56 protein-coding genes (2 of these 56 only partly in view) are annotated in these 54709 nt (G+C 72.3%); 32 read left to right on the forward strand and 24 right to left on the reverse strand.

Going from position 1 to position 54709, the window contains the following annotated elements:
• The 4 genes from AB0M80_RS26205 to AB0M80_RS26220 all read left to right on the forward strand — a co-directional run.
• Nucleotides 1-318, forward strand: partial view of an acyl-CoA desaturase gene (locus AB0M80_RS26205; RefSeq protein ID WP_364569974.1) — the end only. It extends 792 nt beyond the left edge of the window; the window shows 318 of its 1110 coding nt (coding positions 793-1110); its start codon lies beyond the left edge, outside the window; it ends in the stop codon at nt 316-318.
• A 7-nt stretch (nt 319-325) separates the two neighbouring features.
• On the forward strand, nt 326-526 hold the full coding sequence (locus tag AB0M80_RS26210) for a hypothetical protein (RefSeq protein ID WP_364569977.1): 201 nt from the start codon (nt 326-328) through the stop codon (nt 524-526).
• 132 nt (nt 527-658) lie between these two features.
• Nucleotides 659-1927, forward strand: coding sequence for a sensor domain-containing protein (locus tag AB0M80_RS26215; protein WP_364569980.1), 1269 nt, complete (start codon nt 659-661; stop codon nt 1925-1927).
• Between the two features lie 9 nt (nt 1928-1936).
• Nucleotides 1937-2581: a response regulator transcription factor gene (locus tag AB0M80_RS26220; protein ID WP_364569983.1), complete on the forward strand. Its 645-nt coding sequence runs from the start codon at nt 1937-1939 to the stop codon at nt 2579-2581.
• On the opposite strand, the gene AB0M80_RS26225 is transcribed toward AB0M80_RS26220, so the two are convergent.
• The gene (locus tag AB0M80_RS26225) at nt 2566-3225 is read right to left on the reverse strand and encodes a TetR/AcrR family transcriptional regulator (RefSeq protein WP_364569985.1); all 660 of its coding nucleotides are present in this window, start codon (nt 3223-3225) and stop codon (nt 2566-2568) included. The two genes, AB0M80_RS26220 and AB0M80_RS26225, sit on opposite strands and share 16 nt — an antisense overlap.
• Nucleotides 3226-3285: 60 nt before the next feature.
• Between AB0M80_RS26225 and AB0M80_RS26230 the strand changes: the two genes are divergently transcribed.
• Genes AB0M80_RS26230 through AB0M80_RS26240 form a run of 3 tightly spaced genes read left to right on the forward strand, consistent with a single transcriptional unit; the run spans nt 3286 to nt 5088 of the window.
• On the forward strand, nt 3286-3471 hold the full coding sequence (locus tag AB0M80_RS26230) for a hypothetical protein (RefSeq protein ID WP_364569988.1): 186 nt from the start codon (nt 3286-3288) through the stop codon (nt 3469-3471).
• On the forward strand, nt 3468-4667 hold the full coding sequence (locus AB0M80_RS26235; protein ID WP_364569989.1) for an MFS transporter: 1200 nt from the start codon (nt 3468-3470) through the stop codon (nt 4665-4667). Before AB0M80_RS26230 ends, AB0M80_RS26235 begins: the two co-directional genes overlap by 4 nt.
• 10 nt (nt 4668-4677) lie before the next feature.
• Complete coding sequence (locus tag AB0M80_RS26240) at nt 4678-5088, forward strand: secondary thiamine-phosphate synthase enzyme YjbQ (protein ID WP_364569992.1); 411 nt, start codon at nt 4678-4680, stop codon at nt 5086-5088.
• Here the strand turns inward: AB0M80_RS26240 and AB0M80_RS26245 are convergent.
• The gene (locus AB0M80_RS26245) at nt 5026-6018 is read right to left on the reverse strand and encodes an ABC transporter permease (RefSeq protein WP_364569995.1); all 993 of its coding nucleotides are present in this window, start codon (nt 6016-6018) and stop codon (nt 5026-5028) included. The genes AB0M80_RS26240 and AB0M80_RS26245 overlap by 63 nt on opposite strands.
• A gap of 104 nt (nt 6019-6122) precedes the next feature.
• On the opposite strand from AB0M80_RS26245, the gene AB0M80_RS26250 reads away from it, so the two are divergent.
• The gene (locus tag AB0M80_RS26250; RefSeq protein WP_364569998.1) at nt 6123-6818 is read left to right on the forward strand and encodes a haloacid dehalogenase-like hydrolase; all 696 of its coding nucleotides are present in this window, start codon (nt 6123-6125) and stop codon (nt 6816-6818) included.
• 112 nt (nt 6819-6930) lie between these two features.
• The gene (locus tag AB0M80_RS26255; protein WP_364570001.1) at nt 6931-9054 is read left to right on the forward strand and encodes a DUF2156 domain-containing protein; all 2124 of its coding nucleotides are present in this window, start codon (nt 6931-6933) and stop codon (nt 9052-9054) included.
• On the opposite strand, the gene AB0M80_RS26260 is transcribed toward AB0M80_RS26255, so the two are convergent.
• From AB0M80_RS26260 to AB0M80_RS26270, 3 genes are all read right to left on the reverse strand, one after another.
• Nucleotides 9032-9718 carry a hypothetical protein gene (locus tag AB0M80_RS26260; protein WP_364570003.1) on the reverse strand — a complete coding sequence of 229 codons (687 nt, stop codon included), beginning with the start codon at nt 9716-9718 and terminating at the stop codon, nt 9032-9034. The genes AB0M80_RS26255 and AB0M80_RS26260 overlap by 23 nt on opposite strands.
• Before the next feature lie 204 nt (nt 9719-9922).
• Nucleotides 9923-10783 carry a hypothetical protein gene (locus tag AB0M80_RS26265; RefSeq protein ID WP_364570005.1) on the reverse strand — a complete coding sequence of 287 codons (861 nt, stop codon included), beginning with the start codon at nt 10781-10783 and terminating at the stop codon, nt 9923-9925.
• A 2-nt stretch (nt 10784-10785) separates the two neighbouring features.
• Nucleotides 10786-12534 carry a proline--tRNA ligase gene (locus tag AB0M80_RS26270; protein ID WP_364570009.1) on the reverse strand — a complete coding sequence of 583 codons (1749 nt, stop codon included), beginning with the start codon at nt 12532-12534 and terminating at the stop codon, nt 10786-10788.
• A 122-nt stretch (nt 12535-12656) separates the two neighbouring features.
• Here AB0M80_RS26270 and AB0M80_RS26275 point away from each other — a divergent pair, with 122 nt between their 5' ends.
• Nucleotides 12657-13010 carry a VOC family protein gene (locus AB0M80_RS26275; RefSeq protein WP_364570012.1) on the forward strand — a complete coding sequence of 118 codons (354 nt, stop codon included), beginning with the start codon at nt 12657-12659 and terminating at the stop codon, nt 13008-13010.
• Nucleotides 13011-13333: 323 nt separating this feature from the next.
• Nucleotides 13334-14236 carry a 2-hydroxyacid dehydrogenase gene (locus tag AB0M80_RS26280; protein ID WP_364570015.1) on the forward strand — a complete coding sequence of 301 codons (903 nt, stop codon included), beginning with the start codon at nt 13334-13336 and terminating at the stop codon, nt 14234-14236.
• A gap of 66 nt (nt 14237-14302) precedes the next feature.
• Here the strand turns inward: AB0M80_RS26280 and AB0M80_RS26285 are convergent, their stop codons facing one another.
• Nucleotides 14303-15256: a GNAT family N-acetyltransferase gene (locus AB0M80_RS26285; RefSeq protein WP_364570018.1), complete on the reverse strand. Its 954-nt coding sequence runs from the start codon at nt 15254-15256 to the stop codon at nt 14303-14305.
• Between the two features lie 122 nt (nt 15257-15378).
• Between AB0M80_RS26285 and yaaA the strand changes: the two genes are divergently transcribed.
• Nucleotides 15379-16125: a peroxide stress protein YaaA gene (yaaA, locus tag AB0M80_RS26290; protein WP_364570021.1), complete on the forward strand. Its 747-nt coding sequence runs from the start codon at nt 15379-15381 to the stop codon at nt 16123-16125.
• Here the strand turns inward: yaaA and AB0M80_RS26295 are convergent.
• Nucleotides 16112-17200, reverse strand: coding sequence for an FAD-dependent oxidoreductase (locus tag AB0M80_RS26295; protein WP_364570023.1), 1089 nt, complete (start codon nt 17198-17200; stop codon nt 16112-16114). The genes yaaA and AB0M80_RS26295 overlap by 14 nt on opposite strands.
• A gap of 83 nt (nt 17201-17283) precedes the next feature.
• On the opposite strand from AB0M80_RS26295, the gene AB0M80_RS26300 reads away from it, so the two are divergent.
• Nucleotides 17284-17838, forward strand: coding sequence for a suppressor of fused domain protein (locus AB0M80_RS26300; RefSeq protein WP_364570026.1), 555 nt, complete (start codon nt 17284-17286; stop codon nt 17836-17838).
• 15 nt (nt 17839-17853) lie between these two features.
• Here AB0M80_RS26300 and AB0M80_RS26305 read toward each other — a convergent pair whose 3' ends face one another.
• Nucleotides 17854-18282: an organic hydroperoxide resistance protein gene (locus AB0M80_RS26305; RefSeq protein WP_364570029.1), complete on the reverse strand. Its 429-nt coding sequence runs from the start codon at nt 18280-18282 to the stop codon at nt 17854-17856.
• A gap of 106 nt (nt 18283-18388) precedes the next feature.
• On the opposite strand from AB0M80_RS26305, the gene AB0M80_RS26310 reads away from it, so the two are divergent.
• The gene (locus AB0M80_RS26310) at nt 18389-19072 is read left to right on the forward strand and encodes an alpha/beta fold hydrolase (RefSeq protein ID WP_364570032.1); all 684 of its coding nucleotides are present in this window, start codon (nt 18389-18391) and stop codon (nt 19070-19072) included.
• A 4-nt stretch (nt 19073-19076) separates the two neighbouring features.
• A complete protein-coding gene (locus AB0M80_RS26315; RefSeq protein ID WP_364570035.1) occupies nt 19077-19757 on the forward strand; it encodes a winged helix-turn-helix transcriptional regulator in 681 nt (226 codons plus the stop codon).
• Here AB0M80_RS26315 and AB0M80_RS26320 read toward each other — a convergent pair.
• On the reverse strand, nt 19745-20596 hold the full coding sequence (locus tag AB0M80_RS26320) for a LysR substrate-binding domain-containing protein (protein WP_364570037.1): 852 nt from the start codon (nt 20594-20596) through the stop codon (nt 19745-19747). The two genes, AB0M80_RS26315 and AB0M80_RS26320, sit on opposite strands and share 13 nt — an antisense overlap.
• Before the next feature lie 82 nt (nt 20597-20678).
• Between AB0M80_RS26320 and AB0M80_RS26325 the strand changes: the two genes are divergently transcribed.
• The gene (locus AB0M80_RS26325; RefSeq protein ID WP_364570039.1) at nt 20679-21563 is read left to right on the forward strand and encodes an MBL fold metallo-hydrolase; all 885 of its coding nucleotides are present in this window, start codon (nt 20679-20681) and stop codon (nt 21561-21563) included.
• A 9-nt stretch (nt 21564-21572) separates the two neighbouring features.
• On the opposite strand, the gene AB0M80_RS26330 is transcribed toward AB0M80_RS26325, so the two are convergent.
• Entirely contained in the window at nt 21573-23102 is a 1530-nt protein-coding gene (locus AB0M80_RS26330; protein ID WP_364570042.1) for an NAD(P)/FAD-dependent oxidoreductase, read from the reverse strand.
• Between the two features lie 272 nt (nt 23103-23374).
• Here AB0M80_RS26330 and AB0M80_RS26335 point away from each other — a divergent pair, with 272 nt between their 5' ends.
• The 3 genes from AB0M80_RS26335 to AB0M80_RS26345 all read left to right on the forward strand — a co-directional run bounded on the left by AB0M80_RS26335 (nt 23375) and on the right by AB0M80_RS26345 (nt 27497).
• On the forward strand, nt 23375-24337 hold the full coding sequence (locus tag AB0M80_RS26335) for an RIO1 family regulatory kinase/ATPase (protein ID WP_364570045.1): 963 nt from the start codon (nt 23375-23377) through the stop codon (nt 24335-24337).
• Between the two features lie 324 nt (nt 24338-24661).
• Complete coding sequence (locus AB0M80_RS26340; protein WP_364570048.1) at nt 24662-26221, forward strand: DEAD/DEAH box helicase; 1560 nt, start codon at nt 24662-24664, stop codon at nt 26219-26221.
• Nucleotides 26222-26321: 100 nt separating this feature from the next.
• The gene (locus AB0M80_RS26345; protein WP_364570051.1) at nt 26322-27497 is read left to right on the forward strand and encodes an 8-amino-7-oxononanoate synthase; all 1176 of its coding nucleotides are present in this window, start codon (nt 26322-26324) and stop codon (nt 27495-27497) included.
• A 69-nt stretch (nt 27498-27566) separates the two neighbouring features.
• Here the strand turns inward: AB0M80_RS26345 and AB0M80_RS26350 are convergent, their stop codons facing one another.
• Together AB0M80_RS26350 and AB0M80_RS26355 are read right to left on the reverse strand one after the other, a co-directional pair.
• Nucleotides 27567-27998: a GNAT family N-acetyltransferase gene (locus tag AB0M80_RS26350; protein WP_364570053.1), complete on the reverse strand. Its 432-nt coding sequence runs from the start codon at nt 27996-27998 to the stop codon at nt 27567-27569.
• 17 nt (nt 27999-28015) lie between these two features.
• Nucleotides 28016-28840, reverse strand: a complete 825-nt coding sequence (locus AB0M80_RS26355; protein WP_364570056.1) for a serine protease — start codon at nt 28838-28840, stop codon at nt 28016-28018.
• 165 nt (nt 28841-29005) lie between these two features.
• On the opposite strand from AB0M80_RS26355, the gene AB0M80_RS26360 reads away from it, so the two are divergent.
• Nucleotides 29006-29869, forward strand: a complete 864-nt coding sequence (locus tag AB0M80_RS26360; protein ID WP_364570059.1) for a M15 family metallopeptidase — start codon at nt 29006-29008, stop codon at nt 29867-29869.
• A gap of 95 nt (nt 29870-29964) precedes the next feature.
• On the forward strand, nt 29965-31359 hold the full coding sequence (locus tag AB0M80_RS26365) for a mycothione reductase (RefSeq protein WP_364570062.1): 1395 nt from the start codon (nt 29965-29967) through the stop codon (nt 31357-31359).
• A gap of 4 nt (nt 31360-31363) precedes the next feature.
• Here AB0M80_RS26365 and AB0M80_RS26370 read toward each other — a convergent pair whose 3' ends face one another.
• Entirely contained in the window at nt 31364-32581 is a 1218-nt protein-coding gene (locus AB0M80_RS26370) for an MFS transporter (RefSeq protein WP_364570065.1), read from the reverse strand.
• A 48-nt stretch (nt 32582-32629) separates the two neighbouring features.
• Here AB0M80_RS26370 and AB0M80_RS26375 point away from each other — a divergent pair, with 48 nt between their 5' ends.
• The 5 genes from AB0M80_RS26375 (at nt 32630) to AB0M80_RS26395 (ending at nt 36626) form a co-directional block, all read left to right on the forward strand.
• Nucleotides 32630-33313 carry a FadR/GntR family transcriptional regulator gene (locus AB0M80_RS26375; RefSeq protein WP_364570068.1) on the forward strand — a complete coding sequence of 228 codons (684 nt, stop codon included), beginning with the start codon at nt 32630-32632 and terminating at the stop codon, nt 33311-33313.
• A 115-nt stretch (nt 33314-33428) separates the two neighbouring features.
• Nucleotides 33429-33917 carry a hypothetical protein gene (locus AB0M80_RS26380; protein WP_364570070.1) on the forward strand — a complete coding sequence of 163 codons (489 nt, stop codon included), beginning with the start codon at nt 33429-33431 and terminating at the stop codon, nt 33915-33917.
• Nucleotides 33918-33989: 72 nt separating this feature from the next.
• Nucleotides 33990-34832, forward strand: a complete 843-nt coding sequence (locus AB0M80_RS26385; protein ID WP_364570073.1) for a DUF4097 family beta strand repeat-containing protein — start codon at nt 33990-33992, stop codon at nt 34830-34832.
• Between the two features lie 25 nt (nt 34833-34857).
• Nucleotides 34858-35823, forward strand: coding sequence for an ATP-binding cassette domain-containing protein (locus AB0M80_RS26390; protein ID WP_364570075.1), 966 nt, complete (start codon nt 34858-34860; stop codon nt 35821-35823).
• Nucleotides 35823-36626: an ABC transporter permease gene (locus AB0M80_RS26395; protein ID WP_364570078.1), complete on the forward strand. Its 804-nt coding sequence runs from the start codon at nt 35823-35825 to the stop codon at nt 36624-36626. The genes AB0M80_RS26390 and AB0M80_RS26395 overlap by 1 nt, the downstream gene beginning before the upstream one ends.
• Before the next feature lie 4 nt (nt 36627-36630).
• Here the strand turns inward: AB0M80_RS26395 and map are convergent, their stop codons facing one another.
• The 3 genes from map to AB0M80_RS26410 form a co-directional block, all read right to left on the reverse strand.
• The gene (gene map, locus AB0M80_RS26400; protein WP_364570081.1) at nt 36631-37488 is read right to left on the reverse strand and encodes a type I methionyl aminopeptidase; all 858 of its coding nucleotides are present in this window, start codon (nt 37486-37488) and stop codon (nt 36631-36633) included.
• 23 nt (nt 37489-37511) lie between these two features.
• Nucleotides 37512-39305, reverse strand: a complete 1794-nt coding sequence (locus tag AB0M80_RS26405; RefSeq protein ID WP_364570084.1) for a penicillin-binding transpeptidase domain-containing protein — start codon at nt 39303-39305, stop codon at nt 37512-37514.
• A 62-nt stretch (nt 39306-39367) separates the two neighbouring features.
• Nucleotides 39368-40222, reverse strand: a complete 855-nt coding sequence (locus AB0M80_RS26410) for a GNAT family N-acetyltransferase (protein ID WP_364570087.1) — start codon at nt 40220-40222, stop codon at nt 39368-39370.
• A 100-nt stretch (nt 40223-40322) separates the two neighbouring features.
• Here AB0M80_RS26410 and AB0M80_RS26415 point away from each other — a divergent pair, with 100 nt between their 5' ends.
• On the forward strand, nt 40323-40529 hold the full coding sequence (locus AB0M80_RS26415) for a DUF4177 domain-containing protein (RefSeq protein WP_364570090.1): 207 nt from the start codon (nt 40323-40325) through the stop codon (nt 40527-40529).
• Nucleotides 40530-40686: 157 nt separating this feature from the next.
• On the opposite strand, the gene AB0M80_RS26420 is transcribed toward AB0M80_RS26415, so the two are convergent.
• Entirely contained in the window at nt 40687-41079 is a 393-nt protein-coding gene (locus AB0M80_RS26420; protein ID WP_364570093.1) for a VOC family protein, read from the reverse strand.
• Nucleotides 41076-41882: a helix-turn-helix transcriptional regulator gene (locus tag AB0M80_RS26425; protein ID WP_364570096.1), complete on the reverse strand. Its 807-nt coding sequence runs from the start codon at nt 41880-41882 to the stop codon at nt 41076-41078. The genes AB0M80_RS26420 and AB0M80_RS26425 overlap by 4 nt, the downstream gene beginning before the upstream one ends.
• An 84-nt stretch (nt 41883-41966) precedes the next feature.
• Between AB0M80_RS26425 and AB0M80_RS26430 the strand changes: the two genes are divergently transcribed.
• The gene (locus AB0M80_RS26430) at nt 41967-42221 is read left to right on the forward strand and encodes a hypothetical protein (protein ID WP_003057586.1); all 255 of its coding nucleotides are present in this window, start codon (nt 41967-41969) and stop codon (nt 42219-42221) included.
• Nucleotides 42222-42270: 49 nt separating this feature from the next.
• On the opposite strand, the gene ispG is transcribed toward AB0M80_RS26430, so the two are convergent.
• The 3 genes from ispG to dxr all read right to left on the reverse strand — a co-directional run bounded on the left by ispG (nt 42271) and on the right by dxr (nt 45974).
• On the reverse strand, nt 42271-43422 hold the full coding sequence (ispG, locus tag AB0M80_RS26435; protein ID WP_285989319.1) for a flavodoxin-dependent (E)-4-hydroxy-3-methylbut-2-enyl-diphosphate synthase: 1152 nt from the start codon (nt 43420-43422) through the stop codon (nt 42271-42273).
• Nucleotides 43423-43535: 113 nt separating this feature from the next.
• Nucleotides 43536-44768: a site-2 protease family protein gene (locus tag AB0M80_RS26440; protein WP_364570100.1), complete on the reverse strand. Its 1233-nt coding sequence runs from the start codon at nt 44766-44768 to the stop codon at nt 43536-43538.
• A 3-nt stretch (nt 44769-44771) separates the two neighbouring features.
• On the reverse strand, nt 44772-45974 hold the full coding sequence (gene dxr / locus AB0M80_RS26445; RefSeq protein ID WP_364570103.1) for a 1-deoxy-D-xylulose-5-phosphate reductoisomerase: 1203 nt from the start codon (nt 45972-45974) through the stop codon (nt 44772-44774).
• Between the two features lie 94 nt (nt 45975-46068).
• On the opposite strand from dxr, the gene AB0M80_RS26450 reads away from it, so the two are divergent.
• From AB0M80_RS26450 to AB0M80_RS26460, 3 genes are all read left to right on the forward strand, one after another.
• A complete protein-coding gene (locus AB0M80_RS26450) occupies nt 46069-46326 on the forward strand; it encodes a DUF2631 domain-containing protein (RefSeq protein ID WP_176172087.1) in 258 nt (85 codons plus the stop codon).
• 25 nt (nt 46327-46351) lie between these two features.
• A complete protein-coding gene (locus AB0M80_RS26455; protein ID WP_364570106.1) occupies nt 46352-47011 on the forward strand; it encodes a peptidylprolyl isomerase in 660 nt (219 codons plus the stop codon).
• A gap of 123 nt (nt 47012-47134) precedes the next feature.
• Nucleotides 47135-48232 carry an acyltransferase gene (locus tag AB0M80_RS26460; protein ID WP_364570109.1) on the forward strand — a complete coding sequence of 366 codons (1098 nt, stop codon included), beginning with the start codon at nt 47135-47137 and terminating at the stop codon, nt 48230-48232.
• Nucleotides 48233-48286: 54 nt separating this feature from the next.
• Here AB0M80_RS26460 and AB0M80_RS26465 read toward each other — a convergent pair whose 3' ends face one another.
• Nucleotides 48287-50056, reverse strand: a complete 1770-nt coding sequence (locus tag AB0M80_RS26465) for an MFS transporter (RefSeq protein ID WP_364570111.1) — start codon at nt 50054-50056, stop codon at nt 48287-48289.
• Nucleotides 50057-50182: 126 nt separating this feature from the next.
• Nucleotides 50183-51646 carry a PLP-dependent aminotransferase family protein gene (locus AB0M80_RS26470; protein WP_364570113.1) on the reverse strand — a complete coding sequence of 488 codons (1464 nt, stop codon included), beginning with the start codon at nt 51644-51646 and terminating at the stop codon, nt 50183-50185.
• Nucleotides 51647-51674: 28 nt separating this feature from the next.
• On the opposite strand from AB0M80_RS26470, the gene AB0M80_RS26475 reads away from it, so the two are divergent.
• Nucleotides 51675-52460, forward strand: coding sequence for an L-histidine N(alpha)-methyltransferase (locus AB0M80_RS26475; protein WP_364570116.1), 786 nt, complete (start codon nt 51675-51677; stop codon nt 52458-52460).
• A 100-nt stretch (nt 52461-52560) separates the two neighbouring features.
• Here AB0M80_RS26475 and AB0M80_RS26480 read toward each other — a convergent pair whose 3' ends face one another.
• Nucleotides 52561-54709: the 3' portion of a tetratricopeptide repeat protein gene (locus tag AB0M80_RS26480; RefSeq protein ID WP_364570119.1), read on the reverse strand. Its footprint extends 1103 nt past the window's final position; only the last 2149 of its 3252 coding nucleotides appear in the window; the start codon falls outside the window, past its right edge; it ends in the stop codon at nt 52561-52563.

Raw genomic sequence — 54709 nt, forward strand, 5'->3', positions numbered from 1 at the left:
GAGTCGCGCGGCCAGTGGTACCTGCGCCAGATCCTCGGCTCGGCGAACATCAGCGGTAGCCCGCTGTTCCACATCCTGAGCGGCAACCTGTCGCACCAGATCGAGCACCACCTGTTCCCGGACATCCCGGCGCGCCGCTACCCGCAGATCGCCGGCGAAGTGCGGGCGATCTGCGAGAAGTACGGGCTGCCGTACCACACCGGGCCGCTGCGCAAGCAGCTCTGGTCGGTGGCGAAGAAGATCGTGAAGCTGGCTCTCCCGCAGAGTTCGCCGTCGCCGGTTACCGTGGAACCCGACCGGCAGCTCCGAGCAGCGTGAGGGTGACATGGTGGGTCAGTTCGAACGAGACAAGGACACCCTGCAGGTGATCACCGAATCGGCCGCGACGCACGTCGGCAACATCGCTTCGATCATCACGGGCGCGATCCGCGACATCGCCCGGGAGACGGGTGACTGGCTCACCGACGTCATCGAGATGCGCGAAGCCGCGCAACGCGCCCGGGAGGACGACCCGGACGTCCCCTGACCCCCAGTCCAAAGCCGTGAATGCCACATCGGGGGACCGAGCGTCCGTCAAGGTGGCATTCACGGCTTTCGGGGGCCGCGGTAGGGGGAAAACCGGATGGGCAGCGGCCCCCGCCCCGGCGAGACTGAGCACGTGACCAGCCTCGACCTGCCCCGTCCCCCCCTGCTGCGCCGCGTGTTCGGCCCCCTCGCCGCGCGGGACTTCCGGGCCGAGTACCTCTGGCTGTGGCTCGCCGCCCCGCTGACGCTCTTCTCGCTGCTCAGCTTCCTCGTCGTCCTCGCGCTCGGCCTCTGGCTGACCCCCGTCCTGCTCGGGTTCCTGGTGCTCGCCGGGGCCGTCTTCTACGCCCGTGGCCTCGGCGCCGCCCACCGCGGGCTGGCCAAAGGCCTGCTCGGCGTCAGCGTGCCCACCCCGCGCCGTCCCGAGCTCAAGCCCGGGTTGTGGAGCTGGGTGAAGGCGCGCGTCGGCGATCCGGCGGGCTGGCGCGCCGCCGGCTACCTGCTCCTCCGCCTGCCGCTGACCCTTGCCGGGCTCTTCACGGTGTTCGTCGCGACGCTCTACAGCCTCGCCGCGACGCCGTACTCGTTTCTGTGGTTCCCGCTGGGCGAACGGCGGCTGCCCGTCTTCGCCATCGACGCCGACAGCTGGGCGGGCGCGCTGGCCTGGTCGGCGTCCGGGTTGCTGGTGCTGGTGGCGCTGCCGCGGGTGACGCACGCCTTCGTCGCGCTCGACCGGCTGCTGATCGTCGGGCTGCTCGGCGAGCGCGAGCTGACCGAACGGGTCCGGGACCTGGAGGCGAGCCGCGCGACGGCGGTCGAAGACGCCGCCCTGCGGCTGCGGCGCATCGAGCGTGACCTCCACGACGGCGCGCAGGCCCAGCTCGTCGCGCTGGCGATGAAGCTCGGCTTGGCCAAGGACGAGCTGGCGGACGCGGACCTGCCGCAGGTCAAAGACCTCGTCACCGCGGCGCACACGAACGCGAAGCAGGCGTTGACCGAGCTGCGGGACCTCGCCCGCGGCATCCACCCGGCCGCACTGGACGCGGGCCTCGACGTCGCACTCGCCACCCTGGTCGCGACGTCCGGGATCGACGCGCGGGTGGCGGTGGACCTGCCGCGCCGCCCGCCGCCGTCGCTGGAGACGATCGTCTACTTCAGCGCCGCCGAGCTGCTCACGAACGCCGCGAAGCACGGCGGGACGACCCTGGTCGTGGTCACCGAAGAGCGGGACGTCCTGTGGCTGCGAGTGCGCGACAGCGGCCGCGGCGGCGCCCGGATCGTGCCGGGCGGCGGGCTGGCCGGCGTCGCCGAACGGCTGCGGACGGTCGACGGCGAGCTGACCGTCACGAGCCCGCCGGGTGGTCCGACCGAAGTGACCGCGCGGGTGCCGCTGCCCCGCTAGGGTCACGGCATGCGGATCGTCATCGCGGAGGACTCGACCATCCTGCGCCAGGGTCTCGTCGAGCTGCTGACCTTCCGGGGTCACGAGGTCCTGGCCGCGGTGAAGGACGCCGACGCGCTGCGGGATGCGATCACCGCCCACACCCCCGACGTGTCCATAGTGGACATCCGCATGCCGCCGACGCACACCGACGAAGGCCTGCGGGCGGCGATCGCGCTGCGCCGCGAGCTCCCGGGGTGCGCGATCCTGCTGTTCTCCCAGTACGTCGAGACGAAGTACGCGGCCCAGCTGCTGGCCGACCGCGCGGGCGGCGTCGGCTACCTGCTGAAGGACCGCGTCGCCGAGGTGTCGGACTTCCTCGACGCGCTGCGCCGGGTCTCGGAGGGCGAAACGGTCCTCGACCCCGAAGTCGTCAGCCAGCTGTTCTCGGCGACGCGCCAGACCGACGCGCTCGGCGCGCTCACCCCGCGGGAGCGCGAAGTGCTGGGCCTGATGGCGGAAGGCCGGTCGAACTCCGCGATCGCGGCGGAGCTGTTCCTCTCGGCCGGATCCGTGGAGAAGTACGTGACGTCGATCTTCGGCAAACTCGGCCTGCCACCGTCCGAAGGGGACAACCGCCGGGTGCTCGCGGTGTTGCGCTACCTGGACTCCTGAGCGAGCAGCCCGTCGACGAAGGCGCGTAGCCCCGCCCGGTAGGTGTCGCGCGCGCTCAGCTCCGGCCACCGGTCGCCGACGGCGGCGAGGTTCGGGAAGCGGGCACCGTCGAGCTCGGCGAACACCTGGTCGCGGTAGCGGGGGCGGTCCTGGGCCGCCCGCCGCCCGGCGTGAGCGCGGACCAGGATTTCGCCGAGCGTGTAGTACCAGAGGTTCCGGTACAGCTCGACGGCCCGCTCGGGGGTGCACCCGCAGCCCAGCGCGCCGCCGACGATGGCGTCGACCATCCACAGCGCCGACTCGCCGAGGAAGTCGTCGGCCGTGAGCACCTCCGCGATCTCGGGCCGGGCGGCCAGCGAGTCGTGCATCAGGGTCGCGGCGGCGACGATGCGCTCCCGCGGTTCGTCCGGCAGCTCGGGCCGCGGCAGCTGCGCCGCGTAGTGCTCGAGCAGCTGGATCAGCAGGTCGTCCTTGTCGCGGACGTGGTGGTACAGCGTCGTCGCGCCGACGCCGAGCTCCGCGGCGAGCCGGCGGATCGTCAGTTTCTCCCGGCCGTCCCGGTCGAGGATCTCCCGCGCGGCTTCGAGGATCTGCTCGCGGGACGTCGAGGGCGGCCGTCCGATGCGGCCGGAAGGGCGGGGCACTCCCCCATCATGCCCGCAAGCCGTTCGACAGCCCGGGCCGGCCGGTGCTACTTTCGGAACATGTTCGAAAACTACGCCCTGTTCAGCACCTTCCTCCACCTGCGTCCAGGGGGCTTGGCCGAGCCCGCGGGGCGGTCGTGCCTCGTCCCGCCGGGCCGCCGGCACCGGCTGACCGTCGACGAGCCCGGCGACCTGCTGTCGATCACGTCCCGGACCGGCACCGAGCACGAACGGGCCGTGGCATGAGCCGGCCGGTCCTCGTCGTCTGCCTGGCCGTGTTCGGCCTGATGGCGGGCCAGCAGCTGCTCAACCCGATCCTGCCGCCGCTGGCCCGCGAGTTCGGGTTCAGCGAGTTCGCGCTGGGCGCCGTGTGGGCGGTCGGCGGTGCGGGTGTCGTGCTGGTCAGCCCGTTCTGGGGCCGCCGGACCGCGCGCTGGGGACACCGGCCCGTCCTGCTGATTTCGCTCCTCGGTGCCATGGCCGGCTTGTTCGGGTTCGCCTTCGTGGCCCAGCTCGGCCTGGCGAAGGCCCTCGCCACGCCGGTGCTGTTCACGGCCGTCCTGCTCACCCGCGGCCTCCTGTTCGGCCTCGCCTGGGCCGCGACGCCGGTGACCGCGCAGTCCTACATCGCCGACGTGACCGACGGCCCCGCCGAGCGGGTGCGGGGCATGTCGGTGTTCGGCGCGGCCCAGGGCCTCGCGCTCGCCGTCGGCCCCGCGCTGGGCGGAGTGCTGAGCCTCACCGGAAACCTGCTCGTCCCGATCTACGCCGCGCCGGTCGTCCTGGCCGGGATCGCCGTCGTGATCGCCTTCGCGCTGCCGAAACCGGCGAAGCGGGAAGTCTTGGTCACGGCGAAGGTCAGCCCGTTCGACAAGCGCCTGTGGCCGTTCCTGACCATCGGCTTCGGCCTGTACCTCGCGCTCGCGATCGTCCTGATGACCATCGGGTTCCTGGTGCAGGACCGGCTGGACCTCGCGACGCAGGAGACCGGGCGCGTCACCGGCCTGGTCATGCTGGCCGGCGCGGGGATGATCATCCTCGCCCAGGTGGTGGCCGTCCCGCGGCTGAACTGGACGCCGCTGCGGCTGATCCGGGTCGGCGCGGTCGTGATGACCGGCGGGATGCTCGTCGTGGCCGTCGCCCCGACCGGGCTCCTGCTCGGCGCCGGGGTCGCCGTGCTCGGCGCCGGGATGGGGTTCGCGACACCGGGGTTCATGTCGGCGCCGACCTTGCTGGCCAAGCGGGAGGAACAGAGCGCGGTCGCCGGGCTCATGGGCTCGAGCAGCGCGCTGGCGTTCATGGGCGGGCCGTTGCTGGGGACCGGCCTGTACGAGCTCGCTCCCGTCGTCCCGTACCTCGCCGGCGCGGTGCTCCTCACCGGGCTGACGGCGTTCGCGTTCACCATGACCGGCGAACCCGCGAAGGAGCCCGTGGCTCCTTAGGCTGGGCCGCATGTACTCCACCGAGATCGAGGTCCGCACCGGCTCCGAAGCCGTCGTCCACGACCTCACCCACGAAGCCGAGTCCTTCCTCCGCGACGCCGACGCGGCCGACGGGCTGCTGCACGTCTGGGTCCCGCACGCCACCGCCGGGCTGGCCATCCTGGAAACCGGCGCCGGCAGCGACGAGGACCTGCTGACCGCGCTCGACGAACTGCTGCCCCGCGACGGCCGCTGGCGGCACCGGCACGGGAGCCCGGGTCACGGCCGTGACCACGTGCTCCCGGCGCTGGTGCCGCCCTACGCGACGATCCCGGTGCTCGGCGGGGTGCTGGCCCTGGGCACCTGGCAGTCGATCTGCCTAGTGGACACCAACCTCGACAACCCCGTCCGCAAGGTGCGGTTCAGCCTCCTGGCGGGCTGACCGGCCCGGCCACAGCGTCACCAGCAGCCCCACGGCCAGCAGCGCGCCCAGCACCCACAGCGCGGTCGTCACGTCGGGCGCGCCCGGCACGCCCTGCAGCAGGCTGCGCAGGCCTTCCGTGGAGAACCGGAACGGCGTCCACGACCACAGCAGCGCGCGGTAGGCCGGGTTCAGCAGCTCCGGCACCTGCCCGGCCACCGCGGGCGCGACCAGGTACAGCGGCGCGAGGACGGCCATCGCGCGCAGACCCAGCAGGCGTAGCAGCCCGGCCTGCAGCGCCGCGAACGCCGTCGCGGCGAGGAAGACGAAGCCGAGGACGTCCGCGGTCAGCGGCAGCGCCGCATCCCACAGCGCGAAGAACCCGGCCACCACCGCCGTGATCAGCACCCCGGCGCCGGTGATCTGCACGAACCGCGCGCCGGCCCCGATCGGGCGGCCGGCCCGCTTCGCGAGCCGGGTCAGCGCGAGCCCCGCGACGAGCGCGCCGATCCACGCCAGCGCGCTCGCGGCCAGCGGTGCGATCCGGCCCGCCAGCCCGACCGGGTGCAGGACCTCCTGCTTCGGCGCGCCCGCCAGTGCGGTGGCGGCGCCGGTCAGCGCCTGCTGCGCGACCTGCGTGCCGGCTGGGTTGACCGCCCCCGAGGTCACCACCGTCGCGACCGGTCCCGGGCCGAGTTCGAGCACGCCGTAGACCTTCTTGTCTTCCAGGAGCTTCCGCGCCTCGGCCGGCGTCGCGACGGTCCAGGCGAGCTGGCCGCCGCCGTGGGCGGCGAGGCGCTGCGCGATCTCCGGCGGTGCGGCGACGGCGACCGGAACGCCGTCCGGCGCGACGGTGGCCTGGGCGCCGAAGGTGAGGAATCCGAGCACCACCGCCACCAGCGCGCCGGCCACGGCGGCGACCAGGGCGAGCACCCCTGCGGGACGGGTCATCACTGCCTCCAGTTATTCGTCACTTGTTGAATTAAAGCCAAGGTACGACGCGGCCACCAGGAAGTCAACGCGTGTTGAATAAAGTCACCGGTAGCCTCGGACTCGTGACGAAGAAGCGGCTGGTGCTCTGGGACATCGACCACACCCTCGTGGACTTCACCGAACTGGGCGCGGCCTGGTACGCGACCGCGTTCGCCGCCGCGACCGGGGCGACCCTGCGCGTCCACCCGGTGTTCGGGGGCCGCACGGAACTCGCGACGACGACCGACCTGCTCACCGCGAACGGCATCGAAGCCGCGGAAGAGACGATCCACGCGCTGTTCAAGGCCCTGGTGGCGGAGTCCGAACGCGCGATGCCCACCTTCGCGGACACCGCCCGCGCGCTGCCGGGCGCGGCCGAGGTGCTGACCGCGTTCGCCGCCCGCGGCGACGTCGTCCAGACGCTCGTCACCGGCAACCTGCCGGAGATCTCGCGGCACAAGCTCGCCGCGTTCGGCCTGCACGAGCACCTCGACCTGGAGATCGGCGGCTACGGCACGCTGTCGGTGCACCGCCCGGACCTGGTCCCGCACGCGGTGGCGCTGGCGGCGGCCAAGCACGGGACCGAATTCGGCGCCGGGAACGTGGTCGTCATCGGCGACACCCCGAACGACGTCAGGGCCGCGGTGGACAACGGCGCGATCTCCGTCGCCGTGGCCACCGGGCACTACTCCGCCGAGGAACTGCGGGCCGAGGGCGCGCACACCGTGCTGCCGGATCTGACCGACACCGACGCGGTCAGCCAGGCCGTCCTCGGCTGAACATCCTCCTCGGGAGGGGGATGTCCCTCAGCCGAAGGGACGACACCCCTAGGGGGAATCTCGTCCTGATGCCCGATGTCCGCGGAGGCGGGAACTCGACAGACTCATCCCCATGACAGAAGCAGGGGCGGCGAGCACGCTCGCCGGAGGGGGACGCATCCGCGGCACGGTCGCGGTGCTCAGACAGCGACTGCCGTTCACCAGCGGCGTCACGCTCGCCATGCTGGTGCTGGCCGTCGCGACCGGGGCGCTCTGGAACGCCGCCGAAGACCGCGCGAGCTTCCCGTTCGTCGCCTACGGGCTGCCGTCGCTGGAAGAGGGCCGGTGGTGGACCATGCTCACCGGGCCGTTCTTCGCCGTCATCCCTTGGTACTACCTCCCGATGATCGGCAGCTTCGCGCTCTTCGCCGGTTTCGCCGAGTGGAAGCTGGGGACGCGGCGTGCGATGGCCGTGACCATCGGCGGCCAGTTCGTCTCGGTGCTCGTCGCGACGCAGTTCCTCGCGCTGTGCCGCAACTCCGGCTGGCTGTGGGCCGAGCGGGTCGCGGGCAGTCTCGACGTCGGGTTCTCCGGCGGCGCGCTCGCCGCGGTGGCGGTCGCCAGCGCGGCGCTGCGGCCGCCGTGGGCGCTGCGGCTGCGGGCCGGGCTCTGCGTGTACGCCGGGGTCGCGATCATCTACGTCGGCACGCTGGCCGACCTCGTGCACTTCTTCGCGCTGCTGCTGGCGCTCCCGCTCGGCAAGCGCCTGGTGGGCACGCGGCGGGCGGGCGAACCGGTGGCCCCGAACCTGCGGGAGTGGCGGATGCTGGCCGTGGCCGGCCTGCTGCTGCTCACCATCGCCGAGATCGTGATGTTCCTGGTGCCCGGCGACGGCCCGTTCGGCTCCGACGAAGGCGTTTCGCTGTCGGCGCCGGAGCTCGGTGCCCTGGTCCTGCTGGTGGTGCCGATGCTCAACGGGCTGCGCAAGGGCAGCCGGGTCGCGTGGCGCTGGGCCGTCGCGCTGTCGGCTTTCGTGACGCTGCAAGGCCTCGCCGTCGCGACGCTCGTCGGGGTGGCCGACATCTTCGGCGGGGACTACGACACCGCCGGCCTGCCGCTGTTCTTCGTCGACAATCTCCTGTGGACGGTCGAGCTGGCCGTCCTGATCGCCGCGCGGCACGCCTTCCGGGTGCCTTCGCGACGCCGGCTGCGGCGCCACGCGCAGGGCCCGGGGCCGGCGCTGGCCCGCACGCTCCTGGGGCGGCACGGCGGCAGCACGCTGTCCTGGATGACGACCTGGCCGCGCAACACCTACTTCGTCCGCGACGACGGCCGGTCGTACCTCGCCTACCGCCGGCACGCGGGAGTCGCGGTCGCGCTCGGCGACCCGATCGCCCCGGACGGCACCGCGGCGGCCACGGTCACCGAGTTCACCGTGATGTGCGAGAACTCCGGCCTGGTGCCGTGCGTGTTCTCGGCGACGGAAGCCACCGTCGAGGCGACGCGCGAGCTGGGCTGGCAGCACGTCCAGGTCGCCGAGGACAACGTGCTCGACCTCGACGGCCTCGAGTTCCGCGGCAAGGCGTGGCAGGACGTCCGGTCGGCGCTGAACAAGGCCGCCAAGCAGGACATCGAGTTCCGGCTGGTCCGCCTGGCCGATCAGCCGGAACCCATCCTGGCGCAGGTCCGGGCGCTGTCGGAGGAGTGGATGTCCGGCAAGGCCATGCCGGAGATGGGCTTCACCCTCGGCGGCCTCGACGAGGCGATGGACCCGGCCACCCGGGTCGGCCTGGCGGTCGACGCGGAAGGCACGGTTCACGGCGTGACGTCGTGGCTGCCGGTCCACACGGGCGCCGGCAAGATCGGCGGCTGGACGCTGGACGTCATGCGCCGCAGCCCCCACGGCTTCCGCCCGGTGATGGAGTTCCTCATCGCGTCGGCCTGCCTGGCGTTCCGCGACGAAGGGGCGCGGTTCGTCTCGCTGTCGGGTGCGCCCCTGGCCCGCAGCAGCTCCGGCCCGGCGCGTCCGGTGGACCGGGCGCTGGAGTCGCTGGGCCGCGTGATGGAGCCGTACTACGGTTTCCGTTCCCTGCACGCGTTCAAGGCGAAGTTCCAGCCGCGGCACGTCCCGCTGTACCTGGCTTTCCGCGACGAAGCCGATCTGCCGCGCATCGGGCTGGCGCTGAGCCGGGCCTACCTGCCGGACGTCCGGCTGCGGCAGCTGGCGAAGCTGGTCAGTAGCTCTCGGGCACGCTGATCCGCTGCGGGAAGCGGATCTTCCGCCTGCTGACGACGTTCTGGTCCTTCGGGCCCAGCCGGCCGTCGGTCAGGCGGAGCCAGTGGCCGTTCCGCGAGTCGGTGAAGGCGAGCATCACCCCCGGGCTCATGTCCGGGCGCTGCCACTCCTCGCGGATCGGCATCCGCCACTTCCCGGGCGGCAGGATGGCGTAGAGGTATTCATCGTCCTCGATGTCCGGCCCGCGGTGCAGGGTGGACCCGGTCATCGGCAGGTTCCGCACGAGGTCGAACGAAACGACGACGTGGTTGATCGCTTCGGCGTTCGCATTGGACACGACCATGTAGCCGTCGGCGTCGGCACCGGGCTCGGCCCGTTCGATCCACGCGGTGACCTTGGCGGCCTGCTCCTGCCGCTCGCGCAGGTCCCGTTCCCGCCGGTCCGCCTGCACGAGCCGGCCGTCCCGGATGGCGATCCACAACGCGACCACGACGGCGCCGATCGTGCCGATGCCGCCCACCCACTGCCCGGAGGCGCCCCACCAGTCCGGATCCCGCGGCTGGACCAGCCAGATCCAGGCTTGGGCCAGCAACGGCCCGAAGAGGAGAACGAATCCCGCGGTCGCCAGCACGCCGAACGCGAAGGCCCGGATCACCGCGAGCCGTCTCTCCGCATCACCGCTCATCCGGGCAGCCTGCCGAATTCCGGCGCTCAGCGGAAGCGGCCGGTACTCGACGCGCCGCAAGCGCGCCAAACGGAAGGCGTTCGGGCCGCGGTCGTCGGCCGTCCTGCTGTCCGCGGCGATCAGCGTCCTGCTGGGGCTGCGGAAGACGAATTCACCCCACGGCTGGATCGTCGGTGACCTCGAAGCGCACGAAAGCCGCCCGCTCTAGCGATATGTGGTCGGCGGCGGAGTCGTCGTGCTCCGGTCCGCCGCCGGGACGAACCGGTAGCTGCGCACGATTCGCACCAAGTCTTCCCGCACCGAAGGCCCGCTGCGGTCGCTGTCCGCGTACGCCACCACCACGCCGGACGTGCCCGAGCCGTCGCCGAACGCCATCGCCGCCACCAAAGCGTGCCGGGCCGCGCACTCGCCCGTGTCCGTCGGGGTCACCTCGGCGACCACGATCCGGGCGGGGATCGCCGTGCCGTCGGTCTTCGTGACCTGCGCGTCCGGACCCGGGCTCAGCTGGGGCGTCCCGCCGTAGGCAGCCGCCGACAGGTCCGTTGCGGCTTTGCGGGCCGCCGCCTCGGGGTCCGCCAATGGCTCCGTGGTGACGCCCGCGCCCCCCAACGTGGCGCGGGCGCAGAAGTCCTTGCCCAGGAACGCGCTCGTGACCAGCCTGATTTCGTCCCAGCCGTGCTGCGTGGCAGGCGCCGGCTCCCAACTCGGCGGGATGTCGTAGGCGTACGCGCCATCGCGACCCGCCACGGACTGCCAGCCGGCGACCACCGCCGGGACCACCGCACGCGGTGAAGGCGTCGCCACCAAGGGCGCAGGCGACGGCGAGGACGACGCCGGGTGTGGTTTGCCGACACCCAGCGCGTTGAGCACACCGGCGACCAGGGCGATGAACACCAGGCCGAACCACGGCGCCCGCCGCCACTTCAGCGGCTTCGGCTTCGGCCGGATCCGCTTCGGTTGCGCGCGCGGCGCGTCCGCGGGTTCGTAGCCGCCGAACCCGCGAAGCGCCGCGTTGTCCTCGTACCCCGGTGTCGCGTCTTCGGAACGCCGGGAGAACAAACCCATGATCAGGAACGGACGAGCTTGACCAGGTGCTCGACGATCGCGTCGACCGCGATCTCCTCGCGCTCGCCGGACCGCCGGTCCTTGACCTCGACGACGCCGTTGGCCAGGCCGCGCCCGACGACCAGGATGGTCGGCACACCGAGCAGTTCGGCGTCGGCGAACTTGACGCCCGGGGTCGCCTTGCGGTCGTCGAGGATGATCTCGAGACCCGCCGCGTCCAGCTCGGCGGCGATCTTCTCGGCGCCGGCCGCGACCGTCTCGTCCTTGCCCGCGATGACGATGTGCACGTCGAACGGCGACACCACGCGCGGCCAGATCAGGCCGAGGTCGTCGTGGTTCTGCTCGGCGAGCACGCCGACCAGCCGCGAGACGCCGACGCCGTAGGAGCCCATCGTGATCCGGATCGGCTTCGAGTCGGGGCCGAGCGCGTCCACCTCGAACGCGTCGGTGTACTTGCGGCCGAGCTGGAAGATGTGCCCGATCTCGATGCCGCGCGCGGCGACCAGGGTGCCGTGCCCGTCCGGCGACGCGTCGCCTTCGCGGACCTCGGCGGCCTCGATGGTGCCGTCCGGGGTGAAGTCGCGGCCCGCCAGCAGGTCCACGACGTGGTGGTCGACCTTGTCGGCCCCGGTGACCCAGGCGCTGCCGGGGACGATCCGCGGGTCGGCGAGGTAGCGCACGCCGTTGTCCTGCAGCGCCTTCGGGCCGATGTAGCCCTTGACCAGGAACGGGTTCTTCGCGAAGTCGGCTTCGTCGAGCAGCGCGACCTCGGCCGGGTCCAGCGACGCTTCGAGGCGCTTCATGTCCACTTCGCGGTCACCGGGGACCGCGACGCAGACGAGCGTCCACTCGTCCGAGCCCGGCTGACGCGTCTTCAGCATGACGTTCTTCAGCGTGTCCGCGGCGGTGAACGTGCGGCCCAGGCCGGCGTTGTTGAGGAAGTCGACCAGCGTCCCGATGGTCGGCGTGTTCGGCGTGTGGTGCACCTGCGCCTCGGGGCGGCCCTCGATCGGCTGCGCGGCCGGCGCGGGCGTGACGACGGCTTCGACGTTCGCCGCGTAGCCGGACTCGGTGCTGCGGACGTAGGTGTCCTCGCCCGTCTCGGCGACCGCGAGGAACTCCTCGGACGCCGAGCCGCCCATGGCCCCCGACGTCGCCTTCACGACGACGTACTCGAGGCCGAGCCGGTCGAACAGCTTGACGTAGGCGTCGCGGTGGGCCTGGTAGGAGCGCGCCAGCCCGTCGTCGTCGAGGTCGAAGGAGTAGGAGTCCTTCATGACGAACTCGCGGCCGCGCAGGATGCCGGCCCGGGGGCGCGCCTCGTCGCGGTACTTCGTCTGGATTTGGTACAGCGTGACCGGGTAGTCGCGGTACGAGCTGTACTCGCCCTTCACGGTGAGCGCGAAGAGCTCCTCGTGCGTCGGGCCGAGCAGGTAGTCGGCGCCCTTGCGGTCCTTGAGGCGGAAGAGGCCGTCGCCGTACTCGGTCCAGCGGCCGGTGGCCTCGTAGGGCTCCTTCGGCAGCAGCGCGGGGAACTGGATCTCCTGCGCGCCGATGGCGTTCATCTCCTCGCGCACGACGGCCTCGATGCGGCGCAGCACCCGCAGGCCCAGCGGCAGCCAGGAGTACCCGCCCGGGGCGACCCGGCGGACGTAGCCGGCGCGTACCAGGAGCCGGTGGCTCGGTACCTCGGCGTCCGCCGGATCCTCGCGCAACGTGCGAAGGAACAACGACGAAGTCCTGGTGATCACTGCGGGGCTCCCTGCGCTGGGCGGGTGGGAAAGTCCCGCTCAGGGTAGTCAACCCCCCGGCCGTGACTCCAACGGGTTACTCGGCGCCCGATTTTGTCGGTGCCGGCCGCTAGCTTCGGGGCATGGCGATCCACATGGGCATGATCACGATCGACTGCGCGGATCCGCGCAGTCTGGCGGAGTTCTGGACGGCGGCGCTGGGCACGGCGGTGGCCCAGGACTACGAGGGGGAGTTCTTGATCCTCACCCCGCCGGAGGGCGGCCTGCCGCTGGCGCTGCAGCGGGTGCCGGAGCCACGGACGGGCAAGAACCGGGTGCACCTCGACTTCGGCGGTGACGACCGCGAGGCGGAGGTGAAACGGCTGGTGGGGTTGGGTGCGAAGGAGGTGGCGCAGCACGAGGTGCCCGGCTTGGCGTGGACGGTGCTGGCCGATCCGGAGGGCAACGAGTTCTGCGTCTCGGCGGCCGCGCACTGAGGGAGGTGCGGGTCGGCGGAGGTGAGGGGGAAGGGGGGAGCAGGAGCTGCGGGGACAGGGGAAGGCCGGGAGGCGGTGGATCGGCAGGCGAGGCGGCGGGCGAAGGCCGGGCGGCAAGCGGTGAACCGGCGGCGGCAGCAGGCTGGACGAGCGAGCGGCAACCGCAAGTGGTGAGCGAAGGCCGCGCCGAGCCGGGGGTCCGCGGGCGTCCCGAGCCAGGCAGGCGCGCTGGGATCGGCGCCAAGGCGGCCCGCGATCCGGCTCGGTGTGACTGGTCGTCGGCCTGCGCGGCTCGAGTGCCGTGCAGCGGGTAGAAAGGCGGCATGAGCGCTCGTGTACTTCTGCCCTGGACCGACATCGAGGTGCCGGAGGGCGTCGAGGCCGCCTACTACGACGGTGTCGATGCGCCGCCCGCCGACCTCGGCGATGTCGAGTTCTACGTGCTGCCCTACGACCGGGGGCCGGAGCCGCCGAAGCTCATCGCCGAGCTGCCCTCCCTGCGGGTCGTGCAGTCGCTGTCCGCCGGAGTCGAGACGCTCGTGCCGCTGCTGCCCGCGGGTGTGCGCCTCGCGAACGGGCGCGGGCTGCACGACCTGAGCGTCGCCGAGCACGCCCTCGCGCTCATCCACTCCGCCCAGCGGGACCTGCCCCGGTGGTTCGCGCAGCAGACCCGCGGCGAGTGGGCGCGCGAGCACACGCGGTCGCTGGCCGACAGCCGGGTCCTGCTCGTCGGGTACGGCTCGATCGGGCAGGCCATCGAACGTCAGCTCGTCGCCGCCGAGGCGGTCGTGACGCGGGTGGCCAGCCGCTCCCGTCCGGATGACCGTGTCCACGGCGTCGCCGAACTGCCCGCGCTGCTGCCCGAAGCCGACATCGTGGTGCTGGTCCTGCCGGACACCCCCGCGACGCGCGGCCTCATCGGCCCGGACGAACTCGCCGCCCTGCCCGACGACGCCCTGGTCGTCAACGTCGGCCGCGGCACGGCGATCGACACGGACGCCCTGCTCGCGGAGACCCGTGCCGGGCGCCTGCGGGCCGGTCTCGACGTCGTGGAGCCGGAACCACTGCCCGCGGATCATCCACTGTGGACGGTTCCGGGTGTGGTCATCACCCCGCACATCGCGGGCGGGTCGGCGTCGTTCTACCCGCGCGCGAAGAAGCTCGCGGCGGAACAGCTGCGCAGGTACGTAAAAGATGAGGAGCTGCTCAACCTCGTCGAACACTGACGGCGGCGGTCCACGCCGCCGACCGCACGACCAGCTTCACCTCGGCTGGCCGCCGCTGTAGCTCCATCAGGACAGCACGTACACGTACCATTCGTCGTCGACGCGATAACCGCACCGCTCGTAAACACCCAGTGCGCGGTGCGCATTGTCGACGTCGACGTTCAAGGCGGACCGGTCGAATCCCGCGTCCTTCGCCGCCCGGAGGGTGTGGCCGAGCAACCCCGACGCGACGCCGCGGCCGCGCAGCGCCGCCCGCGTTCCCACCCAGGTGGCGTAGTGCTCGCGGATGCCCGTCGCCTCCGTTTCGGACGCGTAGTGGTGGCTCAGCACGAACGCCAGCACCTTGTCGCCGTCCAGCACGAGGAACGACAGGTCCGGGCGGAAGTCCTTCGAACCCGTCACCAGGTGGCGCCAGGCTTCCGGCTCGTAGACCGTGCTGCCCCAGTGACCGGCGAAGGTGTCGTTGCGGGCGTCGAGGGCCGCGAGGTCGTACTCGAAGTCGAACGGCACCGCTTCGAAACCGTCCGGCAGCGGGGGCTGCGGCGGCAGGTCGGCGAGGCCGACGCGCATGTTCACCATCGTCCGGCCGTGCCGGTAACCCGCCCGGGTGAGAACGCCGGCGATCCAGCGCTCGTTCTGGTGACTGCCGTGGTGCAGTTCGAGCGGCGCGCCGGGGAAGGCGCGCTCGTGGACCTCGCGGCTCGTGCGCGCGAACCACTCGACCAGGTGAGTGCCGACGGCGTCGCTCCGGTGCTCCGGGTGCACGACCGACTGGATCCGGATCATGTGCACCGGGTCGGCGGCGTCACGGCGGCGAGCCAGGCCGTAGCCGACCAGCCGGTCGCCCGCCCAGGCGCCGACGGTGGCGCGGGCCAGGTCGACGTTGGGGGCGGCCAGCTCGTCGCGGAGGTCTTCCGCGCTGAAGTGCTCACCCGTCCGGTCGACTTCCTCGGCCGCCGCGTACAGCCGCGCGAGGGCGGGAGCGTCGTCGAGGGTCAACGGGCGCCAGGTCAGGTCCATCCCGGCAGGCTAAGCCGGACGGCGGCGCCCGTGCACCCCGATTACCGAGCGATCCGCTCGCCGGCACCCGTTCCCGTGGCTGCCGGCCGGATCGGTAACGATCGGCGCAGTACGCTCGGGGCGTGCTGGTGCTTCTCCCCCCTTCCGAGACCAAGGCCGAGGGCGGCCGCGGCGGCCCGCTCGACCTCGGCGCGCTGTCGTTCCCCGAGCTGAACCCGACGCGCGCGAAGCTCGCCGACGCGCTGGTCGAACTGGCCGCCGACGTCCCCGCCGGCATCGCGGCGCTGGGCCTCACCGAGCGGCAGGCCGGGGAGGTCACGCGCAACGCGCAGCTGTGGACGTCGCCGACGATGCCGGCGCTGCGCCGCTACACCGGCGTCCTCTACGACGCGCTGGACGTGAAGAGCTTCACCAGGGCGGGACTGGAGAAGGCGCACCGGCGGCTGGCGGTGACGTCGTCGCTGTTCGGCGTGGTCTCGGCGACCGACCCGATCCCGGCGTACCGGCTCTCGGGCGGCAACTCGCTGCCCGCGCTGGGCACCGTCCGCGGGCTGTGGAAGCCGGTCCTCGAGCCGGTGCTGCAGGCGGTCGACGGCCTGGTCGTCGACCTGCGCTCGGGCACCTACTCGGCGTTCGCGAAGCTGCGTCCGGACGCGGTGACGGTCCGGGTGGTCACGGAGAACGCCCGCGGCGAGCGCGTGACGGTGAGCCACTTCAACAAGGCGTACAAAGGCCGCCTGGCGCACGTGCTGGCGGCCACCCGGGCTGAACCCTCCACTGTGGACCAGCTGGTGAAGGTGATCACCAAGGCCGGCCTGGTGGTCGAGCGCACCGGCGAGCACGCGCTGGAACTGGTCACCGAGGGCTGAGACCCGGGAACCGGTCCGGGGCGAACGGGCCGAGGTCGAAGCCCGGGTCCTCGCCCAGCGCCACCGCCGCGACGAGCTTCCCCGCGAACGGCGCGTTCGTCAGCCCGCCCGCGCCGAAGCCGGTCGACACCGCCAACCCCGGCCGGAGCAGGCCCAGTATCGGCAGGCCGTCCGGCGTGCCGGGGCGGAAGCCGACCCGGGTCTCCGCCAGCGTCGCGTCCGCGAGGCCGGGCGCCACCGCCAACGCCTGCTCCAGCACTTCGCGCTGCCCGGCGGCGGTGACGCGGTAGTCGAAGCCCGATTCCGTCTCGCGCGTCGCGCCCGCGACGACGCGGCCGCCGCCGAACGCGAGCAGGTAGTGGCTGCTGCGCGGCATGACCACCGGCCACGCCGCCGTGTCCGTACCCGGCAGGTCGAAGTGGCTGATCTGGCCCCGGTGCGGCGTCACCGGCAGGTCGATCCCCAGCGGTGCCAGCAGTTCCCGGCTCCACGCGCCGGCCGCCACCACGACACTGTCCGCCTCGAGCGGGCCTTCCGGAGTCGCCACCGTGCCGTCGGCGCGGAACGCGACCTCGCCCTCGACGAACTTCGCGCCCCGGCGCTCGGCGGCCGCCAGGAGGGCGCGGCGCAGCAGGTGCCCGTCGACGCGGCCGGCGCCGGCCAAGTGCACCGCGCCCAGCCCGGGTGCCAGCGCCGGGAACAGCTCGCGGGCCTGCGCCGGATCGAGCCGCCGGACTTCGCCGATCTCGGGCGCGGCGGCCGCCCGCGACGTCAGCCGCTCGTGCGCTTCGGCCAGCTCCGCGTCGTCGGCCGACACGATCATCCCGCCGACGACCTCGAACGAAGAACCTTCGAGCTCCGCGGCGAACTCGCGGTAGTACCGGCCGGCGGCGGCCGCGAGCGGGTACACCGCGTCTTCCCACCGCGATGTCCACGGGCTGACGATGCCGGCGCCGGCCTCGGTCGCCGTCCCCGGCCGCGCCGCGTCCGCCACGACCACTTCCGCGCCGCGGCCCGCAAGGTGCCAGGCCGTCGCCGCACCGCCGATTCCGCTGCCGATCACGAGTACTCGCATGCTCCCCACCCTGCCCGATCTTGCCGCGCCCGGGCCAACGGGTTGAGCCGCACCGGCGCCCGGGCGGTCGTATGCTGCGCGCCATGCCGAGCCGTGCCGAGCGGTATGTCGCCCATCTCGACACCCTGACCGGGTCCACCCAGCCCCGGCTGCAGCCCATCCCGTCGACGCGGGCCGGGCTCGACGACGTCATCGCGTTCGTCTACGCCGACGAGCCCGAACCGCGCTACCTGACCGGCGCGACCTACGGCCTTTCCCTGGCCGACCACCCCGACTGGCACGGCGTGAAACCGGAGCTGTGGATCAGCGTCCGGTCCGACGACCCGGTGTGGGCGCTGGCCATCGGCTACCTCGCCGAGCAGCTGCGCGGCACCTGCCCGTTCGTCTACGGCGACACCATCGACTTCGGGCAGCCGATCGCGCCGGAGTCGGCGATGACGGCGTTCGCCGTTTCGGCGCCCGCGGGCCTCGACGCGCACCAGTACACGCTGATCGACGTCGGCGGCGCGCCGGTCAGCATCGCCGGCTGTTACCCGGTGCACGACACCGAGCGGAAGTTCATCCGCGAGCACGGCATCGACGCGTTCTGGCAGCTGGACTGGGACCTCTACGACGTCCGCCGCCCGCCGGTGGTCTAGACCCCCGGCAGCGGCTCAGAGCCGGGTGCCGTTGACCGTCAGCGCCACGTCGACATTGCCGCGGGTGGCGTTGGAGTACGGGCAGACCAGGTGGGCCGTCCTGACCAGTTCGGCCGCCTGGTCGCCGGTGACCGACGGGAGGACGACCCGCAGCTCGACGCCGAGCTCGAACCGGCCGCCGTCGACCGGGACCAGCGACACCGACGAGTCGATCTCCGCGTCGTCGGCCTTGAGCTTCCCGCGCTGACCGACGAGGGCCAGCGTCGCGCCGAAACAGGCGGCGTAGCCGATGGCGAAGAGCTGCTCGGGGTTGGCCCCTTCGCCGTCCCCGCCCAGTTCCTTCGGCTGCCGCAGATCCAGTTCCAGCCGTCCGTCGGTGGTGCGCCCGCGGCCGTTCCGTCCTCCGGCCACGTGCGCTTCGGCCGTGTAGAGCGCCTTCGTCATGCTGAACCCCTTCTCGCTGATTACCTGAATCAGAACTTGGCACTTCAAAAACAAGAAGTCAATGGGTTAAGGTTCCGGCCGAGACGCGGCACGAGGAGGAAAAGCGATGACCACGTTCGTTCTGGTCCACGGCGCCTGGCACGGCCCGTGGGCCTGGGACCGGATCGTCCCGCTGCTGCACGCCGCCGGAGCGCGCACGGTGACCCCGGAACTCGGCGCGTCCACCGGTCACGGGCTCCACGACCACGCCGAGTCCGTGGTCACCGCGCTCGACGCCGTTCGCGACGACGACGTCGTGCTGGTCGGGCACAGCTACGCGGGCCTGGTGGTGCGGGAGGCGGCCGACGCGCGGCCGGACGCCGTCGGCCACGTCGTTCTCGTGGACGGCTGGGCGGGCCCCGACGGCACCAGCCTGCTGGGCCTTGCTCCCGACACCACCGTGCAGGCCCTGCTGGGCGCGGCCGGCGACGGCCGGGCGATCCCCGCGCCACCACCGGCCGCTTACGGCGTCACCGACCCGGACGACGTGGCCTGGCTGGCACCGCGGCTGATCCCGCAGCCACTGCGTTCGTTCGCCGAGACCACCCGCTTGAGCGGGGCCGTCGACCGGATCCCCGGCACGGCCGTCTGGTGCCGGCCGCAGGTCTACCCGTTCGACCGGTTCGGTGCCGCCATCGGCTACCGGACGCTCGCGCTGGACGCTCCGCACGACGTGATGCTCACCCACCCCGAAGCGCTCGCCGGCGTCCTTCTCGGAGTTCAAGAACGAGAAGCGCGAAGTCTAGGGTGATGCAGTGGACCAGCGGACGTACAACCAGTACTGCGCGACCGCGCGCACCCTCGACCTCGTCGGCGAACGCTGGACGCTGCTGCTGATCCGCGAGCTGCTGACCGGGCCCAAGCGCTTCGGCGACCTGCAGGCGAGCCTCCGCGGCCTCGGCACGGGACTGCTGGCCGCCCGCCTCAAGAACCTGGAACGCGACGGGCTGGCGCACAAGGTGACGCTCCCGCCGCCGGCCCGGACCCCCGCCTACGCCCTCACCGAGGCCGGCGAAGAGCTCGGCCCGGCGATCCTCGCGCTGGCGCGCTGGGGCCTGAAGTGGGCGATGGGCGAACGCCGCGAGACCGAAACGTTCCACCCCGGCTGGGCGGTGCTCGGCCTGCGGGCGTCCTTCGACGCCGAGGCCGCCGGGGACCTGCGCGCGGTGTACGAGTTCCGCATCGGCGACGAGGTGTTCCACGCCCGCGTCGCCGACGGGACGATCGACGCACTGCACGGGCCGGCTCAGCACCCCGACGCGACCGTCACGATCAGCGAAACGGCGTTCGTCCGCCTCACCGGCCAGAGCCTCACGCTCTCCGACGCCGTCGCGACCGGCGAAGCGTCGACGTCCGGCGACAGCGCGGCCCTGCGCAGGCTGCCGGGCCTGTTCCGGCTGCCGTCGCCGCGCGACCGCACGGCTCAGTCCCGGTAGGCGGCCGTCGCGATCCTCGCGAACGAGCGGACCAACGGGCCGGCGTCGCCCTCCGGCCACGCCACCACCACCGGGCTCGGCGCCATGCCGGGCAACGGCACCACGACCAGTTCGCCCGGCGGCCGGTGACCGAGGGGCATCAGCCCGACGGTGCCGTTCCAGAGCACGGCCTGCAGGCACTCCTGGGCCGCGCGCACCACCGGCCCTTCGCGGGGTTCGCCGGCGTGCCAGTACGCCTGCCAGCGCGGGTCGGTGCCGTCGGGGAACCGGAACCAGCGCCGTCCGGCCAGGTCGGCCAGATCCAGGTGCTCGCGCCCGGCCAGCGGGTCGTCGGCGCGCAGCACCGCGCCCACCGGGTCGGCGCGCAGCTCGTGCACCGTCAGGCCGGTCTCGTCGAACGGCCCGCGGGTCAGCGCGACGTCGACCAGCCCGGCGCGCAGCCCGCAGGTCGGGTCGGTCAGGTCGGCGTCGCGGACGCGGACCTCGACGCCCGGGTGCTGCCGCCGGTAGGCGTCGGCGAGCCGCGTCGCGCCCGGGTCGGCACCGTCGCCGAGGATGCCGACGGTGAGGGTGGGCGTGCCCGCCGCCGTGGCGACGCGCACGCGGGCCCGGTCGGCCCGGCCGAGCAGCGCCCGCGCCTCGGCCAGCAGCGCCACCCCGGCCGGGGTGAGCGTCACGCCCGCGGCGGACCGCAGCAGCAGGACGGCACCGACGTCGGTTTCCAGCTGCTTGATCGCCCGGCTCAGCGGCGGCTGGCTCATGTGCAGCCGCGCGGCGGCCCGGCCGAAGTGGAGTTCTTCGGCGACGGCCACGAAGTACCGCAGCGTGCGCAGCTCCATGACCGGCGACGATATTCGCCCGGTATCGGCACCACCGAACCGGTCTTGGACGGCCGCTGCCCCGAGCCGGTGGAATCGGGGCATGACCGAACCGACCGACCCCGCCGTGCGCGTCTCCGGCGCCCGGGAGCTCGCCCCCGACCTGCTGGTGATCCCGAACGACCATGTCGACCTGGTGCCCAACATCGGCATCGTGGGCGGCACCGAAGCCGTCCTGGTCGTCGACACGGGCATCGGTACCGCCAACGCGGAGCAGGTGCTCGCCCTCGCGCGGGAGGTGGCGAAGGGCCGCCGCCTGTACCTGACCACGACGCACTTCCACCCCGAGCACGCGTTCGGCGCGCAGGTGTTCGCCGGCGAGGCCACGTACCTGGTCAACCGCGGCCAGGCCGAGGACCTCGCCACCAAGGGCCCCGGCTACCTGGACATGTTCCGCGGCTTGGGCGAGCCGATCGCCCGCCGCCTCGACGGCGTCCGGCTGCCCACCCCCGACGTGGTCTACGACGACGGGCACCCGCTCGACCTCGGCGGCCGGACCGTCCGGTTGCGCCCCACCGGCCGCGGCCACACGAAGGGCGATCAGGTCGTCGAGGTGCCGGACGCCGGTGTGCTGTTCACCGGCGACCTGGCCGAGACCGGGCAGTTCGCCATCTTCCCGTGGTTCCCGCCGCACGACACCGACGTCTCGGGCGTGGGCTGGCTCGCGGTGCTGGACCGGCTGGTCGCCGGCGGAGCGCGGGTGGTCGTCCCGGGGCACGGAGAGGTCGGTGGCCCGTCGGTGCTCACCGACGTCCGCGACTACCTGCGCGAGCTGCGGGACGAGACCTGGCGTCGCCGCGACTCCGCGATGGCCCGGGACGAGCTCACCGCCGAAGTCCGCGCGGTCCTCGTGGACCGCCACCCGGAGTGGACCGGCCGGGAGTGGATCGAACCCGGCGTCGCGTGCCTGTGCACCGAGCACGCGTGAGGCCGGAGGTCACCGGACGCCGAGGACCGCCATCGCCGCGTTGTGGCCGGGAATGCCGCTGACACCACCTCCCCTCGCCGCTCCCGCCCCGCACAGCAGGATGCGTTCGTGTGCCGTCTCGACGCCCCAACGACCGGCCTGGGCCGGGTCCTCCGCGAACGGCCAGGACAGGTCCCGGTGGAAGATGTGCCCGGCCGGCAGGCCCAGCTCGGCTTCCAGGTCGAGCGGGGTCTTCGCCTCCACGGCCGGCCGGCCGTCCGGCGCGGTCAGCAGGCAGTCCTCGATCGGCTCGGCGAGCACGCTGTTCAGCGAAGCCAGCGTCGCGCGCAACGCCTCTTCGCGTGCCTCTTCGTTGCGCCCTGCGAAGAGCCGCGCCGGCATGTGCAAGCCGAACAAGGTGAGGGTCTGCACGCCGGCCGCGCGTTCGGCCGGGCCGAGGATCGACGGGTCGGTCAGCGAATGGCAGTAGATTTCGCACGGCGGCAGCGCGGGGATCCTTCCCGCCGCCGCCTCGCGGTAGGCCGTTTCGAGCTGGGTGAAGGTCTCGTTGACGTGGAACGTGCCGCCGAACGCCTCAGCCGCCCGGACGTCCGGGTCGCGCAGCCTGGGCAGCCGCGACAGGACCAGGTTCACCTTCAGCTGCGCGCCTTCCGGACGGTCCGCCGGGTCCTCGCCCAGCAGCCGCGCGAGCGTCGCCGGTGCGACGTTGGCCAGGACGTGGCCGCCCCGGACGACGTGCTCGGCGTCGTCCCGCCGGTAGCGCACCTCGCCGTCCGGATCGACCGCCAGCACCTCCGCTCCGGTCACCAGGCGTGCGCCCGCCGCGGCCGCCACCGCCGCGAGCGAGCCGGTGACCGCGCCCATGCCGCCGACCGGCACGTCCCAGTCGCCGGTGCCGTTGCCGATCACGTGGTACAGCAGGCAGCGGTTCTGCCGCAGGTCCGCCTCCCCTGCGGAAGCGAACGTGCCGATCAGCGCGTCGGTGAGCACGACTCCGCGCACGGTGTCGTCGCCGAACCACGCGGTGAGCGTCTCGCCCACCGGCCGCTCGAACAGCACCGACCACGCCTCGCCGCCGACCAGGTCCCGGAAGTCCACTTCGGACAGCAGCGGCTCGGTGAGCGTGCCGAAGACGCGCTCGGCGACCTGCCCGGTCAACGCGGAGAAGCGCCGCCACGCGGCGAAGTCCACAGTGGATCCGGTGACCGCGCGGAACGACGCGGCGGTCCGGGTTTCGTCGCCCGTGTCGACCAGGAGACCGGTGCCGCCCGCCGGGGTGTAGGACGACATCCGGCGCCGCCGCAGCTCCACGTCGAGACCGAGCTCGGCGACGATCTTCCTGGGCAGCAGGCTGACCAGGTACGAGTAGCGGGAAAGCCGGACGTCGACGCCGTCGAACGCGCGGAAGGACACCGCCGCGCCCCCGGTCTCGCCACGCCGTTCGAGCACGAGCACCGAACGGCCCGCCCGCGCCAGGTACGCGGCCGCCACCAGCCCGTTGTGCCCGCCGCCGGCGATCACCACGTCGTAGGAATCCATCCGCCCCCCTCGATCGGCCTGCCCGTTCATCGTGACCGCGGCGGCGAGTGGAATTCAAGGAAAGCGCACGAACGGACCGTTCGCGCTATTCGCTTGCGCGCCCCGGGACTCCTCGGGCAAGCTGGGCTCCTCCGGCAGGGAGCCGGTGCGTACGAGAGCGGGGAGGTGCCTCACGTGATGAGTGTCCGGGCCCTTTCGCGCCCTCACCCACCCGCCCCCCGAGGCTGACTACGCGCCCGGTGGGGCATCCCTGATCGAGGAGAACCCCACCAGTGCGTCAGCACGACTTCGAAGATTCCGACCTGTTCGACGAACAACCCTCCCGCAGCCAGGCGCGTTCGCGCCGCCGCGGCCGGTTGGACGAACCCGAACCCACGCGCCGCGGCCGGCTGACCGAAGGCGAACGCGTCCGCCTCGCGAAACTGCGCGACGACGCCTACACCGAGAACCAGCTGCCCGAGGGCGCCGACCGCTGGTCCACCTGGGACGACGCCGAACACGGCCCGCACCCCCGGCCGGACTGGGTCGTCACCGAGCTCGCCGCGGCCGACACCGACCTCGGCGTCCTCAAGACCGGCAAGGAAGCCGATGTCCACCTCCTGCGGCGCGGGTTGCCCGGCACGCCGGGCGTGCTACTCGCCGCGAAGCGCTACCGCAGCGACGAACACAAGCTGTTCCACCGCGACGCGGGCTACCTGGAAGGGCGGCGGATGCGCCGGTCCCGCGAAAACCGGGCGATGGCGCACCGCAGCGCGTTCGGCCGCAACCTCATCGCCGAACAGTGGGCCGTCGCGGAGTTCGCCGCACTGAGTCGCCTGTGGACGCTCGGCGCGCCGGTGCCCTACCCGGTGCAGCGCGAGGGGACGGAACTGCTGCTCGAGTTCCTCGGCGAGGACGACGGCACCGCCGCGCCCCGCCTCGCCCAGGTCCGTCCGGGCCCGGACGAGCTGACGGACCTGTGGTTCCAGGCCACCGCGGCGCTCGAACTGCTCGCCTCGCAAGGGCTCGCGCACGGCGACCTGTCCGCGTACAACCTGCTGGTGCACCGGGGCAGGCTGGTGGTGATCGACCTGCCCCAGGTCGTCGACGTCGTCGCCAACCCCGGTGGCGGCGAATTCCTGGCGCGGGACGTGCGCAACCTCGCCGGCTGGTTCCACAGCCGCGGCCTCGGCGAGCACGTCACGAAGACCGATGAGCTCCTGACGGACCTCGTTTCCGCCGCCGGGCTCGGGTGATCGCGCGGCGGCGGCGCGGCTGTGGCCCGGGCCACGACTGCGACGCCGCCCACAACCGGTGCCCTCGATGAGAAGTCCGACCTCCGGTTCGGGTACAGTAAGCACAGACCGCAACCGGCGGCGTGGATGAGTTGGTGTCCGTCGCCTCCAGAGCCACCGAATGGCTCGCGGTGATCCGTATAACCCAAGCGGCGCGCAGTGTCGGCAAGCGATGACACGGTGTGCCGGGTCCGTCCCTGTGAACGCCCATCGCACACCATCTTGCCCTGCTGCGCGCGGGCTGCCCGGGCCTCCCTTGCGACGAACCACGTCCGAGAGGCATTTGTGACCGTCACGTTCAACTCCGGCCCTTCCTCGACGTCCGCTCACGCGGGCCGTCCCGACCGCAAGCCGCGCACCCGCCCGGCCGGCGGCGACATGCTGCGCGACGACGCGGTCGAGCTCGTGGCCACCAAGACCTTCGCCGAACTGGGCCTGCCGGAGCCGCTGCTCCGCGCGCTCGCCGAGGGCGGCATCAACAGCCCGTTCCCCATCCAGTCCGCGACCATCCCGGACGCGCTGGCCGGCCGCGACGTGCTGGGCCGCGCCCAGACCGGGTCCGGCAAGACCCTCGCCTTCGGCCTGGCCATGCTGGCCCGGCTCGACGGCGGCAAGGCCCGCCCGAAGCGCCCCCGCGCACTGATCCTCGTTCCGACCCGCGAGCTCGCCATGCAGGTCGCCGACTCGCTGACCCCGCTGGCCAGGTCGCTCAACCTGTGGTGCCGCACCGCCGTCGGCGGCATGGCCTTCGCCCGTCAGGCCGACGCGCTCTCGCGTGGCGTCGACCTGCTGATCGCCACCCCCGGCCGGCTGTCGGACCACGTCCGCCAGGGCACCGCGTCGCTGGGCGACTGCAACTTCATCGCCCTCGACGAGGCCGACCAGATGGCGGACATGGGCTTCATGCCGCAGGTCCGCGAGATCATGGACCTCACCCCGCCCGGTGGGCAGCGGCTGCTGTTCTCCGCGACGCTCGACGGTGACGTGAACCGGCTGGTCAAGCAGTACCTGACCGACCCGGTCACCCACTCGGTGGCGCCGTCGACCGCGAGCGTGACGACCATGGACCACCACGTGCTCCAGGTCTCGCACCAGGACAAGCAGGACGTCATCACGCAGATCGGCGCCCGCGAGGGCCGCACGATCATGTTCGTGCGCACCAAGCACCACGTCGACCGCCTCGCCGAGCGGCTGCGCGAGCAGGGCGTGAACGCGGCGGCGCTGCACGGCGGGAAGACGCAGGGGCAGCGCAACCGCGTCCTCGCCGACTTCAAGGAAGGCCACACCCCGGTGCTGGTCGCCACGGACGTCGCCGCGCGCGGTATCCACGTCGACGACATCTCGCTGGTGCTGCACGTCGATCCGGCGGCCGACCACAAGGACTACCTGCACCGCGCGGGCCGCACGGCGCGCGCCGGGGCGTCCGGTGTCGTCGTCACGGTGGTCACCAACGACCAGCGCCGGATGGTCCGCCGGCTGACCGACCGCGCCGGCGTGCGCGCGGAGTCGACCACGGTCCGCCCGGGCGACGCCGAGCTGTCCCGCATCACCGGCGCCCGCGAGCCCAGCGGCGAGCCGGTCATCGAGCGCCGGCGCGAGAGCCCGCGTCGCGGCGGCGGCAACTTCCGCGGCGGCGACCGCGGCGGCTACAGCCGTGGCGGCGAGCGCAGCTACGGCGACCGTGACCGCGGCGGCGACCGTGGTGGCGACCGCGGCGGCTCCGGCCAGGGCGCGCGCGAAGGCCGTCCCGGCGGCTTCGGCGGCCGCGCCCGTCAGCCTCGCTCGGGCAACGGCGGTGGCTACGGCCGCCCGAGCCGTGGCCCGCGTCGCGGCTACGACAGCTGATCGCTCTTTTTCGGAAGCCCCGGACCTGCAGGTCCGGGGCTTCCGGCGTTTCCAGGCCCGCTGCACGGCGACCCGAGGCGCGGGTGGGAGACTGCGGGACGTGACTACGCCGCCGACTCCCCCGCCCGACGAGGTTTTCGACTGGCTCGACGCCGAGGCGGAGAAGCGGGCGAACGCGGGGCTCGTGCGGCAGCTGCGGCCGCGTCCCGCGCGGGCCGACGAGCTGGATCTGGCCGGCAACGACTACCTCGGGCTGGCCCGCGACAAGCGCGTCGCCGGGGCGTCCGCGGCTGCCGCGCTGCGCTGGGGCGCCGGGTCGACCGGGTCACGGCTGGTCACCGGATCGACCGAGCTGCACACCGAGCTGGAGCTGGAGCTCGCCCGGTTCTGCGGCGCGCAGGCGGCGCTCGTGTTCTCCTCCGGCTTCACCGCCAACCTCGGCGCGGTGACGGCGCTGTCCGGGTCCGAGTCCGCGATCGTCACCGACAAGTACATCCACGCCTCGCTGATCGAAGGCTGCCGGCTGTCGCGGGCCGACGTCGCCGCGGTCGCGCACGCAACGCCGTCGGCGATCGAGCACGCGCTGGCGACCCGGCGCAAACCGCGGGCGCTGGTGGTGACGGATTCGGTGTTTTCGGTCGACGGCGACCTCGCCCCGCTCGGCGAACTCGCCGGCATCTGCCGTTCGCACGGCGCGGCGCTGCTCGTGGACGACGCGCACGGCTTCGGCGTCCTGGGTGAGGGTGGTCGCGGCGCGGTCAACGCGGCCGGGCTGTCGGGCGCGCCCGACGTCGTCACGACGTTGACGCTGTCGAAGTCCCTCGGCGCTCAGGGTGGCGCGGTGGTGGGGCCGCGGCGCGTGATCAAGCACCTGATCGACACGGCTCGCAGCTTCATCTTCGACACCGCGTTGGCGCCCGCGAGCGCCGCGGGCGCGCTGGCGGCGTTGCACGCGCTGAAGGAGGAGCCGGGGCTGGCGGGGAAGGTGCTCGAGAACGCGGGCAACCTGGCGATGTCGTTGAAGGCGGCCGGGTTGAAGGCGAGCCTGCCGGACGCCGCCGTGATTTCGGTGCAGGCGCCGTCCGCGGAGACGGCGGTGGCGTGGGCCGCGGCGTGTGCCGAGCAGGGCATCCGCGTCGGGTGCTTCCGGCCGCCGTCGGTTCCGGATGGCATCTCGCGGCTGCGGTTGACGGCGCGGGCCGACCTCACGGAGTCCGATGTGGACCGTGCGGTGAAGGTGATCGCCGCGACGGCACCGCCGGGCGCGATCGCCTGAGCCGGACCGGACCGGTCGACACGCGTGATTCGAGAGCCGACTCGCGTGATTACAGGGTTGACCCTTCAATCACGGGAGGCGGCGCATTTTGATGTGGGGGATTCCGTCGTCGTCGGTGTACTCGGGGCCTTCCGCGACGAAGCCGTAGCGGGCGTAGAAGCCCTGGACGTAGGTTTGGGCGTCGAGCACGTACTCGCCCGGGACCGTCAGGGCCGCGTCCATCAAGCGGGCCGCCAAGCCGGCGCCGCGGGCGTGGGCGGCCGTCACCACGCGGCCGATGCGGCGGATGCCGCCGGGGTCGAGCAGCACCCGCAGGTACGCCAGGACCTCGCCGGCGTCCTCCCACCACAGGTGGCGGGTGTCCGGGAGCAGGTCACGGCCGTCGAGCTCCGGGTACGCGGCTTTCTGTTCCACGACGAACACGTCGACGCGCAGGCGGAGGATGTCGTGCAGCTGGGCGGCGGTCAGCTCCGGACCGGTCGCGTCGTGCAGGGTCGGCATACCCCTGCTTAGCACGCTCAGCCGAGGAGGCGGGGCTTGGCCTGGACCTCGATGTCGTCGCTGTAGGTCGACACGCGCGTGTAGACGCCCGGCTTCTTCGCCTTCGCGCAGCCGTCGCCGAAGGAAACGATGCCGATCAGCGTGTCCCCCACCACGAGCGGGCCGCCGGAGTCGCCCTGACAGGCGTCGACGCCGCCCTCCTCGTAACCCGCGCACACCATGGTCCGCTGGTCGTAGACGGTGTAGTCGGCGTGGCATTCGCTGTCCGAGACCACCGGGACCTGGGCGCTGCGCAGGTAGTCGGAACGGTCGCCGCCTTCGGCGATGCGGCCCCACCCGAGCACGGTCGCTTGGGTGCCCGTGGTGTACAGCCCCGTGTCACCGGTGTCGGGCAGCTTCGCGGGCCGGTAGCCGAGCTGGCCGCGGACGGTCAGCACCGCGATGTCGTTGCCCCGCGTCGGGTCGGTGTAGCTCTGGCTGATCCAGACTTTGGAGACGCCGAGGACCTGCCCCGCGTCGGTGCGCTTGTCTTCGCGGCCGGCCACCACGCGGACGTCCTGCTTCGCCAACGCCTTGGCGCAGTGCGCCGCCGTCGCGACCGCTGTCGAGCTGACGATCACCGCGCCGCAGAACTGGTTGCCGCCCGCGTCGGTCAGGTACACCACGTACGGGTGGTCGGACAGGGAAGCTTGGTTGCCGCCGACGATCCGTGCCTGGTTCCCGGCCCCGGCGGCGCCCGGCTCGGCCGCCGCCGTACCCGCCACGACCGGGACGGCGACCGCGGCGACCGCGAGGAGCGCGCCGCTCGCGAACAGCAGGGGTCGGCGGAACTTCACGGACATGGGTCTTCCCCTCTTCGGCACAGCACAAGGCAAAGCACTCGGCAGCCGGACAACTCCGGTGCGTGAACGATGTGCGCTCAATACCCTAATCCGCGGAGGCCCAAAACGGTGTCACTGAAACGGGTGGACTCCGCGTGCACCGACCGCCTCTGCCAAGCTGACCGGATGCGGCGGCGAGCGACGGCGGCGTGGCGGTGGCCGGTCCTGGCCCTCGCACTGACCGCGTGCTCGCCGGAAGCGCCGCTCGCGCCGCAGCCTGCGCCTTCGGCTCCTCCGTCGGCGCCGAGCACCGCGCGCACCACAGCCGCGCCGACGACGGCGAGCGCGCCCGCGGCCCCCTGGCAGGTGGGTGCCCGTCCCCTCCCCCGCCGTCCCGACGGCTTCGGCGAGGTCGAGCCGACGCCACCCGAACTGGTGAATCGGGCACTTCCGACAAAAGACCTTCTGCCTCCACCGGCGGGGAATGCCTACGCCTCGACGATCAGCGCGGTGCCCGCCGACGTCCTCGCGCGCAGCACCTGGCAGCCCGCCTGCCCTGTGCAGGCCGGCGACCTCCGCTACCTGACGATGTCCTTCTGGGGCTTCGACGGCCGCGCGCACACCGGCGAAATGCTGGTGAACGCCACCGGCGCGGCGGGGATCGCCAAAGTCTTCGGGCAGCTCTTCGCGGCGCGCTTCCCGCTGGAGGAGATGCGCGTGACCGCCGCGGACGAGCTCACCGCGCCGCCGACCGGGGACGGCAACTCGACCAGCGCGTTCGTCTGCCGCCCGGCGCGCGGGCAGACGACCTGGTCGGCGCACGCCTACGGGCTCGCCGTGGACGTCAACCCGTTCTGCAACCCCTACACCCAGGGCGACCTGGTGCTGCCCGAGCTGGCCTCGGCGTACGTCGACCGCTCGCGCGGGCGGCCCGGCATGGTCGTCGCCGGCGACGCGACCGTGCGCGCGTTCGCGGCGATCGGGTGGAGCTGGGGCGGGAAGTGGCGCAGCCCGACCGACCGGATGCACTTCACCGCCACCGGCCACTGACCCCGCACTACGATGTCGGGCACAACGGGGAACATCGGCTTCACGCCCTCGGTTGGCTAGGGTGGACCGACCGGACCGACCCCGCGGAGGATGCAGTGCCCCACTACGACCTGGTGATCGTCGGGACGGGATCGGGGAACTCCATCCCCGGCCCGGACTTCGCCGGCAAGAAGACGGCGATCGTGGAGAAGGGCACCTTCGGCGGCACCTGCCTCAACGTGGGCTGCATCCCGACGAAGATGTTCGTGTACGCCGCCGACGTCGCGTACACCCCTTCGCACAGCGCCAAGTACGGCGTCGACGAAGAGCTGAAGGGCGTGCGCTGGCGCGACATCCGTGACCGCGTCTTCGGCCGCATCGACCCGATCGCCGCGGGCGGCGCGGAGTACCGCCGCAGCCACGAGGACAACGCGAACGTCGACGTCTACGAGGGCACCGGCCGCTTCACCGGCCACAAGGAGCTGCGCGTCAGCTTCGGTGACGGACGTCCCGACGAGGTGCTGACCGCCGACAAGTTCGTGCTCGCCGCGGGCGGGCGTCCGGTCATCCCCGAGATCCCGGGCCTGGACGACGTCGGCTACCACACGTCGGACACCGTGATGCGGCTCGACGAGCTGCCCGAGCGGATCGTCATCCTCGGCGGCGGGTACATCGCGGCCGAGTTCGCGCACGTCTTCGCCTCGTTCGGTGTGCAGGTCACGCTGGTCAACCGTTCCGGGCGGCTGCTGCGCTCGGAAGACGAGGACATCAGCGCGCGCTTCACCGAACTGGCCGCCGAGCGGTTCGACGTCCGCCTGGACCGCAAGACCGTGCGGGCGCGCAAGACCGAGGGCGGCGTCGCGCTGGACCTCGAAGGGCCGCAGGGTGCGGAAACCGTCGAGGGCGACGTGCTGCTGATCGCCACCGGCCGTCGTCCGAACTCGGACCTGCTGGACGTCGCCGCCACCGGTGTGACCACAATGGACAGTGGGCACGTCGTGGTCGACGACCACCAGGAGACCGCGGCCGAAGGCATCTACGCCCTCGGCGACCTGTCGTCGCCGCACGAGCTGAAGCACGTCGCGAACCACGAAGCCCGCGTGGTGCAGCACAACCTGCTGCACCCGGACGAGCGGATCACCGCCGACCACCGGTTCGTGCCGCACGCGGTCTTCACGCACCCGCAGGTGGCGTCGGTCGGGCTCACCGAACAGAAGGCCCGCGAGCTGGGTGTGTCCTATGTGGTCTCGAAGCAGGACTACGCCGGAATCGCGTACGGCTGGGCGATGGAGGACACCACGGGCTTCGCGAAGCTCCTGGCCGACCCGGCGACCGGGCAGCTGCTCGGCGCGCACATCATCGGCCCGCAGGCGTCGTCGGTGATCCAGCCGCTCATCCAGGCGATGAGCTTCGGCCTCGACGCGCGGAGCATGGCGCGCGGCCAGTACTGGATCCACCCGGCGATGCCGGAGCTGATCGAGAACGCGCTGCTCAGCCTGCCCCTGGACTGAGCTTTCAGACGAAGCGGTGACGGCCGGCGAGCGCGCCGAACACCATCTGGACGCCGAGCAGGCCGAGCAGCATCGCCAGTGGCACCGTCCAGCCGCCCGCGAGGTCGTGCAGCAAGCCGAACAGGAACGGCCCGAGCGCGGCGAACAGGTAGCCGAAGCCCTGGGCCATCCCGGACAGCCGGGCGGTGTCCGCGCCGGTCCGCGCGCGCAGCGCGATCACGGTCAGGCCCAGCGAGAACACGCTCATCCCGAGCCCGACGAGGATGCTCCAGAGCAGGGGCGACCACGACGGGGCGAGCATCAGCCCGATGGTCCCGGCGACGCCGAACACGCTCAGCCCGACGATCCACGGGCTCTGCCGGCGCTGCCGGGCCGCCATCGGCGCCACGACGAGGCTGATCGGCACGGCGATCAGCGAAACCAGGCCGAACAGCAGCCCGGCGTCGCCGCGCGGGACGCCCGCGTCCATCAGCACCTGCGGGAACCAGCCCATCGCCGCGTAGGCGTAGAACGCCTGCAGGCCGAAGAAACCCGTGACGATCCAGGCCAGCCGGTTGCGCAGCAGCGAACGGCCGCCCTCGGCGCCGTCGGCGGGCCGTGGGGCCCGGCCGGTGCCGCGGGCGGCGAACATCCAGGCCAGCAGCGCGACGACGGCCAGCACCGCCCAGCTGCCCAGCGCCGGGCGCCAGCCGCCGAACGCGTCGCCGAGCCGCGGGGTCACCGCCGACCCGAGGGCGCCGCCGCCCTGCAGGGCCGCGGTGTACACGCCGGTCAGCAGGCCGATGCGGGCCGGGAAGGAGTCCTTGATGACGACCGGGATGAGCACGTTGATCAGGGCGATCCCGGCGGTGGCGACGAGCGTGCCGCCGAGCACCACGACGGGTCCGTCGAGCACGCGCAGCACGAGCCCGGCGGCGAGCGCGGCCAGCGCGATCGCGATGGCGGCGCCGACCCCGGCTCGGCGCGCGAGCAGCGGCGCGGCCAGCCCTGCGCCGGCGAAGCAGAGCGTCGGCAACGTCGTGAGCACGCCGGCCCAGACGACGGAGGTGCCCAGGTCCTGGCGCATTTCGGCGAGCATGGGCCCGACGCCGGTGATCGCCGGACGCAGGTTGAGGGCGGTCAGCACCACCGCGACCGCGAGCAACGCCCCGGCGGCGACCACCCCCGGCGTCCGGATCCCGACGACGCCGTCCAGTTCGGGTTCACGGTGTTCGACGCGCATGCCCGCTACTATCGCATACGTAGGATGATTGGATGAAGGGATAATCCTGTGCCTCTGGCCACCACGCGCCGGGCCGGCCTCGTCGACCAGGTCATCGAGCAGCTGCGGACCGCGGTCACGCAGGGCGAATGGCCGATCGGCGAACGCATCCCCACCGAGACCGAGCTCGTCGAGCAGCTCGGCGTCGGGCGCAACACCGTCCGCGAAGCCGTCCGCGCGCTCGCGCACACCGGGCTCCTGGAGGTCCGCCAGGGCGACGGCACCTACGTGCGCGCCACCAGCGAGGTGTCCAGCGCGATCCGCCGGCTCTGCGGCTCGGAGCTGCGCGAGGTCCTGCAGGTCCGGCGCACGCTGGAGGTCGAAGGCGCGCGGCTCGCGGCCGTCGAGCGGACCGAGGAAGAGGTCGCCGAGCTGCGGGCCCTGCTGGCCCGCCGCGAGGTCGACCTGCGCGAGGGACGCTGGGAGGACTTCGCCCGCACGGACGCGGAATTCCACTGCGCCGTCGTCCGCGCCGGCCACAACCGGCTGCTGACCGAGCTCTACCGCGGGCTGACCGAGGTCATCACGGCCAGCGTCGCGGCGACCTCCAGCATCACGCCGGGCGCGAACCACGTCCCGGAGATCGGCCACGAAGGTCTCGCCGACGCCATCGCCGAGGGCGACCCCGACCGCGCGGCCGCGGAGGCGTGCGGCTTCCTCGACGAACTCCTGGAGCGCGTCGAGCGCGCGTGACCGCGTGGGCTCCCCATGCCTGACCTGCCAGTTCTGGGTGGATGGCGCCATCAACGACCCCTAGGGGTGCCAATTCAGGGTTGTCGTGGTGCCATCATGGCGCCATAGTTGTGCCATGGACCTGACGCCCTTCGTGGACGAACTCCGCCGGGAGCTCGCGGTCGCCGCCGAAGCGGCGGGCGAGGAAGCCGTTGCCCTCGCCGAGCGGCTCACCGCGCCGCTCGAGTCGGCGATCCGGCTCACCCTGCTCGACGCTCTTTCGGCCGCGGCCGACGAGATCACCCGTGACCTCGCCCCCGGCTCGGTGGAAGTCCGCCTTCGCCGGCGCGAAGCCGAGTTCGCCGTGGCGCTGCCCACGACGCCCGAACCGGCGCCCGCCGAGGTGCCGCCGCCGCCCGAGGCCGACGACGGCGCCGTCGCGCGCATCAACCTGCGGCTGCCCGAGCAGCTGAAGCAGCGCGTCGAAGAAGCCGCCGGCCGGGACCGGATCTCCATCAACGCCTGGCTCGTCCGGGCCGCGAGCAGCGCGTTGAGCGCCGATCGCAGCCGGCCCGCCCAACGCCGTTCGGCCTTCGGCGAGAAGTACACCGGCTGGGTTCAGTAACTCCCCTTTCTCCTTTCTCATACGTCTCCGGCCTGCGGAGACGCCATCCGAGCACCCCAGGAGGGCGCAGCCATGCCTGTTTTCCCCACCCCCGAGCCGATCAGCGCGACGATCGACGTCAGCATCGCGGACGTCCGGATCGTCGCCGGCGACGGCGCGGAAACGACCGTCGAAGTCACCGCGGCGGACCCGAACGAGAACGAGGACGTCAAGGCCGTCGCGAAGACCCGCGTCGAGTTCGCCGGCGGTGAACTGCTGGTCAAGGGCCCGAAGTACGCCACCAAGCTCTGGGGCCGGGGCGGCGCCCTGCACGTCACGGTCGAGCTGCCCGCCGGTTCGCAGATCACCGGCACCGCCGCGATGGGCGACTTCCGCGTCACCGGCCGGGTCGGTCCCAGCCGCTTCAAGACCTCCGTCGGCGACATCCACCTGGACGAGGCCGCCCGCATCGAGGCCAGCACGGCGACCGGCGACGTCACCATCGAGCGCGCCACCGGGCACGCCGAGGTCGGCACCGGCTCCGGCGAACTGCGGATCGGCGAGATCGACGGCACCGCCGTGCTGAAGAACTCCAACGGCGAGACCCGGGTCGGCGAAGTGACCGGCGACCTGCGCGTCAGCGTCGCCAACGGCGACATCCTCGTGGACCTCGCCCACGCGGGCGTGCACGCCAAGACCGCCTCCGGCGACATCCGGCTCGGCGAGGTCGTGCGCGACCGGGTGGTCCTCGACACCGCCGTCGGCGAGATCGAGGTGGGCATCCGCGAAGGCAGTGCCGCCTGGCTCGAGCTGAACTCGCTGACCGGCTCCGTGCGCAACACCCTCAGCGCCGCCGACGGACCCGGCGGCAGCACCGAGACCGTCGAGGTCAAAGCCCACACCTACACCGGCGACATCGTCATCCGCCGCGCCTGAACTCCACACAGACAAGGGGAAATCCATGCCGGACGCCATTGTGGCCGAGGGACTGGTCAAGAAGTACGGGAAGGTCACCGCGCTCGACGGGATGACCTTGGCGGTGCCGGAAGGCACCGTGCTCGGCGTGCTGGGGCCGAACGGTGCGGGGAAGACCACCACCGTCCAGATCCTCACGACGCTGCAAAAGCCGGACGCGGGCCGGGCGACGGTCGCCGGGTTCGACGTCGTGAAGGACGCGCACGAGCTGCGTTCGCACATCGGCGCGTCGGGGCAGTACGCCGCCGTCGACCTCGAGCTGACCGGGGCCGAAAACCTCGAGATGGTCGGCAGGCTCTACCACCTGGGCACCAAGCGGGCCAAGGCGCGCGGCCGGGAGCTGCTGGCCCGGTTCAGCCTCGACGACGCCGCCGACCGCCCGGTCAAGGGCTACTCCGGCGGCATGCGGCGCCGGCTCGACCTGGCCGGCGCGCTGGTGGCCAACCCGCCGGTGCTCTTCCTCGACGAGCCCACCACCGGGCTCGACCCGCGGGCCCGCACCGAGCTGTGGGACGTCATCACCGAGCTGGTCGCCGGCGGCACCACGCTGCTGCTCACCACGCAGTACCTCGAAGAGGCCGACCGGCTGGCCGACAGCATCGCCGTCATCGACCACGGGCGCGTGATCGCCCGCGGCACCGCCGACGAGCTCAAGGACCTGGTCGGCGGCGAGCGGATCGAGCTGACCGTCGGCACGTACGCCGACGTCGTCACCGCGCAGCGGGCGCTGGCCCGGCTGGCCAGCGGAGAGCCGCAGGCCGAGGCGTTCCGGCTGACCGTGCCCGTGACCCACGGCGCGAAAGCGCTTACCGAAGCGCTCGCCCTGCTCGCCGCGGAAGGCGTCGAAGTCCGCGACGTCGGAGTGCGGCGCCCGACCCTCGACGACGTTTTCCTCACCCTCACCGGTCACGACGTGACCGACACAGCCGAACCCGCGAAGGAGGCCGTGTGATGAACGCGGTGCAAATGGCCGTGACCGACGGCGTGACCGTCGCCAAGCGCAACTCGATCAAGATCATCCGGTCGATGGACCTGCTCGGGTCCATCGTGTTCATGCCGGTGATGTTCGTGCTGCTCTTCGGCTACGTGTTCGGCAGCGTGATCGACATCCCCGGCATGTCGTACCGCGAGTTCATGCTCCCGGGGATCTTCAGCCTCGCAGTGGCGATGGGCAGCATCGTCACCGGCTACGGGCTGACCGACGACCTGCAGAAGGGCATCATCGACCGGTTCCGCTCGCTGCCGATGTCCCCGGCCGCCGTGCTGATCGGGCGGACCACCGCCGACCTCATCCTGAACGTGACGAGCCTGCTCATCATGGGCTTGGTCGGCCTGCTGGTCGGCTGGCGCATCCACACCGGCGTCTTCGAGGCCCTCGGTGGGGTGCTCCTGCTGCTCGCCTTCGCCTACGCGCTGTCTTGGGTGATGGGGACGCTCGGGCTGGCCGTGCGCAAGCCCGAGGTGTTCAACAACGTCTCGAGCGTGGCGATCTTCCCGCTCACGTTCCTGGCCAACACGTTCGTCGACAGCAGCCGCCTGCCCACGCCGCTGCGGGTGATCGCGGACTGGAACCCGGTCTCGGCGATCACGCAGGCGGCGCGGGAGCTGTTCGGCAACACCAGCGCGGCCATGCCGGCGAACGGCGCCTGGCCGATGCAGCACGCCGTGCTCGCCTCGGTGCTGTGGATCGCGCTGCTGCTGGCGGTCTTCGTGCCGCTTTCGGTGCGCTGCTACAAGAAAGCGACCAGCCACTGACGACTCAGGGCAGCGTGAGGATCTCGCTGCCGTCGGCCGTCACCACGAGGGTGTGCTCGAACTGGGCCGTCCACTTCTTGTCCTTCGTGGTGACGGTCCAGTCGTCGGGCCAGATGTCGTAGTCGATGGTGCCCAGGGTGATCATCGGCTCGATCGTGAAGGTCATGCCCTCCTCGATGACCGTGTCGACGGAGGGCTCTTCGTAGTGCAGCACCGTCGGCGGTGTGTGGAACGCCGGGCCGACGCCGTGGCCGGTGAAGTCGCGGACCACGCCGTAGCCGAAGCGCTTGGCGTAGGCCTCGATGACCCGGCCGATCACGTTGAGCTGCCGGCCCGGCCGGACCGCCTTGATCGCCCGCATCGTCGCCTCGCGGGTGCGCTCCACCAGCAGGCGGGCTTCCTCGGAGACGTCGCCGGCCAGGAACGTCGCGTTCGTGTCGCCGTGGACGCCGCCGATGTAGGCCGTGACGTCGATGTTGCAGATGTCACCGTCCTCGATCACCGTCGAGTCCGGGATGCCGTGGCAGATCACCTCGTTGAGCGACGTGCAGCACGACTTCGGGAAGCGGCGGTAACCCAGCGTCGAGGGGTAGGCGTGGTGGTCGAGCAGGAACTCGTGCACCACCTTGTCGATGTCGTCGGTGGTCGCGCCCGGCTTGACGGCCTTGCCGCCTTCCTCCAGTGCCTGGGCCGCGATGCGGCTCGCGACCCGCATCGCCTCGATCACCTCGGGCGTGCGCACGCCGTCGCCGGTGTCCCGCTTCGGCGCCGGCTTGTCCACGTACTCGGGACGGGCGATGGAACTGGGGACGTCACGGCGCGGCGTCTGGACGCCGGGAACCAGCGGGGCACGAACGGACATGCCTCCACCTTACGACGGCCGCCTCAGCCGATCCTCGCCAGGAACCGGTGCGCGGCCTGCACCGCCGGTTTGGACGACCCGGCGTCGGTCAGGAGCACCGCGAACGCCAGGTCACCGCGGTAGCCGACGAACCAGCCGTGCGAGCGGGCGCCGTCGCCGAACTGGGCGGTGCCGGTCTTGCCCGCGACGTCGGGGATGTCCCGCAGACCGGTCGCGGTGCCCGCCGTGACGACTTCCCGCATCATCCCGCGCAGGGCGTCGAGGACCTCCGGCGACGGCGGGTCTCCGACGTTCTGCGCGGCCGCCGGCATGCCCTTCACGATCGAGGGCGCCGGCACCTTCCCGGCCTGCACGGTGGCCGCGACCAGCGCCATGCCGAACGGGCTGGCCACCACCGTGCCCTGGCCGAAGCCGTTCTCCGCCCGCTGGACGGCCGAGTCGCCGGCCGGGACGTCCCCGGTCACCGTGGTCAGGCCCGGCACCACGAAGTCGGCGCCGAGGCCGAAGGAGCGGGCGGTGTCGGAGAGCGCCGGGCCCGGGAGGCCGGCGGCGAGCCGGGCGAAGGTCGTGTTGCAGGACCGCGCGAACGCCGTCTTCAGGGGCACCCGGCCGAGGTCGAACCGGCCTTCGTTCGGCACGACGCGGTTTTCGATCGTCGTCGCTCCGGGGCAGTCGACGGTACTGCGGGCCTCGACCTCCCCCGCCGACAGGGCGGCCGCCGCCGTGACGATCTTGAACGTCGACCCCGGCGGGTAGCGCCCGGACAGCGCCAGCGAGCCTTCGTCGTCGGCGGCGGCGTTCTGCGCCACGGCGAGGATGTCCCCGCTCGACGGCTGGATCGCCACCAGCGCGGCCGGGTAGGGCTCGGTGCCGAGGGCCTGTTCGGCGGCCGCCTGGATCTTCGCACTGAGCGTGCTGGTGACGGCGGGCGCGGGCCGCGGTGGCTCGGCCTTGAGTTCGGAGGCCTCGCCACCGGTGACGTCGCGGGTGACGATCCGCCAGCCCGCCGCCCCGGCCAGCTGCTGCTCGACCAGCGCGCGGATGCCCGGCAGGACCTGCTGCCCGGACCCGCGGCTCACCGGCAGCAGCCGCTCCTGGCTGGCGAAGCGGACGCCGGGCAGGTCGTAGATCACCGGCTTGACGCGCTGGTAGTCGCCGGCGCGCAGGGTGATCACCGGGTAGGCGTCGCCGGGCTTGGTCTTGTTCATGCCGTCCAGCACCGACCGGCCGGTGACCGACGGCTCGTACCGGTGCAGCGCCTTCGCGAGCGTCCCCGCGACAGCACTCACGTCGCCGGCCTTCTGCGGGTCGACGACCACGCCGATCACGGTCTGCGGGCGCATCAGCGGCACGCCGTCGCGGTCGAGCACCGGCGCCGTCTCCGGCAGCTGGGGCAGCATGCCCAGGGTCTGGCCGACGGCCAGCTGCGGGTGCACGACCGTCGGCTGCCAGTGCACCTGCCAGCCGTGCTCGGCCGCCCGCAGCTGGGCGTCGGCGCGGTAGGACCAGGTGCGGCCGTGCGGCAGGTGCCAGGTGAGCCGGTAACCGGCGGTCACGACGTCGCCGTCCGGCTGTTTCACCTCTTCGTCGTCGACGTCGAGGCCTTCGGGGTCGAGCACGCCGCGGACCTGGCTCAAGACGGTCTTCGCGGCTTCGGGCGAGTCGGTGTTCGCCGCCGCGGCGGCGACGTCCCCGGCCCCGACGGCGGCCAGGAAGGCGGAGAGGGCGTCCTCGGGACCGTCGCCCGAGCACCCGGCCGTGGTCGCGGCGGCGAGCAGCAGCACCGCGAGCGCACTGCGGCGCCGACGTGCACTCATGACGGGATAATGCCTGGTCAGCGGGGCTTCTGTCGGCGTGAAACGCCGCCACGGAAGAGTGGCTAGAACAGCACCGTCGCGTACTGGCCGACCTGCTTGAACCCGATCTTGCGGTAGGCCGCGAGGGCGGGGGTGTTGAAGCCGTTGACGTAGAGGCTGGCGGTGCGGCCGAGGCCGCGGACGAGCCGGTTCGCCACCGCGGCGGTGCCGGCGGTGCCGAGCCCGTCGCCCCGGCGGTCGGGGTGCACCCACACGCCCTGGATCTGCCCGACGGTCGCCGACATGGCGCCGATCTCGGCCTTGAAGACGACCTCGCCGTTCTCGAAGCGGGCGAACGCGCGGCCGGCACCGATCAGCTCCGTGACCCGGGCGCGGTAGCTCGCCCCGCCGTCGCCGCTGCGCGGATCGACGCCGACCTCTTCGATGAACATCGCGACGGCCGCGGGCAGGTACCGCTCGAGCTCGTCCGGCCGGACGGGACGGACCAGCGGGTCGGCGGCCACGAGCGGAGTGCTGTCCAAGGCCATCAGCGGCTGGTCGTCGCGGACCTCGCGGGCCGGGCCCCACTCGCCTTCGAGCTCGTCCCACAGGCCGAGGACCTGCTCGGCCGGGCCGACGAGGGAGGAACAGGTCCGCTGACGGCGCAGGGCGCGGTCGGCGAAGGAGCGCAACGCCGGCGCGTTGCCGCGCAGCGGGATGAGGTTGGGCCCGGAGAAGCAGAGCCCTTGGAGCCGCCCGGCCCGGACCGGACGGCTGTCGGCGGCCCAGAGCTCACCACCGAGCCGCCACGGGTCGAGGCCCGTGGCCTCGACCCGGGCGCTGACCATGCAGCTGCCCACCGGGTCGGCGGCCAGCGCGGCACGGACCGCCGGATAGTCCCGATCATCGAGCAGCCGTGCTCCTGCAAGCCGCAACACGGGCTCCAGGGTGCCAGATGAACAGCCGAAACGGAACGCGAGGCTTTCGACACGCACCGCTGAAGGGCCCAGGTCGGGGCTTCGGGGCAGGATGGGGCCCATGCAGCGCTACACGTACAAGGTGGTCGAGGTCCGGGAGAAGCTCGTCGGCGGCAAGATGTCGGGCGGGAAGCTCGAGAAGCTGCTGAACGACCACGCCGCGGACGGGTGGCAGCTGAAGGCGATCACGGCCACCGAAGTGAAGGGGCGGGTCGGCCCCGGCGGCGTCGACGGGTTGCTGGTGACCTTCGAGAAGCCGGTGGGCTGAGCGGCCGCCGGAGACGACGGGGTTCGGCCGAGCCGGCTCGGTCCGACCGCGGCGGGCAGCCGGAACGAGGTCGTTAAGGGGTCGTCGGGGACTCGGATGTCCCCTTCACGACATCACGCGCCGGGTTTCGCCCTCGCCGTCCGACCGCCGGCCCGGGTCAGGGCGCGCCGCGGTAGGTGCCGATCGTCCACGCGTTGCCCTCCGGGTCGCGGAGGCTGAACGTGTGCGAGCCGTACTCGGTGTCGGTCAGCTCCGCCGTGATCTGCGCGCCCGCGTCCTTCACCCTCGCGTAAACCTCGTCCACCTTGTCGGACACCACATACGCCGCCGCCGTGCCCGGCTTCATCGCGTCGTGGACGCCGTCCGGCGGGCGGACGCTGCCCAGCATCACCGCGCCGCCCTCGGGCCAGCGCAACTCCGCGTGCGCGACGAGATCTCCCTCGGGCACCACCAGCGCTTCGGTGAAGCCGAGGACGTCGACGAGGAAGCGGATCGCGGCCGGGGCGTCGTCGTAGCGCAGGGCCGGCCACACGTTCGGTTCAGGAGTCATGCCGGCGAGTCTGACCCGGACGGTACCTCCTGGTCTTGGAGGAACGGGAGCTCCTCGGCGATCCACCGCCCCGGCGTGCAGCCCGCCAGCGCGCGCCACTCGTTCGTCAGGTGTGCCTGGTCGTAGAACCCGCACTCCACGGCCAGCGCCGCCAGGTCGGCGTGACCGCGGCGCAGCAGCCGCGCGGCCCGCTCGAACCGCAGCACCCGCGCCACCTGCTTCGGGGGCAGCCCCAGCTCCGTGCGGAACCGCTCGCCCAGGTGACGGCGGCTCCAGCCGACCTCCTCGGCGAGGTCCGCGACGCGCACCCGCCCGTCGGCGCCGCGCAGCCGGCGCCACGCCTCCGCCAGCTCGGGCGGCGGCGGTACCGGCTCCACGGCCCGGGCCGCCAGGACGTCGTCGAGCAACGCGAACCGCTGTTCCCACGTCGGCAGCTCGCGCAGCCGGTCCGGCAGCGAGCCCAGCCCGAACGCGGCCAGATCGCCGACCTCGCCGCTCAGCTCGGCCGCCGTGACCCCGAACAGCGTCCGCACGCCCAGCGGGTCGAGCTCCAGCTGCAGTCCCTCCTGCACGCGGTCCTGCTCGATCAGCACCGCGCGCGTGTGCAGCCCGCCGACCAGCCCCTGCAGGCGGTGCCCGGCCATCCGGACCGGCCCGGCCAGGCTGATGACCAGCGTCACGTGCCGGGACGGCAGACCGCGGTGGACGGCCAGCGTGACGTCCTCCTGCGCGTACCCGACATAGCGCGCGACCAGCGGCCGCACCACCGGGTGCGGCTGCCGGACGGCCCAGGTCACGCTCACGGGTGCGAGGGTAATCGGCACCCCCGACAAGTTCCGGGTCTGCTAACACGGAAAGTGCGTCCCCACCGCGGAAGGAACCCCCCGATGACGATCCAGGAGCAGGCGCAGCAGCTGGAGCTGCTCGCCGACCAGGTGCCGACCGGCATCGCGCTCGCCACCAAGAGCGACCTCGAAGACCTGCAGGCCCAGGTGCTCGGCCTGCTCGGGGAGACGTCCACCGCGACGGCGATCCAGGGCGCCATCCAGCTCGCTTCGCAGCAGATCGACGAGGTCGCAGCCGCGCTGGAGAACGTCCGCCTGCAGATCCGCGACGCCGCCCAGCACCACCTCCAGGGCTGAAACGCGTGAAGGCCACCCCGAGGGGTGGCCTTCACGGATCCTGCGGAACCTAGCCGGCGGTGACGACCGGCGCACCCTCGCCGAGGGCCTCGCCCGCCTCTTCGGCGATGCGCATGGCCTCCTCGATGAGCGTCTCGACGATCGCGTGCTCCGGCACGGTCTTGATGACCTCGCCCTTGACGAAGATCTGGCCCTTGCCGTTGCCCGACGCCACGCCCAGGTCGGCCTCGCGGGCCTCGCCCGGGCCGTTGACGACGCAGCCCATCACGGCCACCCGCAGCGGGATCTCCATGCCCTCGAGCCCGGCGGTGACCTGCTCGGCGAGGGTGTAGACGTCGACCTGCGCGCGCCCGCACGACGGGCACGACACGATCTCCAGCTTGCGCTGCTTGAGGTTCAGCGACTGCAGGATCTGGATGCCGACCTTGACCTCTTCGACCGGCGGCGCGGACAGCGAGACGCGGATCGTGTCGCCGATGCCCTGGCGCAGCAGCGCGCCGAACGCGACGGCCGACTTGATGGTGCCCTGGAACGCCGGGCCGGCCTCGGTGACGCCGAGGTGCAGCGGGTAGTCGCACTGCTCGGCGAGGATCTCGTAGGCCCGCACCATGACCACCGGGTCGTTGTGCTTCACCGAGATCTTGATGTCGTGGAAGTCGTGCTCGGCGAACAGCGACGCCTCCCACAGCGCCGACTCGGCCAGCGCCTCCGGCGTCGCCTTGCCGTACTTGTCCATGATCCGCTTGTCGAGCGAGCCGGCGTTGACGCCGATCCGGATCGGTGTGCCGTGGTCCTTCGCGGCCTGCGCGATCTCCTTGACCTGGTCGTCGAACTTCCGGATGTTGCCCGGGTTGACGCGCACCGCCGCGCAGCCGGCCTCGATCGCCGCGAAAACGTACTTCGGCTGGAAGTGGATGTCGGCGATCACCGGGATCTGCGACTTGCGCGCGATCGCGGGCAGCGCCTCGGCGTCGTCGGCCGACGGGCACGCCACGCGGACGATGTCGCAGCCCGCGGCGGTCAGCTCGGCGATCTGCTGCAGGGTCGCGTTGACGTCGGAGGTGAGCGTCGTCGTCATCGACTGGACGGAGATCGGGTGGTCGCTGCCGACACCGACCGAGCCCACCTGGAGCTGGCGGGTCTTGCGGCGCTCGGACAGGACGGGCGGGGGCAGGGCGGGCATACCGAGTGCGACGGTCACGACTTCCAGCGTACCCACCCCTACTGGGCCATCTTCACCATGTCAACCGTCACGGTGAGCAGCATTACGGCGGGGGTGAGCGGTCACCGACGGACCGCACCCCCTCCGTGGAACTACTGGCCGATCCGAATCGGGTTGACGATGTCGGCCGTCACCGTGAGTAGCGTCACCGCGCCGCCGATGAGCACCAGGACCATCGTGATGCCGGACAGCTTCGTGTAGTCGACGGGCCCCCCGGCCACCTTGCCCCGCCGCGCGCGGATCCAGTCGCGGACGCGCTCGTACCAGACCACCGCGATGTGCCCGCCGTCCAGCGGCAGCAGCGGCAGCAGGTTGAACACGCCGATGAAGAAGTTCAGGCTGGCCAGCAGTAGGAAGAACAGCACCCAGATGCCGTTCTCGACGGCCTCGCCGCCGAGCCGGCTCGCACCGACGACGCTGACGGGGGTGTTCTTGTCGCGTTCGCCGCCGAAGATCGCGGTGACCACGGCGGGGATGCGCTCGGGGAACTGGACGAGCCGCTGGGCCGTCTCGGCGAACATCGTGCCGGTGAAGTCGAACGTGGCGCCGACCGCGGCGACCGGGCCGTACTGCGTGGTCAACGACGGCGCCTTGGGCGAGGCGCCGATCATGCCGACCTCCTTGACGGCGGAGCCGTTCCAGCGCTGCACCTTCGGCACGTCGACGACGAGCCACAGCTTCTCGGTGCCGCGCTGCACCTCGAACACCGTCCGGCCGCTGGTGGCCTGGACGGCGGTGAGCATCTCCTCCCAGGTCGCGACCGGCTTCCCGCCGACGGCGAGCACCGTGTCGCCGGCCCGCAACCCGGCCGTCGCCGCCGGGGTCGGCGCGCCCGGCGGGCAGGTGGGGTTCTTGGCCTGGGCCGTGGCCTGTTCCTTCGACGTGGTGGGGACCGCACAGGAGGTCGACGCCAGCACCGGCTTGGGGGCTTCGGCGGCCGCCTGGCTCGGCAGGCCCATGGTCACGGCCATCAGGTAGAGGACCACGAAGCCGAGGATGAAGTGGGTGATCGACCCGGCCGACATCACGACGGTGCGCTTCCAGGTCTTGAACCGCCACATCGCGCGCGGCGCCTCGTCCGGGGTGACCTCGTCGAGCGCGGTCATGCCGGCGATGTCGCAGAACCCGCCGAGCGGGATCCACTTCAGGCCGTATTCGGTTTCGCCGCGGCGCCAGGAGAAGACCGTGGGCCCGAAGCCCACGAAGTACCGGCGGACTTTCATGCCGAAGGCCTTCGCGGTGACCATGTGCCCGGCCTCGTGCAGCGCGACCGAGACACAGATCCCCAGCGCGAACAGTACGACGCCGATGATGTAGGCGAGCACCCGCTACTTCCCCTCGATGATCGACCCGGCCCGGGCGCGAGCCCAGCGCTCGGCCGCGAGTACGTCTTCGACGTCGCGTGGTTCGCGACGCCATTCGTCGGCGGCTCCCACCACCTCGGACACAGTGTCCACTATCGACGTGAAGCTGGTGTTCTGCGCGAGGAACGCGGACACGAGCTCCTCGTTCGCGGCGTTGTAGACCGCGGGCAGGCAGCCGCCCGCGGCACCGCAGTGCCGGGCCAGTTCGACGGCCGGGAAGGCCTCGTCGTCCAACGGCTCGAAAGTCCAGGTCGCGGCCTGGTCCCAGGTGCACGCGGCGGCAGCGCCGGGGACCCGGTCGGGCCAGTGCAGCGCGAGCGCGATCGGCAGCCGCATGTCGGGCGGGCTGGCCTGGGCGATCGTCGAGCCGTCGGTGAAGGTCACCATCGAGTGCACGATCGACTGCGGGTGCACGGTGACGTCGATCTTCTCGGCCGGGATGTCGAACAGCAGCGCCGCCTCGATCAGCTCCAGGCCCTTGTTGACCAGGGTCGCGGAGTTGATCGTGATGAGCGGGCCCATGGACCAGGTCGGGTGGGCCATCGCCTGCTCGACGGTGACCCCGGCCAGCTCCGCGCGCTTGCGGCCGCGGAACGGGCCGCCGGAGGCGGTGAGGACGAGCCGGGCGACCTCGCTCCGGTGCCCGGCCCGCAGGGCCTGGGCGATGGCGGAGTGCTCGGAGTCGACGGGCACCAGCTGCCCGGGCTTGGCCGCGGCGAGCACCAGCGGCCCGCCGGCGATGAGGGACTCCTTGTTGGCCAGCGCGAGGGTGGCGCCGGTGGCGAGGGCGCGCAACGTCGGTTCGAGGCCGCGGGAGCCGGGCAGGGCGTTGAGCACGGTGTCGACCCGGACGGCGTCGATCAGCTCGGTGACGGCGTCCGAGCCCGCGAAGAGCCTCGGGAGCTTGAACTCTCCCTGGTCGTAGCCGCGCTTCTGCGCCTCGGCATACAGCGCGAGCTGCACGTCCTCGGCGGCGGTGGCCTTGGTCACGGCGACGGCCTCGACCCCGTGGGCGAGCGCCTGCGCGGCGAGCGCGGCCGGATCGGCGCCACCAGCGGCGATCCCGGCCACGCGGAACAGGTGCGGGTTGCGCGCCGCGACGTCGAGGGCCTGCACGCCGATGGACCCGGTGGAACCGAGCACGAGAACGCTTCGCGAGGTAGTCATCGCCGGTCATTGTCGCGCGGGCCGTCTCCGCGGCGCACCCGGAGGTGTGGGATCATCGGCGGGTCCGAGGTTCACGGGGTTTGAGGAGTTCATCGTGGCAGGCAAGGCGGTCGAGAAGAGGCGGCCCGAGGTCGACCCGCGCGACGAGCCGTCCGCGGCCTGGGGCTGGCACGGCTCGTTCCCGAAGGCCACCCGCATCGCCGGCTGGGTCAGCGCGATCATCCTGCTGGTGATGATCAAGGGCAACCACGAGAACAACACCGAGAACGTCTGGCTGGTCGGCCTTTCGCTGTTCCTCGTCCTGCTGCTGGTGCTCGACATCCGCAAGCAGCGCACGGCCTGGCGCAAGTAGTTCGTCATTCGCTAACGTCCCCGGCATGAAGCTGCGCTGGGGTCTGGCTGCTCTTGCCGTCTTGGGCACCTTGCTGGTGCCCGCTACTCCGGCTTCCGCGTCGGTGCCGTTGGTCCGGTGCTCGTTCACGCCGACGCCCGAGAACCCGGCTGCGCGTCCGGTGGTGCGCCCCCTGCCGTTCGCTTCGACGCGCGGGACCGTGGACGTGACCTTCCGCTTCAACTACGGCCCGGTGACGGTGCGGCTGAACCGCGCGGGGGCCGCTCCCTGCGCGGTGCACAACCTGGTCTCGCTGGTTTTGCAGCGGTTCTACGACCGGTCGCAGTGCTGGCGGCTTTCCAACTCCGCTCGCCTGGGCGTCCTCCAGTGCGGGGACATCTACGAGGTCGAGAAGGGCGGGCCGGGATACAAGTTCCCGGACGAAGTCTCGGGGGCCGAGACCTACCCGCGCGGGACGATCGCGATGGGCAATCAGGGACCGGGGACGAACGGGTCGGAGTTCTTCATCGTGCACTCGTTCGCGAACATCCCGGCGAACTATTCGGTCATGGGCCGGGTGATCCGCGGGATGGATGCCCTTGACCGGATGGTGGCGGACGGGATCATCCCGACCGACCCGGACGGGCCGCTGGACGGGGCGCCGGCTCACCCGGTGAAGATCCAGCGCGCCACCGCCGGCTGGTAGGCCACCTCCGGCCACGCCGGTTCGTCACCGCTTTACCGAAACCTCACCCCAACGAGTGAATGCCGGGATCGCCCGATTACATTGGGCGGGTTCAGCCGTTGAGCTTCGTGGGGGGATCACGCGATGATGACGCACGACGAATACCTGGCGACCCGAAGATTTCCGGCCCTCGACGGCGTGCGCGCCGTCGCCGCCGTGCTCGTGGTCGTCTTCCACTACGGCGGACCCGGCTGGGTGAGGGCCAACGGCTGGATCGGGGTGCACCTGTTCTTCGTGCTCTCCGGATACCTGATCACCACGCTGGCACTGCGCGAGGAAGCCCGCACCGGCCGGGTTTCCCTGACGGAGTTCTACATCCGCCGCGCCTTCCGCATTCTTCCTGTCTACTACGTCATCATCGGCGTGATCGTCGTCTTCGCCTACTTCCGCGGCATGGGCCTGCGGCACAGCGGCATCGTGGCCGCCCTGCCGTGGAACGTCGCCTTCGTCGGCGAGTACCACCAGATGGCGCTGTTCGGCCAGGCCTGGACGCTCGGCGTCGAGCAGAAGTTCTACCTCGTGTGGCCGCTGCTCGCGTTCGGTCTCGGCGCACTGGGCTTCGTGAAGCGCCTGAGCCTCTCCGTCGGCCTCGTCGCCATCATGCTCGCCCTGATCCCCTTCATGCCCTACGCGGGCGCGTATTCGCCGATCCTGATCGGCTGCACGCTGGCGATCGTGCTGCACCACCGCAAGGGCTTCGCCGCGCTCCGGGTGTTCACCCACCCGGCCGTCGGGCTGGTGGTCGCCGCCGCGCTGGTCGCGGTGCAGACGATGTTCGGCGAGATCACGGCCTTCCTGCACGACGACGGCGGCTCGATCACCGGCACCGGGTACGTCCTGCTCGCCGCCCTGCTGGTGCCCTCGCTGGTCGCCGGCGGCGGCCCGCTGGCCTGGGTCCTGTCGCGGCGGCCGATGCGGTTCGTCGGGGAGCGGTCGTACTCGCTGTACCTCATCCAGGGCGTCGTCGCGGTGGTGGTCGCGGGCGCCGTCCCCCAGTTCGCACCGCACCGGACGCTCACCGCGGTCGCGGTGACGATCGTCGGCCTGCTGGCCGCCGACCTGCTCTACCGCTGGGTCGAGGTCCCGATGATCGACGTCGGACGCCGCATCATCGCCCGGCGCCGGGCGAAGAAGATCGAGCCGGTCTCCGAGGGCGCCGAGCCCGTCCTCGCCACGGTCTAGCCGGACGGGAGAAGCCGGGTGCCCCACGGCACCCGGCTTCTCCCGAACCAACTCTCAGCGTTCGCTGGACGGCGACACCAGTTCGCTCGGTCCGCTGCCCGCCTCCCCGGCCACCGCAGCCAGTTCCTCCCCCGCCGACTCGCGATCGCCCGGGCGGGCGTCCTTCGTCAGCAGTGACGCCACCGCGCCGATCAGGCAGACCGCGATCGCGAAACCGAACGCCACCGCCAGGCCCGACTGGAACGGGCCCGAGATCAGGTTCGGGAAGAAGCTGCGGCCGGTCAGGAACGACGCCTGCTCCGGCGGCAGGGACGACAACTGGCCGCCCAGGAGCTGCTGGATCGGGTTGTAGCCCAGGAACGCCGCGAACAGCACCGCCACCGCCGGGAGGTTCGCGATCTGCGAAGCCGCGGCCGCGGGGACACCGTGCTCCGTCAGGCCCTGGCTCATCGTCGCCGGGAGGCTGCTCGACAGGCCCGCGATGATCAGGCTGAAGAAGAAGCCGATGGACAGCACCATCGCCGCGTTCTGGAACGTCGTCATCATGCCCGCGCCGGAACCCCGGGCGTCGGCCGGCAGGCTGTTCATCACCTCGGCGCGGTTCGGCGAGGCGAACATGCCCATGCCGATGCCGTTCAACAGCAGGATCCCCGCGAACGCCCAGTAGTCGAAGTTCACCGGCAGCAGGATCAGCAGCAGGAACGTCACGGCGGTGATCAGCAGGCCACCCGACGCGAGCAGGCGGCTGCCGATCCGGTCGGACAGCACGCCGGACGCCGGCGCCGACACCAGGAAGCCGACCGTCATCGGGAGCATGTAGATGCCGGCCCACAGCGGCGTCTGCTCGAACGTGTAGCCGTGCTGCGGCAGCCAGATGCCCTGCAGCCAGATGATCAGGATGAACTGCAGCCCGCCGCGGCCGAGCGACGCCGTCAGGTTCGCGACGTTGCCCCAGGTGAACGACCGGATCCGGAACAGCGAAAGCCGGAACAGCGGGTTGGGGACCTTGGTCTCGATGATCACGAAGGCGACCAGCACCGCGGCGCCGCCGAGCAGGCAGCTCAGCACGAACGGGCTGCCCCAGCCGGTCGGCGAAGAGCCGTAGGGCTGGATGCCGTAGGTGATCCCGACCAGCACCGCGATCAGGCCGACCGCGAAGGTGATGTTGCCCCACCAGTCCATCCGCGCGTGCCGGCGGACGCCGGTGTCGTGCAGCTTGAGGTACGCCCAGACCGTGCCGATCACGCCGAACGGCACCGAGACCAGGAAGATCAGGTTCCAGTCGATCGGGGCCAGCACGCCACCGACGACCAGGCCGAGGAACGAGCCCGCGATGGCGGCGACGCCGTTCATGCCGAGCGCGAGGCCACGCTGGTTGGCCGGGAAGGCGTCGGTCAGGATCGCCGAGGAGTTCGCCATCAGGAAGGCCCCGCCGACGCCCTGCACGATCCGCCAGCCGATCAGCCACAACGCGGCCGCGTCGCCGTCGAACCAGGTGACGGCCAGCATGATCGACGAAACGGTGAAGACGGCGAAGCCGAGGTTGTACATCCTCGCGCGGCCGTACATGTCGCCGAGCCTGCCGAAGCTCACCACCAGCACCGCGGTGACCACGAGGAAGCCCATGATCATCCACAGCAGGTAGCTGGTGTTGGCCGGTTCCAGGGGGTTGATGCCGATGCCCTTGAAGATGTCGGGCAGCGCGATCAGCACGATCGAGGAGTTGATCGTGGCGATCAGCATGCCCAGCGTCGTGTTGGACAGCGCGATCCACTTGTACCGCGGCCCCAGTTCCGCGATCGAATACGTCCGGCGTTCCGCCACTGTGCAACCCTTCTGCTCGCCCAGTCCCTTAGCTAGGCTAAGCAACTTGCTTGCGTATGGCAACCAACAGCGCGAACGGCACGGGAGAGCATGATCACAGGCGCTTGACTGTCCTTTGAGGACCTTTTACCGAGGGAGCAGCCGCCCGAGCACGGCAACCCCCTCGGCGATTTCCGTCGCCGTCCGCGCCGCGTAGCCCATGACCAGGCCCGGACGGCCCGGCCGCTGGCGGTGCCACGACAGCGGCTGGACCTTCACCCCCTCCGCCAACGCGGCCGCCGCCAGGGCGACGTCGTCGACCTCGGTGTCGAACGTGATCGTCAGGTGCAGGCCGGCCGCCGCACCGTGGACCACCGCGGACGGCAGTTCCGAAGAAAGGGCCCGGACCATCGCGTCGCGCCGGCGGCGGTGCCGGCCCCGCACCACCCGCAGCTGCCGCTCCAGCTCGCCGGTCTCCATGAGCCGGGCCAGCACCAGCTGCGCCAGCACCGCGTTGCCGAGGTCGGCGAACCGCTTGGCGGCCACGAGATCATCCCGGAACCGCGGTGGCGCGAGCAGCCAGCCGACGCGCAGCGCGGGCGCCAGCAGCTTGGAAACGCTGCCCGTGTAACAGACCTCGGGCAGCATCGACCGGACCGCGGATACCGGCGCGCGGTCGTACCGGTGCTCGGCGTCGTAGTCGTCCTCGACGACGATGCCGCCGTCGGCCGCCCAGCGCATCAGGTCGCGACGGCGCTCGCCCCCGAGCACCACGCCGGTCGGGAACTGGTGGGCCGGCGTCAGGAGCACCGCCGGAGCACCGAGAGCGCGCAGGTCGGCGACGCGCAGGCCATCGTCGTCCACCGGGACCGGCGGCGTCGCCAGGCCGCAGTGGTGCAGGTGCTGGCGGGCACCGAGCGAACTCGGGTCCTCGACGGCGATCGCGTCGACGCCGTGCTGCCGCAGCACGTCGCCGAGCAGCGTCAGCGCCTGCGCCACCCCGGCGACCACGATGATCTCGCCCGGATCGGCGCGGATCCCGCGGTTGCGCGCCAGCCAGTGCGACACCGCCCGCCGCATCGCCGGTGCCCCGCGCGGATCGCCGTAGCCGAAGTGGGCCGGTTCGAGGTCGTCGAGCACCGCGCGTTCCGCCCGCAGCCACGCCGCGCGCGGGAACGCCGTCAGGTCCGGGACACCGGGTGTCAGGTCGATCCGGGCCGGGGCCGCGCGGACCTCGTCGAAGACCTTGGCGTCCGGCAACGGCGTGATCACCTTCGCCGGCGACCGGTCAGGCTCGGGAGCCGGCGGCAGCACGGGCGCGGCGACGACGACGGTGCCCGCCCGGCCGCGGCCCGCGGCGTGGCCGTCGTCGATCAGCCGCTGGTAGGCCTCGGTGACCACGCCGCGCGACACGCGCAGTTCGGCGGCCAGCACCCGGGAAGCGGGCAGCCGGCCGCCGACCGGGAGCCTGCCGTCGGCGATCGCGGCGCGCAGCTGCCCGGCGAGCCAGTCCGCGAGCCCGCCCGGCGGCGCCTCGCGGACGTCCAGCTGGAGGAAGTCCGACCCCGAGGTTATGGACCACTCGGGACGCGCTGGTTTGGCTCTGTCCATCAGGCCATTGTCGCAGGACGCTGGACCCATGGACACCACTTACGTGCACGGATACACCGAACCCGAGGCCCGCCGCCTGGGCGACCAGGCCGACACCCTGGCCGGGCTGCTGCACGCCGGGACGGCCTATCCCGCCGGGAGCCGCGTGCTGGAGGTCGGCTGCGGCGTCGGCGCCCAGACCGTCCACCTCGCGGCCCGCAGCCCCGACGCGCACCTGACCGCGGTCGACGTCTCCGCCGCGTCCCTGGCGCAAGCGCGGAAGCGGGTCGGCGCGGCCGTCGACTTCCGCCGAGCCGACCTGTTCGACTTGGACGGCGAGTACGACCACCTCTTCGTCTGCTTCGTGCTGGAACACCTGCCGGAGCCGGAGAAGGCCCTCACGCACCTGAAGACCCTGCTGCGGCCGGGCGGCACGATCACGGTGATCGAGGGCGACCACGGGTCGGCGTTCTTCCACCCGCGCAGCGAGCACGCCCAGGCCGCGATCGCCTGCCTCGTCCGGCTGCAGGCCGACGCCGGCGGCGACGCGCTCATCGGGCGGCGCCTCCACCCGCTGCTGACCGGCGCCGGGTTCGCCGAGGTCAGGGTGGAACCGCGGACGGTCTACGCCGACGCGTCCCGGCCCGGGCTGGTCACCGGGTTCACCCGCGACACCTTCACCGCGATGGTCGAAGGCGTCGGCGGAACGGCCGTCGCCCGGGGCCTCGCCACCGAGGACGGCTGGGCCCGCGGGGTCGCCGACCTCCACCACACCGCCGGCCCGGACGGGACCTTCCACTACACGTTCTTCAAGGCCACCGGGAGCCGCTCGTGATCACCTGGCGCCCGGCCCGGCCGCGGCCGGCGGGCAGCACCGACGTCGCCGACCGGGACCGGGAGCGGGTGACGAGCGATCTCGCCGCCCTCGAACCCCGCTACCCCGCCACGCACTCCAAGGCCGTCAAGTGGTTCCGGACCCGGGTCGCGCCGGGCAGGCACTCCCCGGCGTAACAGGCCAGCGCGCGTTCCCAGTGCTCGCGCGCGGCCTCCGGGTCCCCGAGTCCACAGTGGACCTCGCCGAGCCCGCTGTGGGCCCGCCCCTGTTCCGGACGGCAGCCCGTTTCCTTCGCCACGGCGAGGGCTGCACGGTGGTACCCGAGCGCATCCGAGGACGCGCCGCGCGCGGCGCAGAGACGGCCGAGGCTGTTCAGCACGCGGGATTCCACGCCCCGGTCACCGCATTCGCGGGCCAGGCTCAGCGCTTCTTCGAGGTGCCCGGCCGCTTCCGCGTGGCGGCCCTGCGCCAGCCGCACGTCGCCCAGGTGCTTCAACGCGACACTGCGGTTGATCGGACTTCCGGTCTCCTGCGCGATCTTCAGCGCCCGCTCCAGGTGCGCCACGGCCTCCGCTTGGCGCCCGCGCGCGTGTTCGATGTCGCCGAGGATGCCCAAGGCGTACCCCTCGCTCACCCGGACGCCCATCGCGCGCAGGTGCTCCAGCCCCTCTTCCACGACGCGGACCGCTTCGTCGTGCCGGCCCAGCGCCGACAACGTGTCGCCCAGGTTGACCAGCGCGTAGCCCTCGCTCGTGCGGTCGGAGATGTCGCGGGCCAAGGCGAGCGCCTCTTCGAGGTAGCCGATCGCTTCGCCGTACCGGCCGATGCCGCGGCACGAACAGCCGAGCACCACCAGGACCAGGCCTTCGCTGGTGCGGTCGCCCGTCTTCCTGGCCAGCGCGAGTGCCTCGGTCGAGTACCCGATCCCTTCGGCGAACCGGCCCAGCGCGCGGCAGACCAGGCCGAGGGTGTTGACCGCGTGGATCTCGGTGCGCCGGTCGCCGGTTTCCCGGGCAAGGACGAGCGCCTCTTCCAGGTACCGCAGCGCCTCCCGCGACCGGCCGACCCGCCAATGGCCCAGCGCGATCGGGACGAGCGGCTCCGCCTCGGCCACCCGGTCACCGGCGTGGTGGGCCAGCGCCGACGCGTGCGTGTGCAGCACCAGCGCTTCCTCGTGGTAGCCGCCCACGTCGAGGTAGTGCCACAGGATCCCGGACAGCAGCCGCAGGTGGTCCGGCCACCCGTGCCGCGTCGCGTGCGCGGCGATCGCCAGGAGGTTGCGGCGTTCGGCCTCCAGCCACGCCTGCGGGTCGCGCACCTTGACGTCGGAATCCGGCACGTGCGGGCGCAGGTGCCGTTCCTGCGGCAGGACGACGTCCATGGCCTGGGCGGCCGACGAGACGTAGAAGTCGAACAGCCGCTCCTGCGCCGCGTGGCTCTCGGCGGGGTCGCCGGCCGCGAGCTCGGCGGCGTAGACCCGCAGCAGGTCGTGCAGCTGGACGCGGTCGTCGCCGGTCTGCTGCGCGAGGTGGGCGCGCACCAGGGCACCGGTGAGCCGTTCCGCCTCCGGCAGGGACACGCCGGCGAGCGCGGCGATCGCGGGCGGGGTCAGGTCGCGGCCCGGGTGCAGGCCGCAGAGCCGGAACACGCGGGCGGCGTCAGGCGGCAGGTGGCGGTACGACCACGAGAACACGGCGCGGACCGCGGTCAGCGGATCGCCGCCACCGTCGAGCAGGTCGAGCCGCCGCTGTTCGTCGGCCAGCTCGGCCGCGAGTGCGGCGAGCCGCTCCCCCGGCCGGCTCAGCACCAGCTCCGCGACCAGCCGCAGGGCCAGCGGCAACCGGGCCGAGTACCCGATCAGCGCCGCGGTGGCCTCGGGTTCGTCGTCGACGCGCCGGCCGAGCAGTGCCCGCAGCAGGTCACCGGCTTCGGCCTCGGTGAGCAGGTCGACCAGCACCCGCCGGGCGCCGTGGCGGGCGACCAGCCCGGGCAGCGCGTCCCGGCTGGTCACCAGCACCAGGCAGGACGGCGAGCCGGGCAGCAGCGGGCGGACCTGCCCGACCGAACCCGCGTTGTCCAGCACCAGCAGCATCCGCCGTCCGGTGAGCGCGGTGCGGAACTTCGCGGCGCGCTCGTCCGGCTCGGCGGGGATGTCCGCGCCGTCGACGCCGAGGGCGCGCAGGAACCCGGACAGCGCGTCGCCCGGGTCCACCGGCCGGACCGTGCCGTAGCCGTGCAGGTCGAGGTAG

This window comes from Amycolatopsis sp. NPDC051045, from assembly GCF_040682955.1.
Lineage (GTDB): Bacteria > Actinomycetota > Actinomycetes > Mycobacteriales > Pseudonocardiaceae > Amycolatopsis.

What these genes read in the sequence shown, in the direction of transcription:
- AB0M80_RS26210 (WP_364569977.1), top strand. Translation starts at nt 326, where the DNA reads ATGGTGGGTCAGTTCGAACGAGACAAGGACACCCTGCAGGTGATCACC.
- AB0M80_RS26220 (WP_364569983.1), top strand. Translation starts at nt 1,937, where the DNA reads ATGCGGATCGTCATCGCGGAGGACTCGACCATCCTGCGCCAGGGTCTC.
- AB0M80_RS26230 (WP_364569988.1), top strand. Translation starts at nt 3,286, where the DNA reads ATGTTCGAAAACTACGCCCTGTTCAGCACCTTCCTCCACCTGCGTCCA.
- AB0M80_RS26235 (WP_364569989.1), top strand. Translation starts at nt 3,468, where the DNA reads ATGAGCCGGCCGGTCCTCGTCGTCTGCCTGGCCGTGTTCGGCCTGATG.
- AB0M80_RS26240 (WP_364569992.1), top strand. Translation starts at nt 4,678, where the DNA reads ATGTACTCCACCGAGATCGAGGTCCGCACCGGCTCCGAAGCCGTCGTC.
- AB0M80_RS26245 (WP_364569995.1), bottom strand. Translation starts at nt 6,018, where the DNA reads ATGACCCGTCCCGCAGGGGTGCTCGCCCTGGTCGCCGCCGTGGCCGGC.
- AB0M80_RS26255 (WP_364570001.1), top strand. Translation starts at nt 6,931, where the DNA reads ATGACAGAAGCAGGGGCGGCGAGCACGCTCGCCGGAGGGGGACGCATC.
- AB0M80_RS26260 (WP_364570003.1), bottom strand. Translation starts at nt 9,718, where the DNA reads ATGAGCGGTGATGCGGAGAGACGGCTCGCGGTGATCCGGGCCTTCGCG.
- AB0M80_RS26265 (WP_364570005.1), bottom strand. Translation starts at nt 10,783, where the DNA reads ATGGGTTTGTTCTCCCGGCGTTCCGAAGACGCGACACCGGGGTACGAG.
- AB0M80_RS26275 (WP_364570012.1), top strand. Translation starts at nt 12,657, where the DNA reads ATGGCGATCCACATGGGCATGATCACGATCGACTGCGCGGATCCGCGC.
- AB0M80_RS26280 (WP_364570015.1), top strand. Translation starts at nt 13,334, where the DNA reads ATGAGCGCTCGTGTACTTCTGCCCTGGACCGACATCGAGGTGCCGGAG.
- AB0M80_RS26285 (WP_364570018.1), bottom strand. Translation starts at nt 15,256, where the DNA reads ATGGACCTGACCTGGCGCCCGTTGACCCTCGACGACGCTCCCGCCCTC.
- AB0M80_RS26295 (WP_364570023.1), bottom strand. Translation starts at nt 17,200, where the DNA reads ATGCGAGTACTCGTGATCGGCAGCGGAATCGGCGGTGCGGCGACGGCC.
- AB0M80_RS26300 (WP_364570026.1), top strand. Translation starts at nt 17,284, where the DNA reads ATGCCGAGCCGTGCCGAGCGGTATGTCGCCCATCTCGACACCCTGACC.
- AB0M80_RS26305 (WP_364570029.1), bottom strand. Translation starts at nt 18,282, where the DNA reads ATGACGAAGGCGCTCTACACGGCCGAAGCGCACGTGGCCGGAGGACGG.
- AB0M80_RS26310 (WP_364570032.1), top strand. Translation starts at nt 18,389, where the DNA reads ATGACCACGTTCGTTCTGGTCCACGGCGCCTGGCACGGCCCGTGGGCC.
- AB0M80_RS26320 (WP_364570037.1), bottom strand. Translation starts at nt 20,596, where the DNA reads ATGGAGCTGCGCACGCTGCGGTACTTCGTGGCCGTCGCCGAAGAACTC.
- AB0M80_RS26325 (WP_364570039.1), top strand. Translation starts at nt 20,679, where the DNA reads ATGACCGAACCGACCGACCCCGCCGTGCGCGTCTCCGGCGCCCGGGAG.
- AB0M80_RS26330 (WP_364570042.1), bottom strand. Translation starts at nt 23,102, where the DNA reads ATGGATTCCTACGACGTGGTGATCGCCGGCGGCGGGCACAACGGGCTG.
- AB0M80_RS26350 (WP_364570053.1), bottom strand. Translation starts at nt 27,998, where the DNA reads ATGCCGACCCTGCACGACGCGACCGGTCCGGAGCTGACCGCCGCCCAG.
- AB0M80_RS26355 (WP_364570056.1), bottom strand. Translation starts at nt 28,840, where the DNA reads ATGTCCGTGAAGTTCCGCCGACCCCTGCTGTTCGCGAGCGGCGCGCTC.
- AB0M80_RS26360 (WP_364570059.1), top strand. Translation starts at nt 29,006, where the DNA reads ATGCGGCGGCGAGCGACGGCGGCGTGGCGGTGGCCGGTCCTGGCCCTC.
- AB0M80_RS26370 (WP_364570065.1), bottom strand. Translation starts at nt 32,581, where the DNA reads ATGCGCGTCGAACACCGTGAACCCGAACTGGACGGCGTCGTCGGGATC.
- AB0M80_RS26380 (WP_364570070.1), top strand. Translation starts at nt 33,429, where the DNA reads ATGGACCTGACGCCCTTCGTGGACGAACTCCGCCGGGAGCTCGCGGTC.
- AB0M80_RS26385 (WP_364570073.1), top strand. Translation starts at nt 33,990, where the DNA reads ATGCCTGTTTTCCCCACCCCCGAGCCGATCAGCGCGACGATCGACGTC.
- AB0M80_RS26390 (WP_364570075.1), top strand. Translation starts at nt 34,858, where the DNA reads ATGCCGGACGCCATTGTGGCCGAGGGACTGGTCAAGAAGTACGGGAAG.
- AB0M80_RS26395 (WP_364570078.1), top strand. Translation starts at nt 35,823, where the DNA reads ATGAACGCGGTGCAAATGGCCGTGACCGACGGCGTGACCGTCGCCAAG.
- map (WP_364570081.1), bottom strand. Translation starts at nt 37,488, where the DNA reads ATGTCCGTTCGTGCCCCGCTGGTTCCCGGCGTCCAGACGCCGCGCCGT.
- AB0M80_RS26405 (WP_364570084.1), bottom strand. Translation starts at nt 39,305, where the DNA reads ATGAGTGCACGTCGGCGCCGCAGTGCGCTCGCGGTGCTGCTGCTCGCC.
- AB0M80_RS26415 (WP_364570090.1), top strand. Translation starts at nt 40,323, where the DNA reads ATGCAGCGCTACACGTACAAGGTGGTCGAGGTCCGGGAGAAGCTCGTC.
- AB0M80_RS26420 (WP_364570093.1), bottom strand. Translation starts at nt 41,079, where the DNA reads ATGACTCCTGAACCGAACGTGTGGCCGGCCCTGCGCTACGACGACGCC.
- AB0M80_RS26430 (WP_003057586.1), top strand. Translation starts at nt 41,967, where the DNA reads ATGACGATCCAGGAGCAGGCGCAGCAGCTGGAGCTGCTCGCCGACCAG.
- dxr (WP_364570103.1), bottom strand. Translation starts at nt 45,974, where the DNA reads ATGACTACCTCGCGAAGCGTTCTCGTGCTCGGTTCCACCGGGTCCATC.
- AB0M80_RS26455 (WP_364570106.1), top strand. Translation starts at nt 46,352, where the DNA reads ATGAAGCTGCGCTGGGGTCTGGCTGCTCTTGCCGTCTTGGGCACCTTG.
- AB0M80_RS26460 (WP_364570109.1), top strand. Translation starts at nt 47,135, where the DNA reads ATGATGACGCACGACGAATACCTGGCGACCCGAAGATTTCCGGCCCTC.
- AB0M80_RS26470 (WP_364570113.1), bottom strand. Translation starts at nt 51,646, where the DNA reads ATGGACAGAGCCAAACCAGCGCGTCCCGAGTGGTCCATAACCTCGGGG.
- AB0M80_RS26475 (WP_364570116.1), top strand. Translation starts at nt 51,675, where the DNA reads ATGGACACCACTTACGTGCACGGATACACCGAACCCGAGGCCCGCCGC.